Annotated in this window: 46 protein-coding genes, 1 tRNA gene and 1 pseudogene (2 of these 48 running past the window's edge); 20 read left to right on the top strand and 28 right to left on the bottom strand. The window is 62.6% G+C overall.

Going from position 1 to position 57,396, the window contains the following annotated elements; genetic code table 11:
- The 6 genes from HK107_RS11015 to HK107_RS10990 form a co-directional block, all read right to left on the bottom strand.
- Nucleotides 1–819 carry the 5' portion of a glycosyltransferase family protein gene (locus HK107_RS11015; RefSeq protein ID WP_173199703.1) on the bottom strand. Its footprint begins 144 nt before the window's first position, so the window shows 819 of its 963 coding nt (coding positions 1–819); the start codon lies at nucleotides 817–819; the stop codon falls past the left edge of the window.
- The gene (locus tag HK107_RS11010; protein ID WP_173199701.1) at nucleotides 812–1,702 is read right to left on the bottom strand and encodes a sulfotransferase; all 891 of its coding nucleotides are present in this window, start codon (nucleotides 1,700–1,702) and stop codon (nucleotides 812–814) included. Before HK107_RS11010 ends, HK107_RS11015 begins: the two co-directional genes overlap by 8 nt.
- Before the next feature lie 110 nt (nucleotides 1,703–1,812).
- Nucleotides 1,813–2,820: a glycosyltransferase gene (locus tag HK107_RS11005; RefSeq protein WP_173199699.1), complete on the bottom strand. Its 1,008-nt coding sequence runs from the start codon at nucleotides 2,818–2,820 to the stop codon at nucleotides 1,813–1,815.
- Nucleotides 2,817–4,640: an asparagine synthase (glutamine-hydrolyzing) gene (gene asnB, locus HK107_RS11000; protein WP_173199697.1), complete on the bottom strand. Its 1,824-nt coding sequence runs from the start codon at nucleotides 4,638–4,640 to the stop codon at nucleotides 2,817–2,819. The genes HK107_RS11005 and asnB overlap by 4 nt, the downstream gene beginning before the upstream one ends.
- A gap of 3 nt (nucleotides 4,641–4,643) precedes the next feature.
- Nucleotides 4,644–5,501 carry a hypothetical protein gene (locus HK107_RS10995; RefSeq protein WP_173199695.1) on the bottom strand — a complete coding sequence of 286 codons (858 nt, stop codon included), beginning with the start codon at nucleotides 5,499–5,501 and terminating at the stop codon, nucleotides 4,644–4,646.
- 41 nt (nucleotides 5,502–5,542) lie between these two features.
- Nucleotides 5,543–7,327, bottom strand: a complete 1,785-nt coding sequence (locus tag HK107_RS10990) for an ABC transporter ATP-binding protein (RefSeq protein ID WP_173199693.1) — start codon at nucleotides 7,325–7,327, stop codon at nucleotides 5,543–5,545.
- 143 nt (nucleotides 7,328–7,470) lie between these two features.
- Here HK107_RS10990 and HK107_RS10985 point away from each other — a divergent pair, with 143 nt between their 5' ends.
- From HK107_RS10985 to HK107_RS10975, 3 genes are read left to right on the top strand one after another with little or no spacing between them, the layout of a single operon-like run.
- Nucleotides 7,471–8,370 (top strand): glycosyltransferase family protein, encoded by a 900-nt coding sequence (locus HK107_RS10985; RefSeq protein ID WP_173199691.1) that lies wholly within the window; start codon nucleotides 7,471–7,473, stop codon nucleotides 8,368–8,370.
- Nucleotides 8,367–10,025, top strand: coding sequence for a hypothetical protein (locus tag HK107_RS10980; protein WP_173199689.1), 1,659 nt, complete (start codon nucleotides 8,367–8,369; stop codon nucleotides 10,023–10,025). The genes HK107_RS10985 and HK107_RS10980 overlap by 4 nt, the downstream gene beginning before the upstream one ends.
- Nucleotides 10,006–10,422 carry a DCC1-like thiol-disulfide oxidoreductase family protein gene (locus HK107_RS10975; RefSeq protein WP_173199687.1) on the top strand — a complete coding sequence of 139 codons (417 nt, stop codon included), beginning with the start codon at nucleotides 10,006–10,008 and terminating at the stop codon, nucleotides 10,420–10,422. The genes HK107_RS10980 and HK107_RS10975 overlap by 20 nt, the downstream gene beginning before the upstream one ends.
- On the opposite strand, the gene HK107_RS10970 is transcribed toward HK107_RS10975, so the two are convergent.
- The 4 genes from HK107_RS10970 to HK107_RS10955 are packed head-to-tail and all read right to left on the bottom strand — an operon-like array spanning nucleotide 10,419 to nucleotide 14,549.
- Complete coding sequence (locus HK107_RS10970) at nucleotides 10,419–10,859, bottom strand: response regulator (protein WP_173199685.1); 441 nt, start codon at nucleotides 10,857–10,859, stop codon at nucleotides 10,419–10,421. The genes HK107_RS10975 and HK107_RS10970 overlap by 4 nt on opposite strands.
- Entirely contained in the window at nucleotides 10,843–12,819 is a 1,977-nt protein-coding gene (locus HK107_RS10965) for a sensor histidine kinase (RefSeq protein WP_173199683.1), read from the bottom strand. Before HK107_RS10965 ends, HK107_RS10970 begins: the two co-directional genes overlap by 17 nt.
- Nucleotide 12,820: 1 nt before the next feature.
- Nucleotides 12,821–13,471 carry a response regulator gene (locus tag HK107_RS10960; protein ID WP_173199681.1) on the bottom strand — a complete coding sequence of 217 codons (651 nt, stop codon included), beginning with the start codon at nucleotides 13,469–13,471 and terminating at the stop codon, nucleotides 12,821–12,823.
- A complete protein-coding gene (locus HK107_RS10955; RefSeq protein ID WP_173199679.1) occupies nucleotides 13,464–14,549 on the bottom strand; it encodes a sensor histidine kinase in 1,086 nt (361 codons plus the stop codon). The genes HK107_RS10960 and HK107_RS10955 overlap by 8 nt, the downstream gene beginning before the upstream one ends.
- 159 nt (nucleotides 14,550–14,708) lie before the next feature.
- Here HK107_RS10955 and HK107_RS10950 point away from each other — a divergent pair, with 159 nt between their 5' ends.
- Nucleotides 14,709–15,404, top strand: a complete 696-nt coding sequence (locus tag HK107_RS10950; protein WP_173199677.1) for a DUF2490 domain-containing protein — start codon at nucleotides 14,709–14,711, stop codon at nucleotides 15,402–15,404.
- 43 nt (nucleotides 15,405–15,447) lie between these two features.
- Nucleotides 15,448–16,044, top strand: a complete 597-nt coding sequence (locus tag HK107_RS10945; protein ID WP_173199675.1) for a phosphoribosyl-AMP cyclohydrolase — start codon at nucleotides 15,448–15,450, stop codon at nucleotides 16,042–16,044.
- A gap of 71 nt (nucleotides 16,045–16,115) precedes the next feature.
- Here the strand turns inward: HK107_RS10945 and HK107_RS10940 are convergent, their stop codons facing one another.
- Entirely contained in the window at nucleotides 16,116–18,518 is a 2,403-nt protein-coding gene (locus tag HK107_RS10940; protein WP_173199673.1) for a S9 family peptidase, read from the bottom strand.
- A gap of 136 nt (nucleotides 18,519–18,654) precedes the next feature.
- Nucleotides 18,655–19,200: a PepSY domain-containing protein gene (locus HK107_RS10935; RefSeq protein ID WP_173199671.1), complete on the bottom strand. Its 546-nt coding sequence runs from the start codon at nucleotides 19,198–19,200 to the stop codon at nucleotides 18,655–18,657.
- A 126-nt stretch (nucleotides 19,201–19,326) separates the two neighbouring features.
- Between HK107_RS10935 and HK107_RS10930 the strand changes: the two genes are divergently transcribed.
- Together HK107_RS10930 and HK107_RS10925 are read left to right on the top strand one after the other, a co-directional pair.
- On the top strand, nucleotides 19,327–22,587 hold the full coding sequence (locus HK107_RS10930) for a VPS10 domain-containing protein (RefSeq protein ID WP_173199669.1): 3,261 nt from the start codon (nucleotides 19,327–19,329) through the stop codon (nucleotides 22,585–22,587).
- Nucleotides 22,505–24,475 carry a TonB-dependent receptor plug domain-containing protein gene (locus HK107_RS10925; protein WP_173199667.1) on the top strand — a complete coding sequence of 657 codons (1,971 nt, stop codon included), beginning with the start codon at nucleotides 22,505–22,507 and terminating at the stop codon, nucleotides 24,473–24,475. The genes HK107_RS10930 and HK107_RS10925 overlap by 83 nt, the downstream gene beginning before the upstream one ends.
- A gap of 6 nt (nucleotides 24,476–24,481) precedes the next feature.
- Here HK107_RS10925 and HK107_RS10920 read toward each other — a convergent pair whose 3' ends face one another.
- The 11 genes and pseudogenes from HK107_RS10920 to HK107_RS10870 all read right to left on the bottom strand — a co-directional run bounded on the left by HK107_RS10920 (nucleotide 24,482) and on the right by HK107_RS10870 (nucleotide 36,367).
- Nucleotides 24,482–25,510: an aspartyl protease family protein gene (locus HK107_RS10920; protein ID WP_173199665.1), complete on the bottom strand. Its 1,029-nt coding sequence runs from the start codon at nucleotides 25,508–25,510 to the stop codon at nucleotides 24,482–24,484.
- A 56-nt stretch (nucleotides 25,511–25,566) separates the two neighbouring features.
- Entirely contained in the window at nucleotides 25,567–28,167 is a 2,601-nt protein-coding gene (pulA, locus tag HK107_RS10915; RefSeq protein WP_173199663.1) for a pullulanase-type alpha-1,6-glucosidase, read from the bottom strand.
- Nucleotides 28,168–28,536: 369 nt separating this feature from the next.
- Nucleotides 28,537–28,629 (bottom strand) — tRNA-Ser (locus HK107_RS10910).
- 176 nt (nucleotides 28,630–28,805) lie between these two features.
- Nucleotides 28,806–29,099 (bottom strand): annotated as a pseudogene (locus tag HK107_RS16115) (putative metalloprotease CJM1_0395 family protein); the annotation flags it as partial.
- A gap of 306 nt (nucleotides 29,100–29,405) precedes the next feature.
- Complete coding sequence (locus HK107_RS10900) at nucleotides 29,406–29,897, bottom strand: hypothetical protein (protein ID WP_173199659.1); 492 nt, start codon at nucleotides 29,895–29,897, stop codon at nucleotides 29,406–29,408.
- A gap of 16 nt (nucleotides 29,898–29,913) precedes the next feature.
- Entirely contained in the window at nucleotides 29,914–31,683 is a 1,770-nt protein-coding gene (locus HK107_RS10895) for a glycoside hydrolase family 15 protein (protein WP_173199657.1), read from the bottom strand.
- Nucleotides 31,670–32,386: a trehalose-phosphatase gene (otsB, locus tag HK107_RS10890; protein WP_173199655.1), complete on the bottom strand. Its 717-nt coding sequence runs from the start codon at nucleotides 32,384–32,386 to the stop codon at nucleotides 31,670–31,672. Before otsB ends, HK107_RS10895 begins: the two co-directional genes overlap by 14 nt.
- 30 nt (nucleotides 32,387–32,416) lie before the next feature.
- Nucleotides 32,417–33,820 carry an alpha,alpha-trehalose-phosphate synthase (UDP-forming) gene (locus HK107_RS10885; RefSeq protein WP_173199653.1) on the bottom strand — a complete coding sequence of 468 codons (1,404 nt, stop codon included), beginning with the start codon at nucleotides 33,818–33,820 and terminating at the stop codon, nucleotides 32,417–32,419.
- Nucleotides 33,821–33,902: 82 nt separating this feature from the next.
- Nucleotides 33,903–34,667 carry an RNA methyltransferase gene (locus HK107_RS10880; RefSeq protein WP_173199651.1) on the bottom strand — a complete coding sequence of 255 codons (765 nt, stop codon included), beginning with the start codon at nucleotides 34,665–34,667 and terminating at the stop codon, nucleotides 33,903–33,905.
- 38 nt (nucleotides 34,668–34,705) lie between these two features.
- Nucleotides 34,706–35,326: a class I SAM-dependent methyltransferase gene (locus HK107_RS10875; RefSeq protein WP_173199649.1), complete on the bottom strand. Its 621-nt coding sequence runs from the start codon at nucleotides 35,324–35,326 to the stop codon at nucleotides 34,706–34,708.
- A gap of 213 nt (nucleotides 35,327–35,539) precedes the next feature.
- Complete coding sequence (locus HK107_RS10870; protein ID WP_173199647.1) at nucleotides 35,540–36,367, bottom strand: class I SAM-dependent methyltransferase; 828 nt, start codon at nucleotides 36,365–36,367, stop codon at nucleotides 35,540–35,542.
- Nucleotides 36,368–36,470: 103 nt separating this feature from the next.
- On the opposite strand from HK107_RS10870, the gene HK107_RS10865 reads away from it, so the two are divergent.
- On the top strand, nucleotides 36,471–37,364 hold the full coding sequence (locus HK107_RS10865) for a LysR family transcriptional regulator (protein WP_173199645.1): 894 nt from the start codon (nucleotides 36,471–36,473) through the stop codon (nucleotides 37,362–37,364).
- Nucleotides 37,365–37,366: 2 nt separating this feature from the next.
- On the opposite strand, the gene HK107_RS10860 is transcribed toward HK107_RS10865, so the two are convergent.
- On the bottom strand, nucleotides 37,367–37,906 hold the full coding sequence (locus HK107_RS10860) for a cold-shock protein (protein WP_173199643.1): 540 nt from the start codon (nucleotides 37,904–37,906) through the stop codon (nucleotides 37,367–37,369).
- Nucleotides 37,907–38,103: 197 nt separating this feature from the next.
- On the opposite strand from HK107_RS10860, the gene HK107_RS10855 reads away from it, so the two are divergent.
- The 3 genes from HK107_RS10855 (at nucleotide 38,104) to HK107_RS10845 (ending at nucleotide 42,755) form a co-directional block, all read left to right on the top strand.
- Nucleotides 38,104–41,676, top strand: coding sequence for an adenosylcobalamin-dependent ribonucleoside-diphosphate reductase (locus HK107_RS10855; protein WP_173199641.1), 3,573 nt, complete (start codon nucleotides 38,104–38,106; stop codon nucleotides 41,674–41,676).
- Nucleotides 41,677–41,751: 75 nt separating this feature from the next.
- Nucleotides 41,752–42,129, top strand: coding sequence for a VOC family protein (locus HK107_RS10850; protein WP_173199639.1), 378 nt, complete (start codon nucleotides 41,752–41,754; stop codon nucleotides 42,127–42,129).
- Nucleotides 42,126–42,755, top strand: coding sequence for an ankyrin repeat domain-containing protein (locus tag HK107_RS10845; RefSeq protein WP_173199637.1), 630 nt, complete (start codon nucleotides 42,126–42,128; stop codon nucleotides 42,753–42,755). The genes HK107_RS10850 and HK107_RS10845 overlap by 4 nt, the downstream gene beginning before the upstream one ends.
- Nucleotides 42,756–42,891: 136 nt before the next feature.
- On the opposite strand, the gene HK107_RS10840 is transcribed toward HK107_RS10845, so the two are convergent.
- Nucleotides 42,892–45,627, bottom strand: a complete 2,736-nt coding sequence (locus HK107_RS10840) for a TonB-dependent receptor (protein WP_173199635.1) — start codon at nucleotides 45,625–45,627, stop codon at nucleotides 42,892–42,894.
- A gap of 180 nt (nucleotides 45,628–45,807) precedes the next feature.
- Between HK107_RS10840 and HK107_RS10835 the strand changes: the two genes are divergently transcribed.
- Both HK107_RS10835 and HK107_RS10830 read left to right on the top strand, forming a co-directional pair.
- Nucleotides 45,808–46,266, top strand: coding sequence for a MaoC family dehydratase (locus tag HK107_RS10835; protein ID WP_173199633.1), 459 nt, complete (start codon nucleotides 45,808–45,810; stop codon nucleotides 46,264–46,266).
- Between the two features lie 92 nt (nucleotides 46,267–46,358).
- Nucleotides 46,359–46,829, top strand: coding sequence for a GNAT family N-acetyltransferase (locus tag HK107_RS10830; protein WP_173199631.1), 471 nt, complete (start codon nucleotides 46,359–46,361; stop codon nucleotides 46,827–46,829).
- Here HK107_RS10830 and HK107_RS10825 read toward each other — a convergent pair.
- Nucleotides 46,822–47,817 carry an NADPH:quinone oxidoreductase family protein gene (locus HK107_RS10825; protein WP_173199629.1) on the bottom strand — a complete coding sequence of 332 codons (996 nt, stop codon included), beginning with the start codon at nucleotides 47,815–47,817 and terminating at the stop codon, nucleotides 46,822–46,824. The genes HK107_RS10830 and HK107_RS10825 overlap by 8 nt on opposite strands.
- An 84-nt stretch (nucleotides 47,818–47,901) precedes the next feature.
- Here HK107_RS10825 and HK107_RS10820 point away from each other — a divergent pair, with 84 nt between their 5' ends.
- The 7 genes from HK107_RS10820 (at nucleotide 47,902) to HK107_RS10790 (ending at nucleotide 55,288) form a co-directional block, all read left to right on the top strand.
- Complete coding sequence (locus HK107_RS10820) at nucleotides 47,902–49,266, top strand: spinster family MFS transporter (protein WP_173199627.1); 1,365 nt, start codon at nucleotides 47,902–47,904, stop codon at nucleotides 49,264–49,266.
- Nucleotides 49,267–49,299: 33 nt separating this feature from the next.
- The gene (locus HK107_RS10815) at nucleotides 49,300–49,512 is read left to right on the top strand and encodes a DUF2061 domain-containing protein (protein WP_173199625.1); all 213 of its coding nucleotides are present in this window, start codon (nucleotides 49,300–49,302) and stop codon (nucleotides 49,510–49,512) included.
- A 171-nt stretch (nucleotides 49,513–49,683) separates the two neighbouring features.
- Nucleotides 49,684–52,098: an endopeptidase La gene (gene lon, locus HK107_RS10810; RefSeq protein WP_173199622.1), complete on the top strand. Its 2,415-nt coding sequence runs from the start codon at nucleotides 49,684–49,686 to the stop codon at nucleotides 52,096–52,098.
- Between the two features lie 105 nt (nucleotides 52,099–52,203).
- Nucleotides 52,204–52,722: a hypothetical protein gene (locus tag HK107_RS10805; protein WP_173199620.1), complete on the top strand. Its 519-nt coding sequence runs from the start codon at nucleotides 52,204–52,206 to the stop codon at nucleotides 52,720–52,722.
- A 53-nt stretch (nucleotides 52,723–52,775) separates the two neighbouring features.
- Complete coding sequence (locus HK107_RS10800) at nucleotides 52,776–53,084, top strand: chorismate mutase (RefSeq protein ID WP_173199618.1); 309 nt, start codon at nucleotides 52,776–52,778, stop codon at nucleotides 53,082–53,084.
- Between the two features lie 151 nt (nucleotides 53,085–53,235).
- Nucleotides 53,236–53,508 carry an HU family DNA-binding protein gene (locus HK107_RS10795; protein ID WP_173199616.1) on the top strand — a complete coding sequence of 91 codons (273 nt, stop codon included), beginning with the start codon at nucleotides 53,236–53,238 and terminating at the stop codon, nucleotides 53,506–53,508.
- Between the two features lie 133 nt (nucleotides 53,509–53,641).
- Complete coding sequence (locus HK107_RS10790; protein WP_173199614.1) at nucleotides 53,642–55,288, top strand: CTP synthase; 1,647 nt, start codon at nucleotides 53,642–53,644, stop codon at nucleotides 55,286–55,288.
- A 761-nt stretch (nucleotides 55,289–56,049) separates the two neighbouring features.
- On the opposite strand, the gene HK107_RS10785 is transcribed toward HK107_RS10790, so the two are convergent.
- The gene (locus tag HK107_RS10785) at nucleotides 56,050–57,015 is read right to left on the bottom strand and encodes a lipid A deacylase LpxR family protein (RefSeq protein WP_173199612.1); all 966 of its coding nucleotides are present in this window, start codon (nucleotides 57,013–57,015) and stop codon (nucleotides 56,050–56,052) included.
- Nucleotides 57,016–57,155: 140 nt separating this feature from the next.
- On the bottom strand, nucleotides 57,156–57,396 hold the 3' portion of the coding sequence (locus tag HK107_RS10780; protein WP_173199610.1) for a hypothetical protein. It continues 47 nt past the right edge of the window; the window shows 241 of its 288 coding nt (coding positions 48–288); its start codon lies beyond the right edge, outside the window — the gene reads right to left on this strand; its stop codon occupies nucleotides 57,156–57,158.

Below are 57,396 nucleotides of genomic sequence, written 5' to 3'. Positions count from 1 at the left end.
CATGTCGAGCCCGCCATGCTGTTCGAAGTGGTCGAGCTGTTTCTGGCCATAATAGGCCCCTGCGCGGCTGACCCCCGGTGTTGCGAGCCTGATCCGGAGGCGCTCGGGCAGGGACGCTGTCCAATGATAGTGATGGACGCGCGTTGGTACGGAGAACCGGAAGGATGGGTCCTCGACCTCGGGAAACTCCCCAAGCGGATGATTGTAGAGGAACGAGGGTGACTGCTCCTTGACCGGATGATGTCCTCCGCGGCTGGGAAGCACATGGCCACGGATGGCCATGACCTTGACCGACCCCCGACGGTTATGGCCCGAGCCCTCGCCGCCTATCGTCCAGATGACATCGGCCTCAACGGGAAACTGCTCGTGCAGCGCAGGGGTCCGGGCAACGGAAGCAAGCTTCCCGCCCTCTGCCACACGGTCGATGAACACGCCTTGCACACAATCGACTCCCATCTGTCCGCAGCGCTCGAGGAAGGCAGGGAGGCGCTCGGGATACTCGTGATACTCGTCGACGTCGGCGCTGAGCACCCAGTCGGAAGGTTCAGCCTCAGCTTTTTGGACCTCACGGCGCTTCTCCCACATGGAACCCGAGGTGTAAGGAGCGATCCACTCAATAGCCCGCTCGACCCCCCGCGAACGGAGGATCTCCTTCGCCTGCGCAAGACCATCTGACCCGCCATCGAGAGCGTTGAGGATCGGCCGCATCCGATCAGGAGCAATCCCGAGAGCAAGATAGTGATCGAGGAAATGCGGCAACAGGTCGAGGTCATGGTCCACCCCGACGCAGGTTATGAGAAGGGGGCTGTCATCAGTCATCGGAGTAAGGCCTCAGGAAATCGTAGGTCTGAATTGCTTCGCGGATGAGGTTGCGCTGATCGTCCGTCCAGCTGACGCGATCACGGCTCTTGCTGCCGCCAGATCTGACAAGGGTGTTTGCCGCAGCGAGCCAGTCAGCTTGGGATGTCAGGCCGAGGAACCCCGCTAACCCCGATAGCGAAGCTCCGCAGTCCTCGACGAAATCCTCGTAGACGATCTCGTACCAGTCGTCTTTCGGCACTGCTTTCTTCATCGCCGCGACGCCTGCTGCCAAGGCGAGATAGTCCGTGACCATCTCATCAAGCGCATGGCTGGCGATGTCGCCAGCTTCCTGTGCCGTTTGAAGAGCCGTCGAGAAAGCCTCACCATCCGAAGCCTCTATGCGAAGACGGTCGTAGAGCCTGCCCTTGCGGAGCGACATGGTGGCGATGTTGTCGAGGGGATGGCGCGTGACGTTGATGAAGACCGTGCGCAGGCCTATCTCCCTACGGATCTTGTCGATCAGCGACGGATCGCCCGCGAACCAGCGCGTCGCCCAGTCGCCTTTCTTGTCTCCAATCACGGTCAGTTCTTCATTGGACAGTGCGCTGAGCTCAGGCGTCTCGTACCGAAAGCCGTTCCACCATCGTCCGTCGTCGGAAAACTGTCGCGCGCTCCTGCCGATCAACGAACGGATGGAAGCAGCGCTCATGCCCTTTGCAACCAGGCCCATGATATCAAGCTCATGGGCGATCGCCGCATTGGGATGCGCATCAAGCAGCGCTCCGATCAGGGAGTGCCCCGATCTAGGGAAGCCTACGAACTGTACAAGCGTCCCTGCGTCCCGGCCAAAGCCCGGACGCCGAAATCGCTCCAGCAGCGCGAGCACTTGAAGTCTGCGCATGGTCAGGCGCTGATGCGATCGCGATGCGGCACCGGCAAAGACAGGGATGGAGTGGCTGGTCTTGGCGGCCTTCTTCCCGTGCGGTGCGGCGGTTTCCATCGCTGGTAAGGTCACGACGGGGCCTCACTGGCGGGCAGCCCCGGCCGACCGAAGAACCAGCGGACAGCGGCCGGTGCCATTGCGCCCGCATCAGCTGGGCGCTGCGATACGTTGCGCTTCGTCTGTCTACTGAGCGAGGTTGCGATCCGTCGCTCGAAATCGCGCAGGATAGAAGGCGGCTCTTTCTTCTGCGCCACCGAATGAACTCTTCGCAGCCCGCGAAGCCCAAGCTCGACCGTGCGGAGGTCGAGGCGATCAAAGCTACGCCAGAGCTGCACTGCAGCGCGCACCTCGTCCGCATCCGTAGGCTCGCCGAGATAGCGTTCGTGAAGCCTGACCGAGACCTCGTTGCTCAACGCTTTGCCCTCGTCGCCACGACTGCCCAGCGTTGAGGCTCCATGCCTGCGCCACTTCACGAGCGGCTCCGTCAGGTTATCGAACGTGGTCACAGCGAGAAGGCGGGACCAAAGCTCGCTGTCCTGCGCTGTCCAGAAGCGCTCGTCATAGCCGCCAGCATCCCGAACGATCTCGGTGCGGAACATAACGCCAGGGTGTAGCACGCAGTTGATAAACATGCTGCGGAACCGGATAAGGTCATGGCCCTGCGCCGGTTTGACGGAGAACAGGTGACGATCCTCCCCGTCGATCCGCTCATAGCCGCAGGAGAGGACGCCGAGGTTTGGCCTGGTTTCGAACTCAGCAAGCTGACGTTCCAGACGCTCGGGGTGGTAAAGATCATCGGCATCAGCGCGCGCGACAAGCGGCGCGCGGACTTCTGCAAGACCCCGGTTGAGAGACGCCGCAAGCCCGAGATTGCGCTCGTTCTCGAAGACCCGGATGCGCGGCTCTTGTTCGGCATAAGAGGCAATCAGAGCCTTGGTCTCACGATCAGCCCCGTCATCGACCAGCACGACATCAAAATCCCGAACGGTTTGCACAAGGAGAGTGTCCAGAGCCGGCGCCAAGAACGAACCGTCGCGTACCGACATCAGGACACTGACGCTCGGATCGTCCGTCATGAGATGCCCCAGCGCTGAACCCAACGTTCGAGAAGGACGAGCTGAAGGAGCGCGGCCCCTGACCGCGGCAGCTTGCTGAGATTGTCGCTCAGCGCGAAAGGATCAATCAGCCCGTTCGAGACCAATGAACCACCTGCAACCTCGCTGGTCAGCCGGTCCCATGCGTCAGGCCTGTCGGTGATCCAGGGGCCGAGGGGAGGGCTGAACCCCTTCTTCCTCGTGCTGAGAATATCGTCAGGTAGCCATCTCGCTGCGGCCTCCTTCAGGAGGCTCTTCCTGCCGTTCGTGACATGGAGGGCCGGATCGATACTGAAAGCGAGCTGAACGAGTTCCGTATCCAGCAGCGGCACGCGCGCTTCGATACCGTAGGCCATGGTGGCGCGATCCACCTTCACCAGGATCTCATCGGGCAGGTAGGTCGCCATATCACAGCGCCGGGCTGCATCGACAGGTGCGCGGGAGGAGGGAAAGTGCTCACGCTCGCGCTCCCTGCAGACCTGCAAAGTCTCGAGAGCAGGGCCGCTAAGAAGCTTCAGTCCTTCCATACCGACCGGGCCGTTATGCGCCTGATAGTGCGAGAACGGAGAGAATGTCCCGTGCGCCAGTCGAGACACCACCCGCCGTCCCACGGAGAGTTCGCAGTCGAGAGAGGTGCGACCATGCTCCCTGAAGTGTTCAGAGAGGGCGTCATAGTGCCGGTAACCCGCGAACAGCTCATCGGCACCATCACCCGTCAGCACGACCTTGGTGCCGTGCTGGCCAGCCAGACGTGCGACAGCGATCATGGGGAGTGCGGAGGGAATACCGAATGGGTCGTCATAAACCTCGACGGCTTCGTCAAGGAGCGCGTCAGCGTTCTCCGGTGTAAGCACCTCGATGATCTGCCGCGCGCCAGTATGTTCGGCTGCGCGTTTTGCGTAGGCGCGCTCATCGCTTTTCGGTGTGTCAAAGCCGATGGTGAATGAGGTGACGGGCTCGCCATTCGCTTCAGTCGCGATCGCGGTGACAAGGCTCGAATCGATCCCCCCACTGAGGAAAGAGCACACAGGCACGTCGCTCAGGAGCTGGCGTTTCACAGCCCTCTCGACTGCGTCCTCGATGGCTTCTTTCGCGGCCGCCCTGTCCGTGATCGATGTCTCTTCAGGCAGCGACCAGTAGCGTCGGGTGGAGACCTTGCCGTCTTCGAGGGTTAATGCGGTCGCCGGAGGTAGCGTCTCGATGCCGTCAATGAGCCCCTCGCTCCCTGTCGGCACGCCGTAGAGGAGCCATTGCGCGAGGCGTTCGTGGGAGAGCCTGCCAACATCCTGCCCGGATGCGAGGATCGCCTTGAGCTGGGAACCAAAGAGGAAGCGATTACCACTCTGTGCGTAGACGAATGGCTTCACGCCGATCTGGTCGCGGGCGCAGAAGAGCTTTCTCTGGCCTTCGTCCCAAATCGCAAAAGCGAAAATGCCGATGAGCCGGTCGAGGCAATCTTCGCCCCATTCCGCATACGCATGAAGCAGCGTCTCGCTATCGCAGCGGGAGCGGAACATATAGCCCTTCGCCTGCAGCTCTCGCTTCAGCTCGGGATGATTGTAGATCTCGCCATTATAGGTCAGCGTCAGGCCACGCTCTTCGTCGCGGAAGGGCTGCGCGCCCATAGGCGTGAGGTCGAGGATCGAGAGTCGCCTGTGCCCGAAACCAACGGAACCGTCAGCGCTCGTCCACGTGCCGCGTCCGTCCGGCCCCCGCGCTGACAAAGCGTCGGTCATCCGGTCCAGCGCCTGCGGATCGATCCGTCCGCCGCCAGTGTCGATCCATCCTGCGATCCCGCACATCGGTTATTCGAACAGGCTCCCGTTCTCAGGAGACGCGAGGGCCTTCTCAATGGCACGCGCGTTCGAAACATGGGCGTAGGAATTCGCGGCAAGCTTCTCCGTCTTGAATTCAGGCTTCCCCTGCCAGGCGATGCCGAGGAAATCGTAGAGGGTTTCAAGCTCCCGGGTGGCCACGTTCTCCTCGTAATTGAGCTCGATGAACGGCGCGCCAGAAGCCGTCAGCACACGGCGCCAGCCCTCGACCTCGGACCGGGTCTTCTCAATGAACCATTCCACCTGGCCAATATCGAGATCAAAGGTCGGTCGCTCGAGCTTCGCTTTTCTTGGAGAGGACCAGACGTCGGTCTTCATGGCATAGGCCCAGGATACAGCAGCCTTAAAGAGGTTCTTCCTCCAGAGGATCACCGTGCCTTCGACATGCTCCTTGGCGAGGGACGTGAGTTCATCATCCGTAAGCTGAAAGTCATGGAGCTTGAAGCCGCGCGTAGGTGTATCGGGACTTTTCTCTTCGAAGCGGTCCCACGTCCGCGCCATGAAGGCGTCGAGGTCATCCTCGTGGGGGACAAGCGAAGAGGCCAGCCGCTCAATCCTCTTGGAGAGCGCAGGCTTCGTGCCAAAGTGCTTCATCACCTCCGGGTGCGGACGGTAGGGTTTGGGTATCGTCCCGCGCCGTCTGCGCCAATAGGGAAAGAAGTCATTGAACAGCTGCCCGTAGAGAAACACACGCGGGTCGGCATTCAGGATCGCGCCGAGCGCATTGCTGCCCGAGCGCTGATGGCAGAGCAGGCAGAACCGACCCATCGGCGCGTTGCCGGTGCGGGGTTCTGCAGCAGCGCTCTCTCGCAGGTCAGCCTCGATCATCGGATGCTCCATAGATCGGTATGAATTAGGTTTTTCCGCATTCAGGTCACCTGCAAAAGATCGCGGAAGCGACCGGGCCGGGAGGCCAGCTCATCGAACGAGCCTTCCTCGCTGATGCGGCCTTGCTCCATCATCAGGATGCGGTCGCAGTTCCTGACGGTGCTCAGGCGGTGGGTGATGACGATGACGGTCTTCTGGCCTTTGAGCGCGGAGATCGCGTCCATGACGGCTTTCTCCGTCAGCGGATCAAGCGCGCTGGTCGCTTCGTCAAAAACAACGAGGTCGGGGTCGTTGTACAGCGCACGAGCAATGCCGATCCGCTGGCGTTGACCACCCGACAGCTTGATGCCGCGTTCGCCGACCATGGTGTCGAAGCCTTCGGGCTGCTGCTCGATGAACTCATCGAGGCAGGCGAGGCGGGCGGCTTCACGGATGCGGGCATCATCGGCTTCACGGTTACCGTTGGAGAAGGCAATGTTCGCTGCAATGCTGTCGTCGACGAGAAAGATCGTCTGCGGAACATAGCCAATGGAGAACTGCCACGCCCTGCGGTTGGTAGCGCCGATCACCGCACCATCGACAACGATCTCTCCTTCTGTCGGTTTGAGGAGGCCAAGGACCACATCGACCAGCGTGGTTTTTCCCGCTCCGGTCTGTCCCACGATGCCGATGCTCTGCCTGCTGTCGATCCTGAGGTCGATACCGTCGAGCGCAGGCACCTTCGCCTCTGGATAGGTGTAGGAAAGACCGCGCAGCTCAAGACTATCGTTCAGCCGCAGGCGCTCGATCCCCTCGTTCTCCTTCGCCCGGGGCAAGGTCTCGAGGTCCTCCGCGAGGCTTGAAACGGCAGGCGCGCCTGCTGAGAGCGTCGCGACGTCCTTGAACAGTGCCTGGGTCATCGGCATGAGCCTCAGCCCTGCAAAGGCAAATGTGCCAAGGATGGGAATGGCTGTCTCGATCCGGCCATTGTTCGTATAGAGAAGATAGAGAACAAACAGGATCATCCCGCCGAACACGATCGCTTCGAGCGCGTAACGGGGCAGGTCGCCAATCATCTGGATCTTCGCCTGCTTCTGGGCGAGCCGCCGCGAAGGCATGGCAAAGCGGTCGGCATAGGCTTTCTCGAGCCCGAGGAGTTTGACTTCCTTGATGCCGAGCATCGCCTCCTGGGTGATCTGGAAACGCGCCTCCGTCTGCCTGATCCGCGCCTTCCCGAGGCGTTTGAGGCTGCGACGCACGCGAAGGTAGATCACCGCAAACGCCCCGCCGATTATGCTCGCCGCGAGCAAGGCACCGAGCGGCTCAAGCATCAGCAGTAGCACACAAAGCATCACCGTCGCCAACCCATGAGCGATGATCCGGAAGGCCGGAGCCACCGCCTGATTCACCACGAACGCAGCCTCTGACAGGATCGACTTTCCGATCTCGGATGAATTGCGCTGCAGGAACCACTCGTAGGGCTGGGCGAGGTAGCGCTCGAGAAGCGTGATCGCGAGGGACTGGATGGTCTCCCGGTTGAACCGGGTCATGACGTAAAAGCCCACCGCCTTGAACCCGATCGAGCCGGTGACGATCACGAAAACGGCCAGCCCCAGCACCTGCAGGAAATCAGACCGCGTCTCGAATCCGAGTTGGTCGTAGGCGCTGGCGAGAAAGCCTTCCCCTTCAAGGGTTGAAGGGTCGGCGACCACGGCGAGAAACGGCAGGACCGAAGCCACACCCAGGACGTCCAGGACCGCCATGATCATCATCACCGCGATGAGCATGATGAACGACCGGCGTTGGCCGGGCGTCAAAAGAGAATAGATCTCGCGGTAGACCCTCATAAGCTTCGCGATCGTCCCTTGAAGACTCCCCCACAGGAAGGGACAGGTGGTACGCTGGTGCAAGGAGACGTAGCATTTTCAGTCTGCAGAACCACAGCTTCCGGCTGATCTCCTGTGTAGGGGTTGAGCTCGAGGGAGGCCTTTTGCGGCCTTTCTTTGAGCATTACCGGGCGCTCGGTGTTCCGGCTGAAAGCATTCACGTCATCTTGAACACAACGGATGCCGCATCGCCTGCGCTCGCCGAGGCGCAGCGCTTCCTTCAGGATGCAGGCGCTGCAGCTCCGCATCTCTGGGTTGCTCCCTACACCAGCGAGACCATGTGGGCCGAACGGCGCAGGGTGCAGCGTGCGGTCTGCAGCCCGGGTGACTGGGTGCTCAATGCCGACGTCGATGAGCTCCAGCGCTATCCTGACACCTTGGGGGCCGTCGCTAGCTTCTGTGAGCTGACCGGCAGGAACGTCGTCCAGGGCTTCCTCATCGACCGCTTGGCCGAGGGAGGAAGGCTCAATGCGTATACGGAGGGTGATGATCTTGCTGATGCCTACCCGGTGAGGGCCGAGGTCGCCCTGTCCCTGATTGGCCGGGGCGAGAACCACGGCATTGGCGCTACGGTGAAAATGATGATGCACCGCGGCGACGTCTTCCCGAAGCGAGGCGGGCATAACCCCAAGTTCGAGCGCAGCGCGCTGCGCTATCTCGCCGGGGCTCCGCTCAGCCACCTCCCGCAGGCAGCGAATCCTGTCAGCCGCTTCCGCTTTCCGTTTCAGGTCGACCACTACAAATGGCGCGACACGCGGCGTCAGTCCTATGAGCGCCGTATCGATACGCCGGGCGTCAGCGCTGCGGGGAAGGAGGTGGGCGGCAAGTTCCTCGACTACCTCGGGGAGCATGGCGCGCTCAGGCTCGATGACATCTCCGTCGCCGCTCCCAGCGATCAGCCAGCTGGAAACTGGCGCGCCCAGATGCTCCGCCTGATGACGAAGAACGCCCTTCAGAAGTGGGTGGCGTCGGGCTCCGGCAAGCTCGCAAGGGGCCAGTCGTGAGTTCGCCTCTGACCGACCGTCTGGGCCCGCTGACCCCGTTGGCTGAGCGCAGCATGCGTTTCCTCAAGGCGGAGGCCAGCAGCGCGGCAGGCTTCTCACCCCATGCGGCGGTGGTCTTCGTGGCCTGTATCGGGGTTTATCTCCTCAAGAAGATCGGGTTTCTGTCAGGCTGGGGCCTTGCGCCAACATTCGCTCTGGCGGTGATCGTCGGGTCGCTGGCCTTCATCAAATCCTCGGACGTAGCGCGCCCGCTCCTGATCGTTCAGCGCACGATCTTTCTCTTGTTCGCGTTCTACGCAGTGATCTCCTATCCAGCCGTCTCGGACGTCTACATCTACGAGAGTTGGCGCAGCGAGTTCCTGCATCTCCACGTCCGGTGGCTAGCGCCAGCGGTCGCCGTTCTTGCCTGGTTCAGGCCCGGCTTCGGCATCGTGCCCGTGGCGCTGATGGCGTGGAAGAAGCATCTCATGGCGGCCCAGTTCGGCTTCAAGCTGAACGCAACCGACTACTACCCCGTGGCTGAGCTCGCGCTCTACACAACGCTGGCCATCGGTTTCGCCGCAGCGGGCGCAATCATCCTCAAGCGGAAGGAATTGCCCCAACCGTTCAAGCCAAATGAGGGCTGGAGCCTCGGGGAGGCAGCATTTCTCGGCGCCTTTGGCATCCACATCGCAAACTACTTCTACTCCGCCGTTGCCAAGGTCACGCTGCCCGGCGCATCGCTCCTGACCTGGGTTCTTGAGAACGAGACCCACAACATCATGATGGCCACCTGGGTCATCGGCCTCGGTCCGCTTCAGTCGTTCGAGTGGATGGGGTTCGCGGGGCATGAGTTCATGGCCCGGTTCCAGCACGGCTCGAATGCGCTCGTCTTCGCAAGCCAGGTGGCCGGGCTTTTCTGCATCATCCGCCTACGGTGGGCCCAGCTTCTCACAGGGTTCTACGACATCATGCACCTCGTCATTTTCGTGACGACCAGCATCCTCTTCTGGAAATGGATGACCCTGAACGCAGGGCTTGTCCTCGCCCTCGGCTGGCTGATCAAGAGGAAGGAGATACCCCGGCCGCTGGTCGTCATGACCATGGGCGTAACCCTTCTTGCACCGACAGTCTTCTGGGTCGCGACCCTTGGCTGGTTCGATACCGCAGCTCTCAATAAGGCGACGGTCGAGGCCATCACGGAAGACGGCCGGTCGGTCGAACTGCCCAACGTCTATTTCCTCGAAGGCTCGGCGCAGGTCTCCAAGTCTTCCATCGGCTCGCCCTTCGACGGCCACTTCGACATCAGCGTCTTCGGCAAGGCGAAGGGCGGCCGCGAGCAGATGCACCGCGCGAAGACCTGTGATCTCCCTGTCGCAGAGGAAAGCGGCCTCGCCAACTCGTTCACCCGTGAGCCTCGGCTCGAGACCTATTTCAAGCAGCACCACGCCTACGTCCAGACGCGGCTTAACAAGGAGGGCCGCTTCAACGCCTGGGTCTTCCCCCATCACAACTGGGCCAATCCGAGCCGCTACCGCGACTATCAGACGCTCGACCTTCGCCAGGTCACTGCCTACCGCTATATCATCGAGAGCGTCTGCCTCTCCTACGACGGGGAGGGTGGCGTCACCGAAGATGTCCGCCTGCGAGGGACCTATGTCATCGACGTCGACTAAGCCCGAAGAGCCATGGCTTCTCTATGATGGCGAGTGTCCGTTTTGCTCAGCCTACGTCAAGCTTGTCCGCCTGCGGGACTCCATCGGGCAGGTGCGCCTGATCGATGCCCGTGACGGAGGGCCAGAGCTAGCCGAGCTCGAAGCCAAGGGCCTCGATATCAACGAGGGCATGGCGATGAAGTATGAGGGCAAGATCTACTACGGCGACGAATGCATCCACGTGCTGTCGCTGCTTTCTACCGCGTCGGGTCCGTTCAACAGCTTCAACGCCTGGGTCTTCAAGTCTGAGGCGCGATCGAAGGCGCTCTACCCGTTCCTGCGCGCAGGGCGGAACACCGCACTGAAGATCCTTGGGCGGAAGAAGATTGACCGCCCCGAAGTCTCCCCTTCGGCCTAGCTTCTCAGCCGCTCATAGAGGATTTGCGTCTCGAGGAGGTTGGCGATTCTGAGGCCAACCTCAATCACGTCAAACGGCTTCACCACGAGATCCTTCGCGCCGAGGGACAGCGCGCGTCTCCGCGCCTGCACGGTCGTATCAGCCGTCAGGACCAGCACCGGCAGAAAGACCTCCGGGCTCGTATGCCGACGGAACGACTCCAGCAGCTGATAGCCGTCCATATCCGGCATCATCAGGTCGAGCAGGACCAGATCAGGCTCGAGGTCGATGAATTGGTCCATCGCCTTCATCGGATCATCGAGGAAGTGAATGTCCGTATACCCCTCGCGCTGGAGAAGCGTTTCCAGTAAGAGCAGGTTCGCTTCCTCGTCATCAATCGCGAGGATGCGGCGCTTGGTAATCTCTTCGGTGGTGACGAAGTCAGCTGGAGAGCTCATCGGCGACGCCTTCCCTTACTGTTGTGGGCTGCGGCTCCTCTGCAAGCGGCAGTGTGAAGGAGAAGGTCGCCCCTTCGCCTTCCTCCGTTTCAACAGAGATGGTGCCGTCCATGGATTCAACCAGCCGTTTAGAGAGAGCGAGGCCGAGGCCAGAGCCCTCCGCGCCCTTACGCCGGTCACGGCCCAGCCGATCAAACGGCGTGAAAAGCCTCGGGAGGTCCGCCTGCGCAATGCCGGGGCCGTCGTCAGAAACGCTGATGACGGCCCGGCCATCCTCTTCGGTTGCAGAAAGGCTGATGAACGATCCGTCCACATTGTATTTCGCCGCGTTCGTGACGAGATTGAGGATCACCTGAACAGTCCGCCTGCGGTCGCACAGCACCGTCTGCCCTCTACCCAGAGGCGTCAGCGTGAAGTTGAGGCCAGCGGTCTTCACGATAGGCGCAGAAAGGCCGTGGGCTTCGCTCAGGACTTCATCGAGCGGCGTCGCTTCGAGCGCAACGTCGCTGCCGCCCGCTTCGATGCTCGAAATATCGAGAAGGTCGTTGATCAGAGAGAGAAGGTGCCGGGCCGCCTTGGAAATCTGCGTCACAGCCCGCTTATGGCTTTCAGGCAGTTCCTCGCTATCCAGTTCGAGCACCTGTGTGAAGCCCAAAATTGCACTCATCGGCGTACGGAGTTCATGGCTGGTCCTCGAGAGAAACTCACTCTTCGCAAGGTTTGCCGCAATGGCCTGCTCGCGCGCTTCCTCCAGCGCCTCTTCGGACTGCTTGCGCTCCGTGATGTCCCGCGTGACCTTGGCGAAGCCGCGGAGCACGCCGTCTTCGTCGCGCAGCGCTGTGATGATCACATTGGCCCAGAAACGCGTGCCGTCCTTGCGCACCCGCCAGCCTTCATCCTCGGCAGAACCCTGTTCCGTCGCGCGCGCCAGCATATGGGCGGGGAGGAACGCGCGGGTTTCCTCAGGATAGAAGATGCTGAAATGCTCTCCGATGATTTCGTCGGCCTGCCATCCCTTGATCCTCTGCGCGCCGGTGTTCCACGTGGCGACCTTGCCCTCCGGGGTGAGGACAAAGATGCCGTAATCACGCACCTCTTCGACCACCAGCCTGAACCGCTCCTCGCTCTCACGCAGGTCCTGCTCCCGTGCACGGAGGAGAGCGCTCGCCCGGTCAAGCTTGGTCGCCAGTGTTCCGATTTCGTCCGTAGCGGGAGGGAATGCCGCAAGCGGCGCACCCCGCTGGAGCCGCTCTGCATTCTCCTCGAGCTGGTGGACGCGCCTGACGATGCCCGTCGAGAAGAGGACGACAGCGGCAAGGCTACCGAGAGCACCGATAACAGCGCTGACAGCCGTCTGCAGCAGGTACTGGTCACGAACCCGCTCCACCCGTTCCCGACGTGCATCGAGGAGAGCACCTTCGAGCTCCTGGATGACATCGATCTGCCTGCGGAGGTCGTCGAGAACATCCTTGTTCGCAGCGAGGAGCGCCCGGGTGGCATCTGAGAGACCAGCCTCGGATCGCTGGGTCCTCGCGCGCTCAAGAAGATCATCGAGCCCAGCTCGCTTGCGGTCGGCCTGGGTCAGGAAGACCTCATAGGCCTCCCGCACGCCGCGGTCCTCAATCGCCACATCGAGCCTGCCGAGCGTCGCGGGCAGGTCCCTGTCGGCCTTCTCATAGGGGTCGAGGAAGCGCTCCTCCCCCGTGAGGAGATAGCCGCGAACACCGCTAGCCGCCTCGGCCAGCAGCGCATGAACCTGATAGATGTCCCGCTGGATGGCGAAGGCCCTGCGGACATCGTCCTCAGCCCGGGCTTCGATATAGCTGGCGCGGTAGAGGGTCAGGAGCGAGCCGATCAGGATCACCAGCGGTACGATGACCACCACGAGTCCTTTGCGCGTCAGGGGCAGGTCAGCCCATGCCTTGGCGATCCGTGTAGGGATGATGCTCCGCTCGCCCATCTCAGCTCCCGGCCTGTTTCCAGTGCGCCATCATCACGGCCGCCTGGGTCCGGTCCGCAGCGCCAAGCTTAGCAAGAAGCCGCTCGACATGCGCCTTCACCGTGGCCGGACTGATGTCGAGTTCTCTTGCGATGCTCTTATTGGTCATGCCCTCGCCGATCAGTTCGAGCACGTCCTTTTCCCGGTCCGTCAGGCGCTCAATGATCCCATGATCGCTATCCTGCTTTTCAACCTGAAGGAGGGCGGAGGAGAGGAGCGCCGCGGGCACGGCTGTCCCTCCTGCAAGCACGGTATCGATGTCGCGGCACAGCTCATCGAGCGAGGCATCCTTGAGCACATAGCCCTTCGCGCCAGCCTTGAGCGCAGCGCGGACATAGTTGGGGTCATCGTGAAGCGAGAGCATGATGATCTTGGTCTCAAGCCCATCCCCGCCAAGCTCTCCGGCGGCGGTCAGCCCGTCCATGCCTTCGCCAAGTCTGATGTCGAACAGCGCAAAATCGGGCGCTTTCTCGCGAATGGCGGCCATCCCTGCCTCGCCATTGGCCTCGGCACCGACGACGTCAAACCCCCGCTTGTCGAGCGCGAGTCGCAGGCCTTCGCGGGCAAGCTCATGGTCATCGACGATGACAACTGTGGGTCTGGGATCACCCATTCCGCGGCCCCACCTCTGCAGTGATCCGAACACCGGGCTCCGCGTTCTCGACATCCAGCCCACCGCCAAGGGCGACCATCCGTTCCCGCATCATCTCCAAGCCAACATGCTCACCTTCGGCATTCTCACCGGCAAGGCCCGAGGGCAGGCCCTTGCCGTGGTCCCTCACAACAAGGCGCCATTTGTCAGCGTGCGGAGGAGACACAAGCTTGATGTCTACACGGCAATGTCCACCCGCATGCTTACGGATGTTCGCAATCGCTTCCTGCGCCACCCTGAAAAGCGGCGTATCGAGCTTTGCGGGCCAGTCTGCATCGCCTTTTGCCTCATAGGAGACGTCGAACCCGTCCCGCTCAAGCTGCTCGGCGAGCGTCCTGATTGCCGAAACCGCACCCAGATCATCAAGCGCGGTCGGGCGTAGCCCGGCGATAACTGAGCGCAGCTCTGTGACGAGAGACTTGGCAATCCCCGCCAGCTCCGCATCCTCCGGTTCCGAGCCAGGTCCCGCGCACGCATCGAGCCTTCGGTAGAGCGCTGTCGCCGTCTGGGCGACGCCGTCATGGAGTTCGCGTGAAACGTAGCGCCGCTCGTCTTCCTGTGCGCTGAAAAGCCGGCCCACGAGATGCTCCAGCTGGCGCTCACGGTTCTGGAGAGCAGCGAGCAGATCCTCGCGCTCCTTACGCCGCTCGCTCCGGTCGACCGCAGCGCCAATGAGCTGGGTCAGCATCCGTAGCGCTTCCCGGTCCTCGGCATCGGTCGTTGCGGAGGCATGCTGCTCACCGGAGAAGGTGAGGGTGCCGACACGGCGCTGCTCGGGCCCCGGCTCGAGAAGGGGCATCCCCTCTGCGTTTGGATCGAGGGAGATCTTGCCGTCCCGGTATCCTGCGAAATGAGCCGCCCGGCGGGCGCTGGCCTCCAGGACAGCAGGGAGCGTCTCTGCATCACTGGTCGCCAAATCCCGACCCGCGTCGATAAGGAGCCTCAGACGGGCCGCACGTGCCTCTGCCGCGCGATAGAGGTCGCGCAGCTCGGCAATCGTATCAGGCGCGCCGGGGCTTATGGATCGGCTGGACGACATACGCACAAGATAGCTCACGCGCGGCCGGGCGCTAGGCCATATGGCCTAGGCCGCGAGGCTAGCCACTGGGCCGACGCGCGGGGGCGCTCCCTCCGCCATCTTCTCCTCAACGAACAACGGCGCTTCCGACGAAACGCCCACCGAAGATGGAGACGACCGATGAAGCACTTGCTGGCAACCGCGCTCACCGCATCGGCCCTCAGCCTTGTTCCCGCAGGACAAGCGACCGCCCAGGACCTCGAAAGCGACTTCCAGTCGTGGACCGCCATCGCCATCGCCGGACCCGTGAAGGAAGACAGCCGCCTTCTCTTCTGGTTCGATGGCCATGCCCGTTACCGCGACGACGCTTCGGACCTGGGCGTGTCGATCCTTCGCCCCGCCCTTGGCTACCGCGTCAATCAGGATCTCGATGTCTGGGCAGGCTACGCCCGGGTCGTCTCCCGGGGTGAGGGCCGTCCCGACATCGAAGAAGACCGTTTCTGGCAGCAGGCCACCTTCTCCATGCCGTCGCTGCTTGGCGGCGGCATGAGCGGCCGCTCGCGCCTCGAGCAGCGCTGGCGTGAGACCGGCGACGACACTGGCTGGCGCTTCCGTCAGTTCGTCCGCTGGGCCAAGCGGATCGAAGGGACCGAGTTCTCAGCCGTCGTCTGGGACGAGCTCTTCATCAACCTGAATGACGCCGACTGGGGTCAGCGGGAGGGGTTCGATCAGAACCGTCTCTTCGTCGGCGGAGCTTGGCACGTAAATGAACGTGCACGGATCGAAGCTGGCTACCTCAACCACATCCTCGATACCCCGTTCGAGGATGAGCAGACCAACCACAACCTCTCCCTGACGCTCTTCTGGAGCCTCTAACCCGGCCTGAGGCCGCCACTATCCATCCGTGAAAGGAAAGACCATGAAAGCTCTCATTCCCGCCGCTGCCGTCGCTGGTGCCTTCGCCCTCTCGGCCTGTGCCACCGAAACCAACGCCAACTCCTCCGCAAGCGGAAAGCGCGCCTCGCTGCCGATGTACTCCGACCAGTGCATCACCGAGCAGGAAGTCGTTGAGGCTCAGCAGGCCTGGGGCGACGGTATCGTCAAAATCGGCCAGGTCTACCGCAACAATGGCGACTATGTGAAGGCCGCGGCTGACCACATCAACAAATTCTACGGCTACGATCAGAGCCTGGTGCTCTTCAAGCCTACGCTCGCTTCGGTCGACCAGTTCCGTGCTTCGTTCGACGGCGCACTCAGCTACTTCGTCAACAACAACGAGTCGTACCCGGAAGATAAAGGCTTCGCCCTCCGTCCGTGGACAAACGTCCGCTGGGAGAATGCCGGCATCACGAACAACAGCTGCACCATGGCCGTCGCGATGGGCAACTACTTCTTCACCCCGGCCGATGGCTCGGGCGAAACGAAGGTCGAATACACCATTGGCTACATCAAGGACGCTGAAGGTGACCTGCGCATGGTCGTGCACAAATCGTCCCTCCCGTACGACCCTGCCTAAGACAGCGCGCCCTCTCTCGCGCTAGAGGAAACCGCCCGGTACCCCGACCGGGCGGTTTTTCTTTGTGCGGACTACTCCGCTGCGTCCGTATCCTCAGGTTTCACGTAGGCGTCAAACCATTCGATCATCTCGGCGAGGGTGTGGAGCACCGACTCCCGCCCGCGATAGCCGTGGCTTTCATGGGGCAGCATCACGAGGCGGGTCGTCCCGCCTGTCCCTTTGACAGCGGCGAACATGCGCTCGGACTGCTGCGGGAAGGTTCCGGAGTTGTTGTCCTTCATACCGTGGATCAGCAGCATCGGCTCATTGATCTTGTTGGCCGCCATGAAGGGCGAGAGCTTGTAATAGGTCTCGGGCGTATCCCAGAAGATCCGCCGCTCTGCCTGAAAGCCAAAGGGCGTCAGCGTCCTGTTGTAGGCACCCGAACGGGCGATCCCTGCACGGAACAGATCCGACTGCGCGAGAAGGTGCGCCGTCATGAAGGCACCATAGGAGTGGCCGCCAACACCGACGCGCTCGCCATCACCGAAGCCGCGCTTCACCGTCTCCTCGACCGCAGCCTCGGCAGAGGCGACGATCTGCTCAATGAATGTGTCGTTCACCGTTTCAGGATCAGACCCGACGACAGGCATCGCGGTCCGGTCCATCACGGCATAGCCCTGGGTCAGGAAGAAGAGGTGCGAATAGCCGCCGATCCGGGTGAAGCGATACTTGGAGTCGCGAACCTGCCCGGCGGTGCCGCCGTCATTATACTCCAGCGGGTAGGCCCACACGACCACAGGCAGCTTGTCGCCCTCCTCATACTCCGGGGGCAGATAAAGCGTCGCGTTGAGATCGACCCCGTCGCTGCGCTTGTATGTGATCAGCTCCCGCGTGATGCCTGTCAGTTCGGGGTGAGGATCAGGAAAGTCAGTGAGCGCCGTGACTTCACCGCCTTGATGCAGACGGTAGTTCGGCGGCGTCGACGGATCTTCATAGGACGTCACAAAGGACGAGCCATCGTCCGAAAGGACGTCCACGACATACTCGTAGCTCTCCCCGCTGTTCCGCCAAATCTCTTCAGTTTCCAGCGTCTCAAGGTCAAAGCGGCGGAGGAACGGACGGTTGCCGTCCGGCGTCGCGCCCTGACCCGACAGGAGAAGCGCCCCGTCATTGACGGCCGCTACGCCAAAGCCTTCGTCGGTCATGGTCATGATGGGCGAGCCGGGGTCGGCATAGGCGTCCTGCAGGTTCCTGAACTCGAGCACCTTGGGGTCATCAGAACCAAGAACGTCGATCATCGAACGGCGCAGCTCGCGCGTGTCCCGGTCATACTCGACCGAGATCACGTCATCCGTGTCCTCCATACCAAGGAAGCCGTAGTAACGGTCTTCGAACTTCGCGACCTCACGGGCCTCGCCGTCAAAGGGTGCTTGAAGCGCGTAGAGCGTGTCGCGATGGTCGGTCTTCACCCGAGGATCGCCGCCGTCCTGCGCTTCAGCGAACATGATGAGAGCGTCCGCTGTCGGGTGCCAGGTGATCTGGCGACGACCTGTCACGACGCCCTGCACGGGGAGGCTGTCAGCCAGCGGCTGCTCCGCAATGGTCGCGACCTTCTGTCCACGGAGCGTGAAGACCGCACTCGTCACCGGAAAGCGGGACCACGGCACCTGATAAGAGAAAGGTTCCTCCAGCCACTCCATCAGCAGGTACTCACCATCCGGAGATGGCGCGACATTTGTATATACGCGAGGCTCACCGACTTCGGTGGCGCCGCGACCGTTGGGGCGGATGATCACCGGCTGGCTGGTCGTCAGCCAGCGGAAGGTCTCTTCATCGTGCTGGTCTTTCAGGAGATCCTGATAGGTCCGCGTCTGGGCTTCCTGACCGCCCGCAGCGTCCTGAATCGCTGGCCCCACAGGCGTCCGAGGCTCTTCAGGTCGCGCGCCACGGTCGTCAGGGATCGTCATGACCAGAAGTCGCCCGTCAGGCAGCCAGCGCGGCTCCTGAAACACAAGGTTCAGCCCATCACGCAGGACCCGGCGTGCCTTACCGCTCTCCGTATCCAGAACATAAAGCGACATGCTGTCGGCATTGGTCTGGGAGAAGGCAGCGTAGCGGCCATCGGGCGACCAGTTGAAGTCCGACAGGTCCACCTCGCCGGGAAGGCTCACATCGCGAACTTCGCCCGTGACTATGTCCTTGATCTGCAGGCCAACGACATTGCGCGGATTGAAAACGTCGTTAGTCGCGGGGTCGAGCCGCATCCCAGCGAGCCGCTCCATCTCCTTGCCAAGCTCAGACACCGGAGGCAGCGCCTCGCGCTGGAGGAGCAGCATCACTTCGCCATTGGGAGAGATCGTCACCGAAGGCGCAGGCGCGCGGGTCACGATATCGGAGATCTCTTGCGGGGGCAGCCGGTAGGCATTGTCCGCGAACGCCGAGGCGCTGGCGAAAGCGAGGATCGCGGCTGTGGAGGAGAGAAGGGCACGCATAGGGGACGTCCAGTCAGCTTCATCGAATATCGACAAAACCTAGACCGCAACGCCAACCGGGAAAAGGCCCTGACTGCAGAACGTTATGCAGTCCATCACTCCGGACAGAGAACGTCAGCGTACGGTAGGTCGAAACCTACTCGGCAGGCACCTGCGCCTTGCGTTCTGCGCGCCGCCGCTTCTGCGCCTTCTTCCAATGCGGCAGGACGAAGAGGTAGATCCCGCTCCCCCAGAGCACGAGCAGGACGAGGCCACTCGGCAGGAAAACCCACTTCTTCGTCCAAGAGGCGAAGAACGAGCCATCATGCAGGCTCTCGATCAGGTCCGAGCGCCGCTGCGCCACCTGAAGCACCTCGCCGGTGGACCCGTCGATCTGCGCTTCCCAGCCATTGCTGGCGACGAACTTGATGATGCCCTTGTCCGGTTTGACGTCCACCCGGTCGAGCTCTCGCCATTCAGTCAGTTCGAGCTCAGGCACGCTCTGCGCGGCCGCGAACAGCTCCTCAAAGCTCCGCTGCGGCAGCTCTCCGGCCATCTCAGATTTCTGGGTCGGCGGCTGGATCCAGGCGAGGTCCTTTTTCAGCATCAGGAGAACGCCCGTCGCGATCACGAGGCCGAGCGGCAGCATGACGAGCGGCGAGGCCCAATGGTGGATATCCCGGAGCAGTTTCTGAGCCTTCACGGGCGGTCTATTCCTTCGATCAGACGTACGGCATCGGCTCCTGCGGTGAAGGCTGGCCTTCCGAAGCACAATGTTTATCGTTGCACAGTATCAGATTGAGTTGAAGCGTAAGGGTGGGAACGACCTATGGGTATGCGATATTTGGCCTTGCTGGCGAGCACGAGTGCTCTCTTCGGTGTGCAGGCTCTCGCTGACGATCACGGCGACGATGCGGCTCTTCCGGCAGAGGTCGTCTCAGGCATGAAATGGCGCTCCATCGGCCCAGCGCTGATGAGCGGCCGGATTGCCGATATCGAAATCCTGCCTTCCGACCCTGCCACCTGGTATGTCGGCGTCGGCTCCGGCGGTGTCTGGAAGACCGAAAACGCTGGCACCACATGGGCGCCACTCTTCGACGGGCAGAGCGTCTACTCCATTGGCGAGGTGGCGATTAGCCCGCACAATGAAGACGTCATCTATGTCGGCACCGGCGAGGACCATGGTGGCCGGCACATCAGCTTCGGCGACGGCGTTTACCGCTCGAAGGACGGCGGGCAGAGCTGGGAGCATGTCGGCCTCGAAGAGTCCGAGCACATCACCAAGATCATCGTGCACCCTGAGGATCCGAACGTCCTCTACGTTGCAGCGCAGGGGCCCCTGTGGTCCGGCGGCGGCGAGCGCGGTTTCTACCGTTCCGAAGATGGCGGCGAGACCTGGGAGAACACCCTCAGCGCAGGCGACTACACCGGCATCGCGTCCCTCGTCATGGACCCGCGTAACCCTGAGCGCCTCTACGCCGCCACTTGGCAGCATCACCGCACCGTCGCCAACTATGTCGGCGGTGGCCCGGAGAGCGGCATCCACATGTCTGAGGATGGCGGTAAGACGTGGACGGAGCTATCCTCCGGCCTGCCTTCGGGCAACATGGGCAAGATCGGCCTCGCCATCTCGCCCCAGAACCCCGACCGGATCTACGCTGCGATCGAGCTCGACCGCAGGGAAGGGGGCATCTGGATGTCCTCCGACCGCGGAGCGTCATGGACCAAGCAGTCCGACGCCGTCTCGGGCGGCACCGGCCCGCATTACTACCAGGAGCTCTACGCCAGTCCCCACCATGAGGGGCAGATCTTCCTCCTGTCGAACTACTCGCAGGTATCGAACGATCACGGCGAGACGTTCGAGTACATCAACAACTCCACCAAGCACGTCGATGACCATGCGCTCGCCTTTCATCCGACGCATAAGGATTATGTCCTCTTCGGCTCAGACGGCGGCATCTACGAAAGCTATGACCAGACCCAGACCTGGCGCTTCATCGACAACTTACCCCTGACCCAATTCTACAAGGTCGCCGTCGATGACGCGGTCCCCTTCTACAACGTCTACGGAGGGACGCAGGACAACAACTCGCAAGGCGGGCCATCGCGCACCGCCAACGAGAACGGCATCCGCAACTCTGACTGGTTCATCACCCTTGGCGGCGACGGCCATCAGTCTGCGACCGAGCCGGGCAACCCTGACATCGTCTACGCCCAGTGGCAGCAGGGCAACCTGATGCGCCATGACCGAACGACGGGCGAGAACGTCTACATCAAGCCCCACGCGGCACCGGGCGAGCCCTATGAGCGCTTCAACTGGGACGCGCCGATCCTCGTCAGCCAGCACCAGCCGACGCGCCTCTACTTTGCGTCGCAGCGACTCTGGCGGTCGGACAATCGCGGCGACAGCTGGGAAGCGATCTCCGGCGACCTGACCCGCGACGAGCGCAGGGTCGAGCTTCCGGTCATGGATCGTCAGTGGTCGTGGGATGCTGGTTGGGACCTCTACGCGATGTCCAACTACAACACGATCACCTCGCTGGGTGAGAGCCCCCTCAACGAAGACCTCCTCTATGTCGGGACGGATGACGGCATCATTCAGATCACCGACGATGGCGGCGAGAACTGGCGCAAGGTCGAAGTTGGCGCGCTCCCGGGCGTGCCCGAGACCGCCTTCGTCAACGACATCCGCGCCGACCTCCACGACGAGGACACGGTCTACGTCGCCCTCGATAACCACAAATACGGCGACTACGCGCCGTATCTCCTGAAGTCCGAGGACCGCGGCGAGACTTGGGAAAGCATGGCAGACACCCTGCCAGAGAAGCACCTCGTCTGGCGCATCGTGCAGGACCATGAGGACGAAGACCTCCTCTTCGCAGCCACGGAGTTCGGCGCCTTCGTCACCGTCGATGGCGGTGATAAGTGGACGGAACTTTCCACGGGCCTGCCGACGATCAGCTTGCGGGACATCACCATCCAGCGCCGGGAGAATGATCTCGTCGCAGCGACCTTCGGCCGGGGCTTCTACGTCCTCGACGACATCTCACCGCTGAGGGACATCGACGCCGAGGCCCTTGAAGAGCAAGTCATGCTTTGGGCCGGGCGCGACGCGCACTGGTACATCGAAGAGCGTCCGCTTGGCGACAGTGGCAAGGCGAGCCAAGGCGACGGCTACTTCGTGGCCGACAACCCGCCCTTCGGCGCGGTCTTCACGGTCTATGTCCGTGACGAGATGAAGACCCTCCAGCAGGAGCGTCAGGAAGCTGAAGAGGGCCAGGACAGTACGGTCATGCCGTCGTTCGATGCGCTTACGGAGGAACTTCAAGAAGAAGCCCCCAAGCTCATCCTCACAGTCACCGATGCAGACGGCAACGTCGTCCGCCACATCGAAGCGCCTGCCAAGAAAGGCCTCCAGCGCGTCAATTGGGACCTCACCCGACCAAGCCCCTGGGCCGTCAATGAAGGCACGAGCGCCGACATGGACCGGGGCAGCTTCATGGTCGCGCCGGGCACCTACAAGGTCTCCCTCGCGAAACGCCACCGCAGCGAGACGGAGGAGCTTGTTGGCCCGCAGGAGTTCAACGTCGTCCGTATGCGTGAAGGCGCACTCGACGGAGCCGAGCCTGCAGAAGTCGCAGCCTTCTGGGAGCGCATCCGCGGTCTTCAGGCCAAGCTTTCGGCAACCCAAAACGTCCTCTCCGAAGCGGAGACCAAGATCGGCGCCATGGCCACCGCCTTCCGCCGCTCGTCCGCCCCGGCTGACATGATGGACGACATCGCTGGCCTGCAGCTGCAGGTGAACAGCCTCAGCGAGAAGCTCTACGGCAACGAAGCCAAGGGCACGATCGGGCAGCAGGAGGAAGCCACCGTCTCAGGCCGCCTCTGGTACGCAGTCAGCGGCACAAGCAACTCGACCTACGGTCCTACGCCGCAGCACGAGGAGTCCCTCGACTGGGCCGAAGAAGCCCTCGGCGAAGTCATCGCAGACCTCCGTAAGCTGACGAATGACGACATGCCTGACGTCGAACGGGCGCTCGCAGAAGCAGGCGCTCCGTGGACGGTCGGTGGTGCCATCCCGTCTGAGTAAGCGTCACTGCATCTTCCTCCTCACGCTGGTCGTTCCTGCGTGGGGAGGTTCTTCCGAAGCCAACACTCTGGAAGGCGACGTAGTCACCGTCGCCGGCCGCATGCGCGGTGCTGCGTCACCGCTTGAGATAGGTGACCCCACGATAGAAGCGCTCAGGCCACGGACGCTTGATCAGATTGTCCGCAGCCTTCCTTCGATCAGCCTCGCCCAGAACTCCCGTGGGGAGAGCGTGGCCGCCGTCAGGGGCAGGGGAGAGCGGGAAACCCTCGTGACCCTCGAAGGCATTCCGCTGAACGACCCGTGGGACGGCCGGGTGAACTTCGCCGCGCTCCCCGCAGGATTGATCGGAGCGGCGCAGGTCGCACCCGAGGGCGACGTTGCTTTCGCCAGCGGCTCGGTTGTCGCCTTCGATCTCATCAGCGATCCGCCACGTCTCTCAGGCATGGCCGAGAAGGGCACCGGCGACCTCGCCTCGGCCCAGCTCACCGCCAGCCTCTCAAGTATCGTGGTCGATGCTTTACACACGGAACGATCAGGCGCGCCTCTGAGCTCAGCATCGGATGCCTTCGATAGCCAAAACGGGCAGAGGCAAAGGACCAATTCCGATCGCGTACTATCATCGCTCAGCGCCGCTGCGCGGTTCGCAAGGGGCCCGTTCCAAGGAGGAGCCTTCGCGCTCTCCTCCGCTAGCAGCTATGGCGTCCCGCCCGAGAACCATCTTGATCCCGAAGGCGACCAGATCCGCTACTGGCGTGTGCCGGAGGATGACCGGCTCCTTCTCGGGGGTTACGGCGCACTCACTCAGTCTGCTGGGACCATCCGTACACGCCTCTGGCACCAGCGCACGGACCGACGGATCGAGATTTTCCCCGACGCCAGCTTCCTGACCCCGACCAGTACCGAAGACGCATCCAGCAAGGATACAGGCGCAGCGATCAGCGCCGAGCACAGCGGGGGCAGCTCCTCGGTCAAAGCAGGGGGCGAGCTGCGCCGTCTCTCCCACGACCAGGCCAGCCCCGAAGATGAGAAGTTCGCCCGGCGCAAAGGCGCGGCATGGCTCTCCGCTGAGATCGACCAGAACAGTACGTCGCTCTCAGGATCCTTCCGTTTCGAGGGCTCAGAGTCCCTCCAGTCTGGCGGCCGTCCTGAGGCTCCTCACTTCGGCCTCTTCACTGGCAGAATCAGCGCCGCCTATCGTCCGGACACAGACTGGGAGGTTCGGCTCTCAGCCGCCCGCCTCGGCCGCCTCCCAAGCCTGCGCGAGCTCTACGGAGAACAGCTCGGCAGGTTCCTCATCAATCCAGACCTCAAGCCCGAAAGCCGCAACGTCGCATCCCTCTCCGTCAGCCGGCTCGCAGGCCCTTTCACCTTTACAGCCACCGGCTTCGCAGAACGCAGCAACGACGGAATCGGGCAGCGCGTCGTCCTCATCGATGACCAGCTGTTCCGCCAGCGGATCAATCAGGACGGCTTCTCGTCCCTCGGCCTCGAAGTGAATGCCAACCTCGAACTGTCGAGCGCCCTCCACATCAGTGCGACAGCAACGGCCCTCAGCTTTCAAGACGTCACCGAAACGCAATTCCCAGCAGAGCGTCCCGAAAACCAAGGCGAAGCAAGGCTGATCTACACCGCCGACAGCGGCATCGGAGGAAGCCTCTTCCTGCGCCACCGCGGTGAGGCTTTCTCCATCGGTGCCGAAGGCGAACGCATCCGTCTTCCAGCCTCGCAAGAGCTGGACGCAGAGCTCTCCTACCGCTTCCTCGCTAAGGACCGCAGCCTCGACTTGTTCCTCCGGGTAGAGAACGCCTTCGACGCCGACATCCTGCCCCAGCTCGGCCTCCCCGCTCCGGGAAGAACGGCTCGAGGCGGGCTGAGGCTCAGCCTTTAGCGGGGCTCAATCCCGGCTGCTTCGGATCTCGCGCTGCACTTCTGAAACGTCGCCAACCACGTAGATCGGATCAACGCTCGGCGGCCTCGGATCATTCGGCAGGGGAAGGATGTAGATCGCATCGTTCGCGAAATCGAACGCAACCGTCCGCTCGCGGAACAGGTTGGAGCCAGCAATCATCATCGGCTGATCGGTCGGTGCGATCGTGGACAGGTTGTCCATATCCATCACCACCACATTCACCTGCGGCCAGTAGTTTCGTCCCAGAACAACCCCGCCAAGGTCGACCGAAGCGCGGGGTGAGAAGGTACCGATCGCCCCTTGGATCTCCCATTCCTGCCTCAAGTCCCTACGAATACGGCGCATCTTCCCGTTCTTCAGCGCAAGCGGCCAGTTGATGATCGACGTATCGGAGCCTGTATCGATCAGCGCCAGATACTCCTCCGTCCCCACCCGTAGGTCAGCAAAATGGAGCCCGAGATTAGGATATCCCCGCGCCCCTTCCTGCAGCTCCGTCAACCGCCACCCAACAAAGGATCGTGGGCTGACGGACGAAGCAGGGATGAAGGTCGCAAGCTTCGTCTCGACATCGAACATGACGAGGTAATCAGACAGGACATCAAGCCCGATAAGGCCGACCACATCGAACGAGGCCGTCGAGGGCTTCAGCGACACGATCGACTGCACAGGCGTCGTCAGCGCACCGATGGTAAACGTCACGCCCTCGACCTTGGGCCGCTCGCCCGTGCTGACGAGTCCTCGCACCACCACGCTCTCACCCGTTTCGGACAGCCCGAAGGCGCTGAGATTGCGGTCATAGATCGCCGACGTCGACGCACCTGAGTCTACGAAAAACGGCCGCGGCGGGCCGCCATTGACCCCGACATCAACGACAAAAAGCCCGGTTTCGCTCAGTTCGTAGGGCACCGAAATGGCGCCGGGCAAAGTCGCGATCTGAGCCGGCGTGGTGGCGCAGGCCGCCAGCAACACGGCCATCAGCCCCGCAAGTACCATGTTCGCCGCGTTCCGAGCCATGCGCCGCTCCTCTCATAAGAGCGTAGCAGCCCAGGCAGGAGGCGGGTAGCCCGCCGCTACTGCCGCTTGAAGACCACCGCCGTAAGCCCCGGCGCCGAGATCGTCCCTGCGTCAAAGGAAGCCGCGCGGATTGAAGCGCTTTCCGACCCCTGCTGGACAGGGTGAAGCTGGTAGTCGCTATCGAGTTCCAGCGAGAACTCCGCTTCCTCCGCCTTGGTGTTGAACAGGACAACGAGCTCAGGCGCAGCCTCATCCTCGCCAAGGCTCATCACGATGAGGCCGATCTCCTGCTCCTCGCCAGTATTGTGAAACCTGACCTTGGCCTGCACATCATCCGCGCTCCGTAGGCGGAAGAGCGGCTCTGCCTTGCGCAGGGCGATGTACTCGCGGGTCAGGGCAGCGGTTAGCTCGATGTCGTCGCCATCAACGGAGATACGTTCGTCACCGAGGAAGTCCGCCTGCTCCTCCCAGTTCGCCTCGTTCTCATGCCGGGGAGGGAGCCCACGGCCCCAGCCGTTGGTCTGGTAGGAGAAGTCGAGAATGTTGAACCAGTCGCCGCTGTCATAGCTGTTCCGGTCAAGCGACTTCGACCGCAGCATGTCCTGCCCTGCGTGGATCAAAGGGATACCCTGCGCGAGAAGAACGAAGCTCGACGCGAGCACCTGGCTCCGGACACGGGTCTCCGCCGAAGCATCCCGGGGAAGCTTGTAAGCGTTGATATCGTAAAGAGTCTCATTGTCGTGAGCAGCGGCGTAATTGATCGCTTCCTGAGGATCGGAAGCATACCCCGCGCCTGGATCGCCAAAGTAGAGAACGTCCGCACCACGGACCATCTCGCCATCCGCGCCCTCAAACTGATAATCCGTCAGCTGGCCCGCAAGACCGAGCCGCGCAAGGTCGGCATAGGCCAGCCACTCGTCCCGCGCCCGCTCATCCGCTGCGCGCAGTTCATTGGGGTCCGTGTAGAGACCATTTGCGAGCCCCTGGTTCTCGACATGCTGCACGCCCACGTCAAACGGCCTGCCGCCACGCACGGCATCGCGCAGGCGGTCGTTGAAGGAGCCAATGCCGCTGGTCTTGCCCATTTCGGCTTGCGTCGCCTGAATGAACCGCTGGTTGTTCGCGACCTCGCCAAAGTTCCAGCCTTCGCCGTAGATATAGATCTTTGATCCGTCCACGCCGTCATTCTCAACCGTCAGCGACTGGAGCGCATCCTTCACCGCCATCATGTTCTCGCGGCTATGGTGCCCCATCAGGTCAAACCGGAAGCCGTCGACTTTGTAGGCGCGTGCCCACGTCAGCAGGCTGTCGATCATCAGGCGCTCCATCATCGCATGCTCCGTCGCCGTGTTGGCGCAGCAGGTCGACGTGGAGACAGAGCCATCAAGCTCCAGCCGGTGGTAATATCCGGGTACGATCTTATCGAGAACAGACTTCTCTGCCTGCCCGGAGGACGTCGTGTGGTTATAGACCACATCCATCACGACGCGCAGGCCACGCTCGTTCAGCGACTGCACCATCTCACGAAACTCAAGCGTCCGCGCTGGACCGTCCGTGTCCACCGCATATGAGCCCTCAGGCACGGTGTAGTGATAGGGGTCGTAGCACCAGTTGAACCCGTCGCTGCCCCGCGTCTCGCCTGACCGCGCCTGCGGCTCCTCGCTGGCTGGGGGCAGACCAGCAAAGCTTTCCGAGGCCACTTGGACGCTCATGTCCTCAGGGATCGTCGCGCAGTCAAAGCTAGGCAGCAGGTGGATGTGAGTGAGCCCAGCCTCCTCAAGCTTCAAAAGGTGACCCATGCCGAGGCTGTCTTCCTCCGTGAACGCAGCGAACTTGCCGCGAGCCTTCTCGTCGACCGTCTCGTCACTGATGGAAAAATCGCGGACGTGCAGTTCATAGATAACGATGTCTTCCGGCGCTTCGAGCGCTGGCTTGTCGAGATCATCCCAGCCCTGAGGCGTCAGCGCCTCATCGGACAGGTCCACGATCAGGCTGCGCTCACTGTCCGTGGTCAGAGCAAGAGAATAGGGGTCGGTGACAAGGTTCGTCACCATGCGCCCCTCAGCAGGCGCGAAGACGTCAACTTCGTAGAGATAGGCCGCGCCCATCCAGTCCTCGTCGCCTTCAGCCGACCAGATCCCCGTCCTGTGGTCGCGGCGCATCTCGACCTTTTGCTCGTTACCATCAGCAAAGAGCCGCAGACTGACATTCGCAGCCGTAGGCGCCCAGACCGAGAGCGTCGGCACACCGTCCTTTAGCTGGACCCCCAGAGGCTTCTCGTTCGCATAAAGCTCGTCCAGCACGCCCGGGATTTGAAGCCCCGTCGCGAACGCCTGCGCCTCAGGACCGCCCGTCGTGACGTAGATCGGGCCGCGCAGCAGCTCACTCAGCCTGGTCCGTGACATACGCGGCAGCTTGTAGGCGTCATACTCCTGCAGATGCGGATAGCGATCGGCGAGGCCCTTCGCCTTGCCTTCCTTCAGCTCGATCGTCTCTCCGCCCGCTTCAAGCACGGGAACACTAGGGCCTCCCGGCGGCAGGAGAACCGTCCGCTTGTCGATCCAATGCGCCTTCGCTCCATCGAGAGCAGGCGTTTCCGCCGCCGCAACGGACACGGAGGAAAGGAGCATCGCGGCAAAGGCAAGGGGTCGGATCATGGGGCGTTCCTCAGGTCTTTATCGTTGCACCCGATGATAGCGGAGCCGCGCCAGTCTCCAAGCAGGAAACGCAATGAAACCCTTATCCTAAGCGGTGTTGCGCCGCTCACGAGCATCACATGCACCGTGCACAGAACGCCTCCACCCAAGCAGAACAGCGGATGGCAACGTAGTCTCAAGAAGGCAGTTTTCGGGAGCAGGGAGGCGCAGAAAAATTGAATCTTGGGGGCGAGGAAACCTCGCGCCGGACCCAGCTTTGATCTCAGCAGCTTCGGATCAAACCAATGGGCGGCACCCAAGCGACCAACCCGGTCGCCGGGCGGCCAGCCCGCCCCATCGGAGGGCCTACGGCCCGTGAGATAAAAGAACTGGCGGAGACGAAGGGATTCGAACCCTCGAAACGGCTACAAACCGCTTACTCCCTTAGCAGGGGAGCGCCTTCGACCACTCGGCCACGTCTCCGTCGCCGGGTTTGCCCCAAGCCTTCTGGGCTTGCAACCATTTGTGACGATTGTGGGTAATCAAGCCGCGACGTCGACGCGCGTGGTGCTCTGATCCTGCTCTGCAGCGGCGTAGACGCCTACGGCCCGGCCAGCTTTCGCGGCGTTTTCGGTGCGTTCTTCGGCCTTCTTCACCTGCAGGTCCGCTTGGGCCTGGGCGAGCTTCGCCTGGGCCGCCGCGGCGATGGCGCGGTCAGGGCCAGAGGGTTCCGCGGGGGCGAGGGCGGCGCGGATGACGACCTGCATCTTGATAATGGTCTCTTCCGGCGTTGGCTCCGTGCTCGTGTCGATTGGGACCGAGCCGCCGATCGCATAGTTCTGGCCATCGGGTCCGCGCTGGTAGTCGTAGGAGATCGCGCCGGCATACTCACCGCCGACAGCCTTGTGCGCCTGCTCGTGAGCACGGACTTCGCGGTCGCGAGCCTTCAGCTTCTGAACAACGGCCTTCTCGCCATCGGTCAGCTCGCCAGCGCGGCGCTCCTCCCTCTTGTCGCCAAGCTCAGGGGTCTCCTCGGCCCGCGTCACGGCTTGCGCAGGCGCAGCCTCGCTCGGCCGTGCACCGCCATCGGCCAGATCGGCACGAGGCTCTGGCTGGGTGAGAGGGCGCGAGCCCTTGGGGCTAGTGGCCTGGAGGTCCATGGGTGCAGTTTAGCGCGGGAGCCTTGCCCCAAACTCACCCGGATTGTTCGGATTTTAGCCCTCAGGAGAGCCTTTTCTCTCTCCCGGCCCGGCGGCTGCTTAGCCGCTTGAGCTCGGGCTTTCAGCCACGCCCTTCACGTCCTTCGGAAAAGGACATCCAGTCGCCGCGACCAGCCTGAAACCGCCGGCGGAGTAGAAGAGCAGGCGGTCCCTATCCTCGGTCACCGTGTAGCAAGCGACGGGCTGGTTGGGGTACTGGAAGCAGAGCTGGTCGCTCTGGATCGCATACTTCGCGAGCTGCTTCCCGGTCCCGGCTTCGATGACGTTGCCATCCGTCGTCAGCCGCTCCGAGAAGGTTTGCTCGTTCGGGTAACAGCCGGATAACACATTCCCGACCAGCCGCGCCTTCAACGCTTCGGTGCCAAGAGGCGTCCCGCTCACCCGGCGCGCGACGTTCTCCTCGCGGCCCCAGTCCTTCCAGTTCTCGGATCTCTGAACCGGAGGCAGGTCGTCATCTTCGACCGGCATCCCGCTGACGCCCGCGCAGGCGGCGAGGGCGAAGGGCAAGGCGAGGACTGCAAATCGGATCATGGGAACCTCCGCCGCGCTAACACACGCTCGCCCAGCTTCGTGACAGCCTTGTCGCGGAATTGATGATGCCCACCATCGAGTAGGTCTGCGGGAAGTTGCCCCACAGCTCGCCCGTCTCCGGCACCATGTCCTCCGACAGGAGACCCAGCTTGGTCCGATTGGCGAGGACGTATTCGAAGAGCTCCGTCGCCTCTTTCCGCCGTCCGGTCATCGCAAGGGCGTCGATGTGCCAGAAGGTGCAGGCCGTGAAGGCCGTCTCCGGCTTGCCGAAATCATCCGCATGCCGATAGCGGTAGACGGCGTTGCCAACGCGCAGCTCCTTGTCGACCAGGTCCACGGTCTTGCGGAAACGCTCGTCCTCGCCGTCCACGAAGCCGACCTCAATCATCAGAAGCACCGAGGCGTCGAGGGCCTCGCCGCCGAACGCGCCGGTATAGGCCCCGCGCTCTTCGTTCCAGGCTTCCTTTTCGATCACCTCACGGATGATCTTCGCCCGCCCGCGCCAGTGGTTCTCGCGGTCAGGTTTGCCAAGATGCTCCGCAATCTTCGCCAGCCGATCACAGGCCGCCCAGCACATCAGCGCCGAGGAAGTGTGGACGCTGGCGATGGTCCGGTATTCCCAAATCCCCGCGTCCGGCTTGTCGTGCATCTCAAAAGCCCGATCGCCGATCTTCTCGAGCGCGAGGAAATCGAGCTCTCCAGCAGGGGCACGCAGGCGCCTGTCAAAGAAGGCCTGCGCTGCACCGAGGATCACCTGTCCGTAGACGTCGTGCTGGATATGCTCCGCCGCCTGGTTGCCCCGGCGCACGGGTCCATGGCTTTTGTAGCCCGGCATCGTCTTGACGATATGCTCTTCGAGATCCGCCTCGACACCGACGCCATAGACCGGCTGAATATGCCCGCCGTCCGTATGAGCTGCGACATTCCTCAGATAGCGGAGATAGTATTCAAGCGTCGACACCGACGACAGGCGGTTGAGCGCCGTCACGGTGAAATAGGAATCCCTGATCCAGCAGAAGCGGTAATCCCAGTTTCGCTCCGACCCCTGGTGCTCCGGCACCGAAGTCGTCAGTGCAGCGACAATGCCGCCCGTCTCTTCGAACACGCAGAGCTTCAGCGTGATCGCCGCGCGGATCACTGCGTCCTGATAATCGAACGGCACGGCCAGCCGGCGCGACCATTCCTGCCAATAGTCGATGGTCCGCTCTTCCCAGTCCCGCGCCAGCTGCTCCGGGGCATCGGACAGGCTCTCGTCTGGCGTGAAGATGATGTTGATCGGCCGGTCGAGGGTGAACTGCGTCTTTGACATGACGTAGGAGATCGGCGCATCCGTGGTCATGCGGATAGTATTGTCTTCCGCCGTGTACCGAATATGCGACGTGCCACGCTTGGTGCTCATCGGCTCGTTCGACCAGCCCCGCGAAGGGGTGATCGACAGAGTGATCCGCGCGTTGCCGCAGCGCGGAATGATCCGCCGGACAAAGCTCATGGGGCGGAAGCTCCGGCCCTTGGCGATGAAGCGGGGGCAGAAATCAATGATGTCGACCTCGCACCCATCGGACGACTTCAAAGTCGTCTTCAGGACCGCCGTGTTGCGGATGTAGCTCTGCTCCGTGGACACACAGTTAGAGAGCTCGCAGCGCATCTCGCCGCCGCCGCCGAGGAGCTCATTGAACACCGGCTGGCCGTCAAAGCGGGGCAGGCACATCCACTGGTAGGCGCCGTGGTCATCGACCAGTCCCGCGATCGAGCCATTGCCGATAATGCCAAGTTCAAGCGAGGTCATGAAGCGTTCCCTTCAGGAATTCCCAGACATCGTCCGTAGACGAAAGACGGTGCGGCGCGAGGGTCTTCCCCTCGCCAACCTTCACGGCAGAACCGCCGCGGTGAATACAGACGATGAAGCCGTCCTCGTCGGTGGTGTCGTCGCCGATGAACAGCGGCTTGCGCCCTCGGAAGGCGTCTTCGGTCATGAGCCGTTCGATGGCCGCGCCCTTGTCGACGCCCTCGGGCTTCAGCTCGACAATATCTTTGCCGCGCTGGACCTTGTAGCCGCCGACAGCCGCTGCCAGCTCCTCAACTTTCTGCGCGATCTCGTCGGCATGCTGAGGGGCTGTGCGCGAATGAATGCAGATGACCCGGGCTTTCTCTTCCAGCCGCACACCTTCAAGCCGGTCGGCGAGGGCCTTCGCTCCCTCAAGAAGCGCAGCAGGCGCGGTCTCCACCTTGGATGGCTCATCCGTACCCGGCGGAATGATCATGTCCCCATGATTGCCCGCCCGCCACAGCGCATTGGGCACACGCCGTGACAGGTCCCGCGCATCACGCCCTGAAACCAGCGCCAGCGCGCCGCCCAACTTCTCGCTCAACCCAAGCAGCAGCTCCGCTCCGCCCTCAGGCAGGCCCACGGCGTCAGGGTCATCCTGAAGCGGTGCGAGCGTCCCGTCGAAGTCGAGAAACAACGCCGTCTCAGCGGTGATGAGGCCCATACGAAACTCCCTCAAACCTCAAGCCGCAGCTCAGCGATGCGCCGCAATGGTTTCCGCAGCGTCGATCGTCGGATCGAGGTCAGCGAGGAACGTCTCGCGCCACCATGCGATATCCTGCCCGAAGACAGACGCGGAGAGCTTCTCGAACCGGCGCTTGCGCTCGGAGAGAGGCATGGACAGCGCCTCGCCAATCGTGTCGGCCATGTTTGCGATGTCGTGCGGGTTCACGAGGAGCGCGCCGTCTTTCAGCTGCTCCGCCGCGCCTGCGAACTGCGAGAGCACCAGCACACCCGGATCCTCCGGGTTCTGAGCAGCGACGAACTCCTTCGCGACGAGGTTCATCCCGTCATGAAGAGGCGTCACAAGCGCCACCCGCGCCAGCCTGTAAAGGCCCGCAAGCTGTTCCCGACCATAGCTCCGCGCGAGGTAACGAATGGGGATCCAGTCGAGGTCGCCATAGTCACCATTGATCCGTCCAGCGAGGGTATCGAGCTGTTCGCGCAGCTCCTGATACTCCTCCACCTTCTCCCGCGAGGGGGGCGCGATCTGGGTGTAGGCGATCTTGCCGTGAAGCTCGGGCTCATTGTCGAGAAGACGGCCCACCGCCTGGAAGCGGTTGGGGATGCCTTTGGAATAGTCCATCCGGTCAACGCCGAGGATCAGAGCACGGCTGTCGCCCAGGAACGGGTTGATCATCTCCGTCGCGTTGCGCGCCTCTTCCTCCTCGGCGATGCGCTCGAACTCTTTGGCGTCAATGCCGATTGGGTAGGCGCGGATACGGATCTCACGACCATTCAACTGGAGGAGTTCGGGCGAGGCCTGCTCGGCCTTCAGTTCACTGACGCAGTACTTCGCGAAATTGTCCCGGTCGCTGACGGTCTGAAAGCCGATGACATCTGAGGCACACATGCCCATCGTCAGTGCACGGTGGTTCGGGACAGACTTGAAGATCTCTGGCGGAGGGAAGGGGACGTGGAGGAAGAACCCCGTCTTCCCGGTCCAGCCAAGATCGCGCAGGTCCTGCGCCATCGGGAAGAAATGATAGTCGTGGATCCAGACGAGATCATCATCGCGCAGGCGTGGGAAGAGCAGCTTGGCGAACCGGCGATTGACGTCGCGGTAGCAGGAGTACTCTTCCTCATCGAAATTCGCGAGGTCGACGCGGTAGTGAAGCACCGGCCAGAGAGACCTGTTCGCATAGCCAAGATAGTAGCCGTCATGCTCCTTGTCGGTGAGGTCCGTGACGGCGAACTCGACGCCTTCCTCCTCGAACAGCTCGACGCCGCGCCGGAGCTGCTCGTTCACTTCGCCCGACCAGCCGAACCACAGGCCCTTGCGCTGGACCAGAGCGTCCCAGAGCGCCACCGCCAAACCGCCGGCCTTGGGCCCGCCTGCCGCGGTCCTGTTCGATACGCCAACCAGTCGTCGTGTCATCGTCCACCCGTCCGCAGTGGCCTCGAGGCCGCCGCTGCTCTCGTTCTTACCGCACGCCTTAGAGGAGACCGGCTAAGAATTGCTACTCTGAGGTGCTGTCCTCCCTGCGCCCCCAGTAGCCGAGCTGCCTGATCATGCCGCGGAAGAGACGGATCTCCGCCTCGGTGAAACCGGCATGGGTGAACAGCGTCCTGACGTTGCGCTCGAGAGTCTTCCTCTTGTCTTCGGGGTAGAAGTAGCCCGCGTCGTCGAGGACGCCATTCAAATGGCTGAGCATTCCGTCGAGCTCTTCGCGAGGCGCAGGCACGTTCTCGTAAGGGCTCTCGAACGGCAGGGACGCATCCTCCGCCCGCCGCCACGCATAGGCGGTGAGAAGGACAGCCTGTGCGAGGTTCAGTGAGCTGAACTCAGGGTTCACGGGCAGGGTCAGGATCTGGTTGGCGTGGGCCACATCATCGGTGGCTAGGCCCGACTTCTCCCCGCCGAAGAGGATCGCGCAACGCTCGCCGCCTGCCTGTTTCTGACGGATCAGCTGCGCGCTTTCCTCGGCATCATGGACAGGCAGGAACAGGCCCCGCTGGCGCGCCGTCGTCGCTACGACGTAGGAGCAGTCCGCCGTCGCCTCGGCCACGGTATCGAAGACCCGCGCGCTATCGAGCACCGATCCAGCACCCGCAGCCATCGCTGTAGCCTTGGGATTGGGCCAGCCATCGCGAGGCGCCACGATCCGCATGCCCGTCAGGCCAAAGTTCAGCATCGCCCGAGCCGCCGCACCGATATTCTCCCCCATCTGGGGACGAACAAGAACGATCAGCGGCTGGGCGGGAGAGGAAGGATCGGAAGTCATCGCGCGGCCGCTAGCACAGCCGCGCACTTGGGAGAAAGTCAGGCCGCCTTCTTCGCGATCAGGAACAGCGCAGGGCCCGTGCCCGGCTTCCAATGGGTCTCGATCGTCAAGCCAGCCTCGCGATGCATGCCGAGCAGGTCTTCCTCCTTGAAGACATTGAGGTAGGGCATCTTGCCGACAGCTCTTCCCACGGGGCCCACCAGCTTGAACCATGCCATGTTGTCGCCAAGGCATGCCGTGCTCGACACCAAGACCCCGCCGGGCTTCAGCCAGCTTGCCGCCTTCGCGATGAACGCCCCCGGCTCGCGAAGCAGGTGAAGAACGCTCAGCGCCAGCACAGCGTCATAGCCCTCCCGCTCGGCCTCGTACCCAACCGCATCGCCGACCTCGAAGGAGACGTTGCCGACCCCATCCCGCGCAGCTTGCTCCCGGCCGATACGGATCATCTCCGAGGAGAAGTCCACGGCATGGATATGCTTGGCATGCGCCGCGTGCCGAAGGGCCGTCCCGCCTGTGCCGCAGCCGATCTCCAAGACCTCGGCGTCAGGAGACAGGTGCTCCTGGGTCAGCCGCAGCTTGGTCTCGTAGGCTTCTTGGTCGTCGATCGGCTTGGCGAAGTACTTCTCCGCCATCCGGTCCCAGAATGTTGCGTCTTTCATGAGAGACTCCTTAGGGTTCAGACCCACAAATCTCGTGGGGTTTGGTCGAGGTGGACTGGCGCGCTGGCTAGGAGCTGGGCCGCAGGAAGGGCCAGCCCTTTCAAGGTTCAGCGACGACGACAGAGCGCCAGACCGCCCGATCCTTCGGACGTCCGACCCTCGCCCGTCGGACGTCGGCGCTGAGGAACCAAAAGGGCCAGCCATTTCGGCTCCTCAGCTTCTAGCCGAGCGGGCGAGGGACCGGACGCCAAACCCCGCGAGATTTATGGGTCTGGACCCTAGGGCATCGCCCGCATCTTGGTTGGGTTTGGTTGCAGTGACGAAGACACTCAGCGCGCGCACCAGCGAGGCACCCTGCAACTCGAGCAGCGATGCCGCCTCGAACCCTGTGTCCGTCAGCCATCCGAGTGCGTCCCCAGCTTCGATGGCATGGGTCCGCCAGAGAAGCTGGACCAGCCTCCCGGGCAAGCTCCGCTTCGTTATGGCGAGGATCAGCTCCCCACCGGGCTTCAGCACCCGGAGCATCTCCCGTAGTGCCGTCAGCGGATCGTCGAGATGCTCCAGCATGTGCGCCGAGATCACGACGTCGAAGCTGTTCGAAGGGAAGGGCAGCTGCCGCGCATCGCCCACCTGAAGAGCGTGCTTCACGCCAAGCCCCTCGAAAAGCTCACCGGCAAGGTCCAGCATCCCCGGTGCGATATCGAGGCCGGTGACATGGATCATGCTGCCAAGGGCACCGACGATCCCCGCTGCGAAGGCGCCGTCGCCGATCCCTGCATCGAGGACCTTGAACCCGCGCGCCTCCATCGGGCCGAGGCCGCGCCTGTTGCGCCAGGTCTCGAACACAGACCTGTAGGCCTGGGGAACGCCCAGCCTGCGGAGGGTCTTCTTCCAGCCCTTGGCCTCTTCGTCGTATCGCTGCGCCAGCCGGTCCGTCTCCAGGACCTCCCGCTCCACCGCGACCCGCCACGAGCCAAAGCTGCGCGACGCCACCGGGATCGTTCTCGGCTCCCGCTCTACCATCGCCGTTTGACCTTGCATCCTCTGATCTCCTGCCGCGTTCGTTCTGTTGACGAGGCTGATCTATGAGTGCGGTCTGCGTATAGAAATTGCCGGAACTTGCAGGTTTGCTATACGCAGATAGATGAGCTGGCGCGCCATCACCTATGACTGGTCCCAAGTCAGGGCCTTCCTCGCCACGGCCGAGGAGGGCTCCCTGTCAGCAGCCGCGCGGGCGCTCGGCCAGACCCAGCCAACGCTCAGCCGGCAGGTCACAGCGCTTGAGACTCAGCTCGGCGTGACCCTCTTCGAGCGCGGGCCGAGGACGATGATCCTGACCGAGTCAGGCCGCGAGATGCTCGTTCACGCCCGGGCCATGCGCGACAGCGCCATGAAGCTCTCTTTCATCGCGTCGGGTCAGTCCGAAGAGATCAGCGGCGAGGTCTCGATCACCTCGACCGACCTCTTCGCCGTCCACACGATGCCGCCAATCCTCCGTGCACTGCGCGAGGAGCACCCGAACCTCAGGATCCACGTCCTCACGTCGAACCAGCTTCAGGACCTGACCCGCCGTGACGCCGACATCGCCATTCGCCATACAAGGCCCATGCAGGCTGAGCTGATCGGCAAGCAGGTCGGCACGATCGACGCCTACCTCTATGCCCACCGGAGCTACCTCGACCACAAAGGGCGGCCGGAGACCCCGGCCGATCTCGCTCAGCTCGACTTCATCGGGTTCGAGGCCGCGAACGTGGTGCTCCCTGTGCTGAGCAGCATGGGCCTTCCTGCATCAGAGGCGAACCTGCCCATCACGACGACTAGCGGGCCTCTCTACCTCGAACTCGTAAAATCCGGTCTCGGCATCAGCATCCTGACCCGCGATGCTGTGGAGGCGGTGGAAGGCATGGAGAAAGTCTTCCCCGATGCCGAGCCTATCGAGGTACCGGTCTGGCTCGTCACCCACAGGGAGCTGCGCACCAGCCGGAAGATACGCGTCGTCTTCGATGCGATAGCTGACGGCCTGCGCAAGGAGCTCTGACCTTAGTGGGTCCGGTGTGGCCCTATGGTCTTCGCGAGCAGGCCCTTGGGTCCTCTCACAAGGCTCCCCATCACAAGCTGACCCGGCTCAAGCTCGGTGAACCCTCCGGCCCTGACGGTTTCCATGTGGACGAAGATGTCTTCGGTCGAGCCATCCTCGAGCAGGAACCCATAGCCCTTGGCGCGGCTGAACCACTTCACGGTCAGGACCTTCATCGGGCCCTGAGGCTCCTCGCTGCCGGGCGGCATCGGGGCAGGGGCAATCGGCTTTGCCGTCCCGCCCTTGAGGTCGATCACCCGAACAGCCTGAAGACCCTTGGCCCGCTTGATCGCCTCGCAGACGATCAGCGCGCCTTCCTCCGGCGTGCCGTGCCCACTGGAACGCAGGCAGGAGCTGTGCAGCATCACGTCCGAGGAGCCATCGTCGGGAGTGATGAAGCCATAGCCCTTGGTCTGGTCAAACCATTTGACCGTGCCGCGGATCTCACGAACTTCCGCGGTGTCGCCGTCCGAACGGTGGCCCTCTGGCGTGCCGTCGGTCATGCTGCGCACTCCCAAGTTGAGAGCATAGAATAGGTTCGCAGCGGCTTTTTGTCATCCATCCGGCCACTGCTTTGCGCAGTTGCACAGCAGTTCAGCGTATGAAGGCTATGAAATGTTTGGGGTCGTGGATGGGCTTCCCATTCGCCGCGAAGCACTGCCAATGGTAGTCTATGCTTCGGCAAGGAGAACCGGCCGCCATGCGTATCGAACCGCTGTTTTCGAAGAGACCCGCCCCCGCCTACGAAGAGCGCGAGGTGATGCTGGACACTGGGGCGCTCACCGTCTCGGTGCCCGAGGGCTTCTCGCAGCTGGCGACAGACATCCTCGCGCGGAAGTACTTCAGGAAGCGCGGCGTTCCCTCGGCGACCGTCGCGGCGGCTAAGGAGCAGGGGATCCCCGAAAGCCTCCAGCCCCGCAAACCTGCCGACGGCGCCGAGCTCGGAAGCGAGACCGACGCTCGCCGAGCCTTCGGACGCATCGCTTCCGCCTGGGCCTATCACGGCATCAAGCAGGGCCTCCTCAGCCCCGAAGACGCCGAAACCTTCCGCGACGAGATCTTCGCGCTCCTCGAGCAGCAGATCGCCGCGCCCAACTCGCCCCAATGGTTCTCCACGGGCCTCCACTGGGCCTACGGCCTGAGCTCGGAAAGCCGCGGGCACTTCCGCTATGACCCGCAAGCTGGCGAGGCTGTCGAAGTCGCCGATGTCTACGCACACCCCCAGCCCCATGCCTGCTTCATCCAGTCGGTCGAGGACAGCCTCGTCGGTGAGAACGGCGTCTTCGACCTCATCACCCGCGAGGCGAAGCTTTTCAAATATGGCTCGGGCTCAGGCAGCAATTTCTCCGCCCTGCGCTCGGCCGGTGAACCTCTCTCCGCAGGCGGATCAACCTCGGGGCTCATCAGCTTCCTGAAAGTCGCCGACGCCGCGGCAGGCGCCATCAAGTCAGGCGGCACCACCCGCCGTGCGGCCAAGATGGTCGTCCTCGACGCCGACCACCCCGACATCGAGGAATTCGTCCTCTGGAAGCGCCAGGAAGAGGAAAAGGTCGCCTGCCTCGCAGCTGGTTCCGTCGTCATCGAACGCCACCTCCGCCGCATTGCCAAGGCCACGGAAGACGCCCCCGACAGCGTCCGCTTCGACGTCAAAGGCAATGACCGCCTCCGCCGCTCCGTCGCTGCTGCCAAGCGTGATGGTGTGCCCGCGGGACTGATCGACCGTGCCCTGAGGATGCTGCGCGAGAGCGGTGCGGCGCTCTCGCTGCCTGTCTTCAGCGTCGACTGGGACTCAGAAGGCTACCGCACGGTCTCCGGCCAGAACGCCAACCTCTCCGTGCGCATCACTAATGCCTTCCTGCAGGCTGTGGAGGAGGGCGCCGACTGGTCCCTCAAGCGCCGCGTCGATGGCGCGGAGGTCCGCACGGTTCCAGCAGCGGACCTCTGGCAGACCATCGGCGAGGCGGCATGGGCCTCCGCTGATCCGGGTGTCCAGTTCCACGACACCATCAATGAGTGGCACACCTGCCCGAACGATGGCGAGATCACCGCATCCAATCCGTGCTCGGAATATATGTTCCTCGACGACACGGCCTGCAACCTCGCCTCGGTCAACCTCATCAAGTTCCTCCGCGAGGATGGAAGCTTCGACCATGACGGCCTCGCAGCCGCCTGCCGTCTCCTGACCATCGCCCTCGAAATCTCCGTCGGCATGGCCAGCTACCCCTCCGCGGCGATCGCAGAGCGGAGCTGGCGCTACCGGACCCTCGGCCTCGGCTTCGCCAACCTCGGCGGGCTCCTGATGTCCTCCGGCATCCCCTACGACAGCGAAGAAGGCCGCGCCGCCGCAGGCGCCATCTCCGCCCTCATGCAAGGCGTCGCCTACGGCACCTCGGCAGAGATGGCTGAGAAAGTCGGCGCCTTCGACCGCTTCGAAGCCAACCGCGAGCCAGCCCTCCGTGTGCTGCGCAACCACCGCGCAGGCCTCGGCAGCCATCACTATGAGAACCTCTCGATAGAGCCCATGACCCTCGACCAGGCCGTCGTGCCGTTCGAAGGGCTCGCTCAGGCAGCCGCGACCACCCTCGACGATGCCGTCACCGCCTCCACCGAGCATGGCATCCGCAACGCCCAGGTCTCCGCCATCGCGCCCACGGGGACCATCGGCCTCCTAATGGATTGCGACACCACCGGCGTCGAGCCCGACTACGCGCTCGTCAAATTCAAGCAGCTCGTCGGCGGCGGCACGGTCAAGATCATCAACCAGTCCGTACCAAGAGCGCTCCAGCGCCTCGGCTATTCCGAAGCCGAAATCCGCGACATCACCACCTACGCCCTCGGTCGCCAGACCCTCGAAGGCGCCCCCGGCGTTCCCTTCGACGCCCTGCGCGATGAGGGCTTCGGCGAGCGCCAGATTCAGGCCGTAGAAGACGCCCTGAAGACAGCCTTCGACGTCTCCTACGTCTTCACCCGGGAGGTCCTCGGCGAAAGCTTCCTCCGAGGCACGCTCGGTTTCGACGACGAACAGCTCGGCCAGTCAGGGTACAGAACGCTCCGCGATCTAGGCTTCACTGACGAAGACGTCCACCGCGCCAATCTCTATTGCTGCGGGACAATGACGCTGGAAGGCGCGCCCCACTTGAAGCGCGAGCATCTGCCGGTCTTCGATTGCGCCGCTCCCTGCGGCAGGATCGGCAGCCGCGCGCTCTCCGTCGCGGCTCACATCGACATGATGGCCGCTGTCCAACCCTTTGTGTCCGGAGCAATCTCCAAGACCGTCAACCTGCCAGCCGCCGCGCAGGTCCACCACTGCATCGAAGCCTACAACGCCGCTCACCGTCAGGGCCTCAAGGCCGTCGCACTCTACCGCGATGGCTCGAAACTCAGCCAGCCGCTTTCCAGCACGCTAGCCGCGGTCGACGAGCTTGAAGCCGAAGACCTCCTCGACCTGCCCCAAGGCGAGCGCGGCCGCGTGTTCGCCGAGCGCGTCGTCGAGAAGATAGTCGAGCGCACCCCGGGCCGCCGCAAGCTTCCCGACCGCCGCAAGGGCTACATCCAGAAGGCCACCGTCGGCGGGCATAAGGTCTATCTGCACACGGGCGAATTCGAAGACGGCGAAATCGGCGAGATCTTCATCGACATGCACAAGGAAGGCGCAGCCTTCCGTTCGCTGATGAACAATTTCGCCATCGCGATCTCCCTCGGTCTGCAATATGGCGTGCCGCTGGAGGAGTTCGTGGACGCCTATCTCTTCACCCGGTTCGAGCCGGCAGGGCCCGTCACCGGCAATGACCGGATCAAGAACGCGACCTCGATCCTTGACTATATCTTCCGTGAGCTGGCTATCTCCTATCTCGGCCGCTCCGACCTCGGCCACGTGCCCGAGGGCGACGGCACCTTCACCGTCGGCAGCGGCGTCGAAAAAGAAGGCGTCGAAAAAGAGGCGCAGAAGTTCATCTCGAAGGGCCTCACGCGCTCAAAGAAGATCGACAACCTCGTCGTCCTGCGCGGCGGTGACTTCGACCGCTTCCGCAAAAAGGACGATGTCGCCAACGACGGAGCGGACGAAGACACCGATCTCGATCCCGAGCCGCCTGAGCCCGTGGCTAAGCCGCAGCCCCTGCGCGCTGTGGGCGCTGACCATGACGACCGCGAGGAAGCTCGCCTGAAAGGCTATGAAGGCGACGCCTGCGGAGAGTGCGGTCAGTTCACGATGGTCCGGAACGGCACCTGCCTGCGCTGCGAAAGCTGTGGCGCGTCCTCAGGCTGCAGCTGAGCGAAAGCCTTGCCCGCAGGGGCAGGGCGGACACATCATCTCCAAGAAAGGGCAACGCCCAACAAGGAGATGATCATGATCGCTTACGTCACCATCGGCACCAACGATCTCGAAAAAGCCAAGGCTTTCTACAAGGACATCCTCGTCGAAGGCCTCGGCGCCAAGGTCATCGGTGAGTTCAGTACCGACATCGGTTTCGCCGGTGGCAAGGGCCAGCCCTCGATCATCGTCACCAAGCCCTTCGACGGCGAGGAAGCGTCAGTCGGGAACGGCATGATGGTCGCGCTGCGTTGCAAGTCCGCCGAGCAAGTCGATGCGCTCCACGCCAAAGCCCTCGAGCTTGGCGGCCAGGACGAAGGTGCACCGGGCAAGCGGAACGACACGTGGTACATGGGCTATGCTCGTGATCTCGACAGCAACAAGCTCTGCTTCTTCGACGAGACCACGGGATGAGCGAAGAGCCGCATCCCCTCCGCTCCGCCATCGACGCTGGCAGCGCGGATGCTCTGCATGCGGCGCTTCGAGGTAATCCGGACGCTGCCAACCGGCCAATCGCATGTGGGGAGGGGCACGCAGTGGTCCCGATCCACGCGATTTGCGACTGCATCTTCGACGGCCGTATCTCGGACGAGCGCGGGACAGCGCTCGTCCGTGTGCTGCTTGATGAGGGGGCGGCAGCCAATCCTCCGCCCGTCCCAAGCGGCGATAGCCTCCTGATCACGGCCATCAGCCTCGGTGCACCCGCAATTGCGCACATGCTCTTGGACTGCGGAGCTTCGGCGGACGCGCGCGGCCTGTTCGATGCCAGCGCGATCTACTGGGCGGCGATCATGGGTATGGCGACAATCGTCGAGCGCCTGCTGCCCTCAGATGAACTTGCGAGACGCGACACAGAGTTCGCCTGCACACCGCTCGGATGGGCGGTCGAGGGGACTCTGTCTCCTCCGCGCGGCTCGAAAGGGGAAGCGCCTCGGTGCGCGGCGCTGCTTGTAGCCGCTGGCTCTGAAGTCGAAGACGTCTGGCGCCAGTCCGCGAAGGTAAGGGCGCATCAGGATCTCTCCCAGGCCCTGGGCCTCTAGCACCAGCACCCTACGATCTGAGCCCCTCCGCATCAGACTTTGAAGAGACCTCAGACCGCCGAGCATCCGCCCAAAGAAAAACCCCGCCGATCGCTCGGCGGGGTTCTTTGTTCGCGTGGATCGCGAAGCGCTTCGATTAGAAGCGCTTGCGGACCGTGACACCGTAGGTGCGCGGAATGTTCGGGTAACCCGAGATCGAACCAGCCTGCAGGGTGGTCGGGAAGCCCGAGGTGAAGAACTCGTCTTCGGTCAGGTTCCGACCCCAGATCATGGCTTCGAGGCCATTGTCGAGGTTGATACCGATCGAAGCGTTCAGGAGGTTCACTTCACGGCCGAGAATGTCTTCCGGCACGTTCTGAACGACCTGGACTTCCGTCTCGTACTGGTAGTCAGCACGGATGAACATCTCACCAGCGTTCATGAAGTCGCGGCGGTAGTCGAAGCCGAACGAACCCGAGAACTCAGGCGTACCGGCCGGACGTTCACCGTCGAGGTCGCCGATGCCGTCGATGACACCGTCAGCAAGGTCAGCGTCGCTACCGCGGAGGACCGAAGCGTTCGGGAAGTCATTGAACTGAGCGTCGAGATACATACCCGAGAGGTTCAGCGTCAGGCCCGGGATGAACTGGACGTCGATGATCGAGTCGAACTCAAAGCCATTCACTTCCTGCTCACCAGCGTTCGAAACGACGAAGCCTGTACCCTGGAAGATCGAGGACTGAAGGTCTTCGACGACCTGATTGAACACGGCGACGTTGAGCGAGCCCCAGGAGAAGCGCGTCTTCAGGCCGAATTCGAGGACCTTGTTGGTCTCAGGATCAGCGAAGCGGGTGCCCGAGTACTGGTTCGGAACGCCTGCCAGCTCGAGAGCCAGGCCGGTCGGGACAACGTTGCCCGAACCGAAGGAGCCATCGTTTGCGAGGTCGCCTGCGGCCAGGAGAGCCGGGACGTCAGATGCAAACGGACGGGTGTCCGGGGTCAGGTTCCACGAGGTGGCTTTGAAGCCCGTCGCGTAGCTGAGGTACAGGTTCGTGCGCGCGGTGGCGTCGAACGATGCACGGAGCGTGAACGGAACATCGCTGTCGCTCGACTCGCCGTTTTCGACCGAGTTCGGGAACGTGGTCAGCGGGCCAAGCGGCTGGAGGCCGGCGTCGAAGAGGCCGAGGAAGGCGTTCGACAGCGGGAGACCGGTGTTCGGATCGACGACCGTACCGTTGACCAGGACACCGCCATTGGCGAGTGCTTCCGAGTCACGCGTGATCGAAGCAGCCTGAAGAGCTTGAACGATCGCAGCGTTTTGGGCGCTTGCACCGGCGAAGGCGCCGACGTTGGCAGGCGTCGGGGCGAGAGTGGTCACGCCTTGGAACAGGGCGCCAAAGCCGAGCTCAACGAGGTTGATGTCCGAGAACGGGTTGGTCCGCGTGACGTCGGTGAAGTCGACTTCCTTGTCAGCTTGGAAGTACGAGATACCGCCGGTCAGCGTCAGGCGATCGGTGACTTCGAAGTCGACCTGGCCGAACAGCGTGAATTGCGTGTCCTTCTGGGTGACGTTGAAGGCCGTACCGCCACCGTCCTGGTAGAAGGTCTGACTGATCGGCAGGCCGAGAGCGACTTCAACACCGGTCAGCGGGCTCTGCGATGCGTCAGGGATGAAGACACCCGGAGCAACCTGAACGAAGGCACCAGCAGCTGCCGCACCGAGAAGGTCGACATAGGCACGTGCGTCCGTGCCGTAGAGGCGCTCGTCTTTGATGTCGGTGTCTTCGTAGAAGTAGTAGCCACCAAGAATGTAGCTCAGGCGATCCTTGGCACCGACGAGACGAAGCTCCTGGGTGAAGGTGTCGGCGTCGATGCCGCGCACGTTCGTCCCAAGCAGGTCGAGGGTCGTGAAGTCGCCTTCGTAGTCGATGAAGTCGTCATAACGACGGCCCGACGTGATCGAGGTCAGCGTGTTGTCCGCATTCAGGTCCCAGTCCATCTGGAGCGAGATGCCGGTGTTGGTGATCTCGGTCTCGTTCGCGATGTCGTTGGCGATCGCATAGCCGAACGGGTCGTTGAAGTCCGGGGTTTCCGCCATCAGGATGTCGCGGATGATGCCGCCGGCGTCGCCATCGGTGACACGTGCGGTACCACAGCAGCGCTCGTTGATCTCTGCGTAGTCAGCGATCAGGCGGGCTTCGAAGTTCTCGGTCGGCTGAGCAAGGAGCTGGCCGCTGAACGAGTAACGGTCACGGTTGTTGTAGTCGTCCGTGCCGCCTACCGAGTTGTCGAAGTAGCCGTCGCGCTGGTTGTACGAACCGGCGAGCGAGAAGGCCATGATGTCGTTGATCGGGCCGGTGACGCGACCGCGAAGGATACGGCTGTCGAAGTTGCCTGCAGTGGCTTCGACCTGACCGCCAAATTCGAACTCAGGCTTCTTGGTGACGAGCGAGACAACACCAGCAGCAGCGTTCTTGCCGAAGAGGGTCGATTGCGGGCCTTTGAGGACCTCAACACGCTCGAGACCGATGAGGTCGTCAAGAGCCGAACCGGCGCGGCTACGGAAGACACCGTCGATGAAGACAGCGACCGAAGGCTCGATGCCCGGGTTGTTGGCGCCCGAGCCGAAGCCACGGATCGAGAAGGTGGTGTTCGACGTACGCTCAAGCTGGCTCACGCGCAGCGAGGGGACGACCGATTGCAGGTCGAGAGCGTCGATGATCTGGGTTTCTTCCAGGACTTCTTCCTGAACAACCGAGACGGCGATCGGAACTTCCTGGAGCGTTTGCTCACGCTTCGTCGCGGTGACGACGATGGTGTCCTGCGCAGCAGCCTGGGCAAATGCCGAGGCGCCGAAAAGCGCAGTTGTGGCTAGAAATAGATTTCGTTTCACAGTTGGTCCTCCCTGTGTCCCTTGAACGGGACTTCAATGACGCCAATCGCCCTTACCGAGGCGTTAACGGTAGCTTTCGTGTCCTGTCCCCGATGCTGAAAATGCGCCTTAACAGCACCGCAGGATACGCTAGTTGGGGTCAGACTTAACGTAATCCGCTGTTCGTGAAAGGTCCTTTAGATGAATATTATCTCGCTGGAGACGCTTCTGTCGCAGATTGGCAACAGTCGGGAGAGCTCCGAGTGGATCCCGATCGACCAGGAGCGCATCAATCAATTCGCCGACGTGACGGAGGATCACCAGTTCATCCACGTGGACGAGGAGGCTGCAAAGGCTACGCCATTTGGCGGCACTATCGCCCACGGGTTCCTCACTCTCTCCCTGCTTTCGAAGATGGCTGCCGACGCGAGCTATGTCATCGAAGGCATCAAGGCCGGAGTGAACTACGGCTTCAACAAGGTGCGCTTCATCAATCCCGTGAGAGCGGGGAAGCGGGTGCGAGGCCACTTCGAACTGATCGCCCATAAGGAATCAAAGCCCGGCACCCACGTCATGACCTACAAGATCGAGGTCGAGATCGAGGGCGAAGACAAACCCGCTCTGATCGCCGAGTGGGTCACGATGCAGATGCTTGCGTAGCGATCAGGCGAAGCCTGAGAAAAAGCTCCAGTGGAGCTTTTTCAGCGAAGCAAGGCCACGGCAGTGGCGCGGCGGAGGAGGGAACAGAAGCGATGCCGAGTGATATTACCTTCGCACGCCTCACCGAGGTGCCGCTCGCGACCCTCTCCGAGCACCTGAACGACCCCCGGCTCGCAGAGCACATGCCGCTCCTCACACCCGGCTGGGACGAGGAGCGAACCCGCGACTGGGTCGAAGGCAAGGAAGAAGCGTGGGCCCGTGACGGGCTCGGCCACTGGGCCTTCCTCTTCGGCGACCGCTATGTCGGCTGGGGCGGCTTCGAGAAGGAGGAGGGCTGGGACTTCGCCCTGGTTCTAAGGCCGGAGGATTTCGGTCTCGGGCTGCCGATCGCAAGCAAGGCGATCGCCTTCGCTCGGAAGGATCCACGAATCAGTACGCTGATCTTCAGGCTGGCGACCACCCGACGCGCGCGCCGTGCCCTCGAACGCCTTGGCGCAAGATATGCGGGTGAGGGGCAGCTGATGGGTGCCACCTTCCTCACCTACCATCTCGACGTCAGTTGACCGTCAGCACGATCTTGCCAGTCGCCTCCCGGCCTTCGAGAAGCTTCAGCGCTTCCGCACCTTCTTCCAGCGGGAAGGTCTTGGTGATTCGCGGCTTCAGCTTCCCGTCGGCCATCATGCTCGCAATCTGGCCCATGTTCTCCGCATGCCCCGCGGGATCGCGCATCACGGCGGCGCCCCAGAATACGCCCATGATCTGACAGCTCTTGAGCAGCGTCAGGTTGAGGGGAGGGTTCGGGATCCCCGCGGGGAAACCGACCACGAGGTAGCGGCCTTCCCACGCCATCGCCCGCAAGCTGGGCTCGCAATAGGCGCCGCCCACCGGGTCATACAGTGCATCCGCGCCGCCGCCGGTCTTCTCCTTGATGGCACCGGCAAACGCCTTCGAAGCATCCCGGTCGAGTTCGCGCGGATAGACGATCGTCTCGTCAGCACCCAGCTCGCGGCAGAACTCCGCCTTGGCTTCAGAGCTGACGCAGGCCGTCACATGCGCGCCCATCGCCTTGCCAAGTTCAACAGCTGCCGAGCCGACACCGCCCGCTGCGCCGAGCACCACGAGCTTCTCGCCAGCCTTCAGCACCGCACGGTTCTTCAAAGCGTAGTAGCTCGTTCCGTAGGTCATGATGAACCCGGCTGCGACCTCGAACGACATCGCGTCCGGGATCGGCATCGCCGCATGCTCTCCGCACACGGCATGGGTCGCGTAGCCGCCGAACGCTCCAACGGCTGCGGCCACCCGCTGGCCCACCCGCGAAGCATCGACCCCGTCGCCGACCGCCTCAATCACGCCAGCAGCCTCACCGCCCGGAGCAAAAGGCCGGGGCGGTTTGAACTGGTAGAGATCCTTGATGATCAGCGTGTCCGGAAAGTTGCACCCGGCGGCATGGATGCGAATCAGCACCTCCCCACGACCGGGTTTCGGCGTCTCCTGCTCGACCATCTCAAGGGTCTCAGGCCCACCGGGCTGAACTGACATCAGTGCTCTCATGGCGCATCTCCCGCTTGTTCTTTGCGGGGACACTAGGCACGGTTGCGGAAACAACAAGCCCGGAAGGGTTGCAGGGAAACGCCAGTGAAGAAGCTCCAGAACCGCGGGACGATCCTCGCGCTCCTCACGCTCGTATACGTGTTCAACTTCATCGACCGGCAGATCGTCGGCGTGCTGGCACCGTTCATCAAGGCGGACCTGAACCTGACGGGGACGCAGATCGGCCTGCTTTCGGGCTTTGTCTTTGCGCTTTTCTACACAGTGATTGGCATCCCCATCGCGTCGATGGTGGACAACACCAAGAAGATCGGCGGGCTGACCTTCGACCGCGTCACGATCATCGCGCTGAGCCTTGCCACCTGGTCAGGCTTCACGCTGCTCACAGGTTTTGCAGGCGGCTTCATCGCCCTTGCAATCTTGAGGATCGGCGTTGCCGTCGGCGAGGCGGGCTGTTCGCCGCCAAGCCACTCGCTGCTCTCCGACCTTTACGCACCAAATGAGCGGGGCAGGGCGCTTGGCACCTATGCGCTCGGCATCCCCTTCGGCATTATGCTCGCCTATTTCGCCAGTGCCTTCTTCGTCGGTGGCGGCACGGTGGACTGGCGTCTCGCCTTCATCGTCATCGGTGCCCTCGGCATCCCGGTCGCCATCATCACCAAGATCCTGATCCCTGAGCCAGAGCGCGGCCGTATGGACGGCGCCAAGGTCACGCCCATGCCGTTCGGCAAGGCGATCAAGGAGCTCGGCACCATACCGAGCTACTGGACGATGGCCTTCGGCATCGCGTTCGCCAGCTTTGGCTCCTACGCCGTGAACACGTTCCTCACCCTCTACATCTATGGCGAGCCGACGGCTGAGACGGCAGCATGGGTCGGCGCCTTCGTGACCCTGCCCCTGCAGCCGCTCCTCATCGGACTCGGCATCGGCAACGCCATTTTCTACGCATCCGGCACGTTCCTCGGTGGGTATATCGCTGACCGGCTCGGCAAGAAGAACGTAGCGGCGTACGCCCTTGTGCCGGCAGTCACGATCGCCATCGCAGCGGTCGCCATCGCCTTCGCATGGATGACGAGCTCACCGACGATTTTCTTCATCTGCCTAAGCATTTATATCTTCTTCCTCGGGTTTTACCTCGGGCCAAGTTTCTCTGTGGCGCAGAACCTCGCCAAGGTGTCTGTCAGGGCGACCTCCACGGCAGTGTTCTTCTTCGTCCTGAACCTCATCGCGCTGGGTGGCGGGCCATCGTTCACAGGCTTCATGTACGACGTCTTCGCGGTGGAGACGGGCGATCAGCTCACGGGCCTCCGCTGGTCGCTGCTGCTCCTGTCGGTCAGCTACGCCCTGTCCGTCATCCTGTTCCTGATCACAGCGCGCACGCTGCCCAAGGACTGGGCGAGGGCGCAGGGTGCGGCACCTGAGGCTGTTGAAACGAAGGAAGCGACCGCCTAATTGCTCTTGCGAGTCATTCGCAAAAGTAAGCCTATGCGCACCGCCGCCAAGACCGCGACCTACTCGGTAATGCACTTCGCCGTCGCCTTCACGGTCGCTTTTTCGCTCACGGGGAGCTGGAAAGCGGCCGCGGCAATCGGTCTGATCGAGCCGCTGATCCAGACCGCAGCCTATCTCGTCCACGAGAAGGCGTGGTCCTGCGTGCCTTTCCGGAGTTATCCACAAAGGGCGCCTGATCCTGCGTGATAGTGTGACTGTTCGTTCACGCGAACTGCGTAAAACCAGCGCTTGCATCGAACCGGGGCGCACCCGACATCGTTTAAGCTGCTGCGCACCCCTCATCCATGCGCGGCGGCGGCGGAGGCTGCGCTGACGAACCAGGCGGGCTTTGCCGGAGACTGCCGAAAGGAGTTCTTCATGAACGAAGACACCAGGACCTATCCCGTCCTTCCCCTGCGCGACATTGTCGTGTTCCCGCACATGGTCGTGCCGCTGTTCGTCGGCCGCGATAAATCCGTGCGCGCCCTCGAAACGGTCATGGAAGCTGACCGCGAGATTCTTCTCGTTGCCCAGAAAGACGCCGGCAACGATGATCCGACCCAGGACGACATCTACCGCCTCGGCGTGGTCGCCAAGGTGCTCCAGCTCCTCAAGCTGCCCGACGGCACCGTGAAGGTGCTGGTCGAAGGCGGCCGCCGCGCGGAGATCACCAACTATACCGAAGAAGAGAGCTACTTCGAAGCCGAAGCCGTCGAGCTCGAAGAGAACGAAGGCGAAGAGGCCGAGATCGAAGCCCTCGCTCGCTCGGTGAACGCCCAGTTTGAGAGCTATGTGAAGCTCAACAAGCGCGTCAGCCCCGAAGTCATCGTCTCGATCGGCCAGATCGACGATGCCTCGAAGCTCGCCGACACGGTCGCTTCGCACCTCAACCTCAAGATCGCCGAGAAGCAGGAGCTCCTCGAGATCACCTCCGTCCCGCAGCGCCTCGAAGCCGTCTACGGCTTCATGGAAGGCGAGATGTCGGTTCTCCAGGTCGAGAAAAAGATCCGTGGACGTGTCAAACGCCAGATGGAGAAGACCCAGCGCGAGTACTACCTGAATGAGCAGATGAAGGCCATTCAGAAGGAACTCGGCGACGGCGAAGAGGGCAAGGACGAGCTCACCGAACTCGAAGAAAAGATCGAGCGCACCAAGCTCACCAAGGAAGCCCGCACGAAGGCCGAGGCTGAGCTCAAGAAGCTCCGCCAGATGTCGCCCATGTCGGCTGAGAGCACGGTCGTCCGCAACTATCTCGACTGGATCCTGTCGATCCCGTGGAACACCCGCGGCAAGCTGAAGACCAATCTTCAGAAGGCTGAGGATGTCCTCGACCGTGATCACTACGGTCTCGACAAGGTCAAAGAGCGGATCGTCGAATATCTCGCCGTGCAGAAGCGGACCGGCAAGCTGAAAGGCCCGATCCTCTGCCTCGTCGGCCCTCCGGGTGTCGGTAAGACCTCGCTCGGCAAGTCCGTCGCGGAAGCCACGGGCCGTGAGTTCGTGCGCGTATCGCTTGGCGGCGTGCGTGACGAGAGCGAGATCCGCGGTCACCGCCGGACCTATATCGGCTCGATGCCTGGCAAGATCATCCAGTCGATGAAGAAGGTGAAGAAGACGAACCCGCTCTTCCTCCTCGACGAGATCGACAAGATGGGCTCCGACTTCCGCGGTGATCCGTCTGCGGCGCTTCTCGAGGTGCTTGATCCGGCGCAGAACGATACGTTCTCGGATCACTATCTCGAGGTCGATTACGACCTGTCGGACGTGATGTTCATCACCACGGCCAACTCGCTCAACATGCCTCAGCCGCTTCTCGACCGGATGGAGATCATCCGTATTCCGGGCTACACGGAAGACGAGAAGATGGAGATCGCTGTCCGCCACGTCCTGCCGCGTCTCCGCAAGGAGCATGGCCTGAAGGACGAGGAGTGGGTGATCGAGGACGACGCGCTGATGCAGCTCGTCAGGACCTACACCCGCGAGGCCGGCGTGCGCTCGCTCGAGCGTGAGCTCGCCAATCTCGCCCGCAAGGCGGTGACGGTGCTTGAGAAGGAAGAAGACACCGAGAGCGTTCGTGTGACCACGGATAATCTCGCTGACTTCGCAGGCGTGCCGAAGTACCGCTATGGCGAGATCGACGGCGACGATGCCGTCGGCATCGTGACAGGCCTCGCCTGGACTTCCGTGGGCGGCGATATCCTCAAGATCGAGGGTGTCACCATGCCGGGCAAGGGCCGCATGACCCCGACCGGCAACCTGAAGGACGTGATGAAAGAATCGGTCTCGGCCGCCGCATCCTACGTGCGCAGCCGCGCCGTGGAGTTCGGCATCAAGCCGCCTGTCTTCGAGAAGACCGACATCCACATCCACGTCCCCGAAGGCGCGACGCCTAAGGACGGCCCTTCCGCAGGTGTCGCCATGGCCACCGCGATCGTCAGTGCCCTGACCGGTATCCCGGTGCGCAAGGACATCGCCATGACCGGCGAGATATCGCTGCGTGGCCGTGTTCTCGCTATCGGTGGCCTCAAGGAGAAACTGCTGGCCGCGATGCGGGCAGGGGTGACGACTGTCCTTATCCCTGAGGAGAACGAAAAGGACCTCGCGGACATCCCTCAGAATGTGAAGGATGGCCTCGAGATCATCCCGGTCGAGCACGTCGACGACGTCCTCAAGCTGGCCCTCACCGGCCCGCTGACGCCGATCGAATGGGACCCGGAGGAGGAGGCCCTGCAGAAGCAGGAAGCCGCCAAGACCGAGACACCAAGCGATCCGGGCTCCGTGGTGACGCACTAAGCTCATCGAGAACTGAACGAGAAAGGCGGGCTCCGGCCCGCCTTTTTTTGTCATATGGACCCCTAGCTCGTCCTCTGGTCCACTCTCCTAAAAAGTGGGTGGAACATGGGCATCACGATCGATCCCGATAACAAGGGTCTCACCATGAAGGTCGCGGGCAGCAAGACGCTTGCGCGGATGGTGCATCTCGACTGGCCGACCAACACCTCCTTCTGGGTCCTGAGCCTCAAGGGGCGATCCTACGGCTTCCTGACGGGGCGGGGATATCGCCTGGAAGCGGGCGAGACGAACCCCGACGTCGATGCGAAGACGGGTCTGATCCGCCAGCGCCTCCTCAGCCTCGGTGACGAGATCCGCCATCCCGAAACCGTCAAGGTGCTCGCACCGAAGCAGGCGCTCAAATCCGCGAAGGAACGCGACGCGGTCCTCGCGGTGATCCTCGCCATGCTAGAAGCGCGAAGCACGACGAGAGCGGGAGTTGGCGGTGTCGTCGTGGCTCCGGCACTTAGGAAACGCTTCGGCATTGCTGCTGAGCTGGTCGAAGCCCAGCCGACCCAACGCCTGATGATGCCGAAACGCAGCGTCTTCCCCAAGCTCGCAAGGCTTCCCCTCCGCCGCCGGTAGCGCCGCGAAGGAACCGCCTTCCCATCGGAGGAGGAAAGTCCTACCTGCCGCCTATGAAAGCGAAACAGCCTGCCCAGTGCGCCACCATGGAAGACGTCCGCGAGGGCGTTGATGAACTCGACCGAGAGCTCGTGCGGATCCTCGCCATCAGGCAGGGCTACATGGAGGCTGCTGCCCGGATCAAACCGCGTGCGGAGGATGTCCGGGTGCCCTGGCGCATCGAGGATGTGGTCGAAAAAGTCCTGAAAACCTCGGAATCTGAAGGCCTCTCGCCACGAATCGCAGAGCCCGTATGGCGAGAATTGATCGAATGCTGCATCGCACATGAGGCGAAAATCTGGGAAAAGCTGCGTTCTGAGTGATCTAAATAACGCAGCAAAAACAGCTCTCTAAAATTGGAACCCGCAGAAATGCTGGGTTTCAGGGAAATTCCCCTTTGACGGGCACGGAAAACTCTCTCTAGCCTCGCGCGAGTGGCCCCGGAGGCCGCATAAACAAAGGGGTTTTCACGCCATGAACAAGAACGAATTCATCGACGAAGTTGCGCGCAAGGCAGACATGAGCAAGGCGCAGGCCGGCAAGGCCGTGGACGCCGTCTTCGACGCCATCACCGAAGCGCTGCAGAACGGCGATGATGTCCGCCTGGTCGGCTTCGGCACCTTCTCCTCGGCTCGCCGCGAAGCCCGTGAAGGCCGCAACCCGCGCACCGGTGAGACCATCCAGATCAAAGCCTCGAACCAGCCGAAATTCTCGGCCGGCAAAGGCCTCAAGGACGCGCTGAACTAAGCTTCCGCAGCATCCTCGCCCGCCTCGGCGGGCGACTGGGAGACCCCCGTCCGTCAGGCGGGGGTTTTTCTTTTCCGAAAGCGTGGCGACAGCGCTTGCCGCCCCTCGTGATTCGGGCCTAAGGCGGCCTCCCATGACGCGGTATATTTTCATCACCGGCGGCGTGGTTTCCTCACTCGGAAAAGGGGTGGCCTCGGCAGCGCTCGGAGCGCTTCTTCAGGCGCGCGGCTATTCCGTCCGACTGCGGAAACTCGACCCCTATATCAATGTCGATCCCGGCACGATGTCGCCCTACCAGCACGGCGAGGTCTTCGTGACCGACGACGGCGCTGAGACCGACCTCGACCTTGGCCACTATGAGCGCTTCACGGGCGTCTCGGCGACCAAGGGCGACAACATCACCACTGGCCAGATCTATTCGAGTGTAATCGAGAAAGAGCGCCGCGGGGATTACCTCGGCGCGACGGTGCAGGTGATCCCGCACATCACGGACTCGATCAAAGACTTCATCCGTTCCTCCGCGCTTGATGAGAATGGCGAGCCGGTCGATTTCCTCCTTTGCGAGATCGGCGGCACAGTGGGCGATATTGAAGGCCTGCCGTTCTTCGAGGCCATTCGTCAGTTCGGGAACGAAGAGCCGAGAGGCTCCTGCGTTTTCGTGCACCTGACGCTGATGCCCTATATCTCCGTGGCCGGAGAGATGAAGACCAAGCCGACCCAGCACTCGGTGAAAGAGCTGCGTTCCATCGGTATTCAACCGGATGTTCTCCTTGTCCGCGCCGACAGGCCGATCCCGGATGGCGAGAAGCGCAAGATCGCGCTCTTCTGCAACGTCCGTGAGAGCGCCGTGGTCCAGGCGATGAACTCCCGCACGATCTATGAGGTTCCGCTCGATTACCACGGCGAAGGCTTCGACACCGAAGTGCTGGCAGCCTTTGGGATCGAGGATGCTCCGGCTCCTGACCTTTCGCGCTGGCAGGAGATCACCCGGAGGATCATTTCTCCCGATGGCGAGGTCCGGATTGCTGTCGTTGGCAAGTATACCGTCCTCAAGGATGCCTATAAATCGCTGATCGAAGCGCTGGCGCATGGCGGGATCGCAAACAACATCCGTGTCGAGATCGAATGGATCGACGCGAGTATCTTCGAGGATGACGAGCTTGCCACGGACCGTCTGTCCGGAGTCCACGGAATTCTCGTCCCCGGCGGGTTTGGCGAGCGCGGGGCCGAGGGCAAGATCCTGGCTGCGCGCTATGCCCGTGAGAAAGACATTCCCTATTTCGGCATCTGCTTCGGTATGCAGATGGCTGTGGTCGAGGCGGCTCGGTCGCTTCTCGGCAAGGATGCTGCGACATCTTCCGAGTTCACCGAGAAGGGCGAGCACGTCGTCGGCCTGATGACCGAGTGGGAGAAGGACGGCGTCGTCCAAGAGCGGACCGAGGACACCGACCTTGGCGGAACCATGCGCCTTGGCGCCTATGAGGCGAAGCTCGCCGAGGGCTCGAAGGTCCGCGAGATCTATGGCTCCGAGACGATCCATGAGCGCCACCGCCACCGGTTCGAAGTGCAGATGGACCTCGAAGCTCCGTTTGCGGAGCATGGCGTCAAGTTCACGGGCAAGTCTCCTGACGGGCTGTTGCCGGAGATCATGGAGATCGAGAGCCACCCCTGGTTCATCGCGGTGCAGTACCACCCCGAACTCAAAAGCCGTCCATTCGATCCGCACCCGCTGTTTGCGAGCTTCATCGAAGCTGCGCTGAAGCGGTCGCGGTTGGTTTGATTTTCCGCTCTTTCCACCAGCGTTTTCCCGGACTTGATCCGGGATCCATGAATTGAGTGTTCCAACGGTTGAGCCGGATGGTCCATGGGTCCCGGATATTTGCCGTGCAAATTCCGGGAGAGCGGGGTTTTGGAAATCTCATTCGTTGTCATTCCGGGTCGCTCGGAGAGCGGGCCCGGAACCCATAAGTTCGGCGTATGGGTTCCGGGTTCAGGCTGCGCCTGCCCCGGAATGACAGGGTTTTGGGCAGGGGGACGTGCCCGCCCGTGTCGGTTTTTTTGAGAAGACGGGTGTCCGGGCGCGGTTTGGGCCATGCTCTGACTAAGTTTTTTGTGCGCGAGCCAAGCCGCGCCCGGCGGTGCTTTGTGCGAGAGGCCATGTCCGCGGGGTTTTGAGGCCGGCGGCTAAGCACTTCAAACTCTCGAACAGCGTGTGCGGATCGTTAGGCCGCGCAGGCCATCGGCACCGCTTCCGAAGCGCTGGCTGGAACGACCGGTCAGGCCCGTCACCTTCGGAAGACGGGGTAAGAGTAGGTGATGGATAGGTGGCGGGGATAAGTGGAGCTTTGCTCTTTTTTCTCGATGGATCCTGGATCGGGGTCCAGGATGACGGGGTAGCAAGATCAGCTCTCAGATTTCGTCTTCCCGGAGTCGACCTGGGATCCACGGACGGACCGTCCGGAGGATTGAGGAGGTTGGTTCATGGGTCCCGGATATTTGCTGCGCAAATTCCGGGAGAACGGGGAGGGGCGTTGGGCCCGTTTACATCTTCACGCTGATCGAAAGGGCGCCGAAGACGTCTCCGCGTTCCTGCACTTCGTAGCGCTTGGAGCGGGCGACCATGGTCCAGCTGAGCTGGGCGCCGCCGAAGTCGAAGACGACACCGGCCTGGGCATCGGCGACGAAAGCTTTCTTGTCTGCAGACGGACCGTCTTGGAAGAGGCTGCCGTCGATGAAGAGGTCGTGGGCGACGACGCGGCCTTCGATGCCTGCGAAGAGGAACCAGCTGTCCTCGCGGGCGAAGTGGCCCGAGCCGGTGAGCGACGGACGGATGCGGGCCGGGCCGAAGTTCGGCTTGAGGTTCGGGCCCATGCGCCACATGGCGCCGCCGCGGGCGTTGACGGCGACATTGCCGAAGCTCGCACCTGCGACGGGGGTGAGCTCCATGTCGAGGCCGCCGAGCTTGCCGTTGGCGATCGAGCGGCCCTTCCAGTCATAGGCGATGTTGAGCGCGAACTCGTCTTCAAGCTGACGGTCCCAGCCTTGGGCTTCGTAGAAGTTCAGCGAACGGTGGAACCAGTTCTGGGTGTCTTCGCCGAGCGCCGAGGGGCCGACCACGCCAGCTTCCAGCGTGAAGAGCTGCCACTTGCCGTCATCCTCGGTGAGGAGTGCGTATTCGCCGAAGAGGTAGCCTGCGTAAGGGTGATCATCGTCGGACGGGTTGGCGATGGTGATGTCTTCGCCGGTGAAGATCTGCTGGCTGCCTGCGAAGCTGCGGCGGACGACGGTGTCTTCGCCGGTGAAGAGGCGCTCGAAGGCGTTGGGCTCAACCGGAGCGGTGACATAGGCGAGGCGCAGGCCGTTGGTGTAGTGGCGGTCCTGGCCCGAGACGACGTCGTTCTCGACTGTGAAGGTGAGGGTGCCTTTCTCCTCAGCCTGAGCATCGGCGCTGATGAGCGCTGCACTCACGAGGAGAGAGAGAAGAATATGTCCCGGCGTGCGAACCATGCCGGGGTCGTTTCAAGAAGCGGGCCAGATTCCCGCTCAGGGTGTATCTCTGGGAGCGCCTTCGCGCCTGCAGCACGCAGGAAAAGCAAAGCGGGCCCGGCGTTTCCGCCGAACCCGCTCTACCTCTTCTCCCAGAAGACTTAGACTTCGACGCCGCGCACCGGACGGTGTTCAAAGCCGAGACGGTCCATCGCCTGAAGGCGAAGATCCGTTTTGAGCCGCTCATTCAGGTCCCGATAAAGGACGCGCTTCCCGCCCTCACGCTCGGTCGACCAGATATCAGCGGCGACAAGGTCGATCATCTCGCGCTGGTCCGAGCTGAGCTGCGCCCAGGTGGCCTCGGCGCGGATATAGTGTGTCTCTGACCCGACAGAGCCCGCA

It is taken from the genome of Parvularcula mediterranea, assembly GCF_013085255.1.
Taxonomy (GTDB): Bacteria; Pseudomonadota; Alphaproteobacteria; order Caulobacterales; family Parvularculaceae; genus Parvularcula; species Parvularcula mediterranea.
This window is presented reverse-complemented; position numbering and strand designations above follow the sequence as displayed.

Excerpts from the sequence above, each read along its gene's own strand:
- HK107_RS11010 (WP_173199701.1), bottom strand. The coding sequence starts at position 1,702 with ATGCGCAGACTTCAAGTGCTCGCGCTGCTGGAGCGATTTCGGCGTCCG.
- HK107_RS11005 (WP_173199699.1), bottom strand. The coding sequence starts at position 2,820 with ATGACGGACGATCCGAGCGTCAGTGTCCTGATGTCGGTACGCGACGGT.
- asnB (WP_173199697.1), bottom strand. The coding sequence starts at position 4,640 with ATGTGCGGGATCGCAGGATGGATCGACACTGGCGGCGGACGGATCGAT.
- HK107_RS10995 (WP_173199695.1), bottom strand. The coding sequence starts at position 5,501 with ATGATCGAGGCTGACCTGCGAGAGAGCGCTGCTGCAGAACCCCGCACC.
- HK107_RS10990 (WP_173199693.1), bottom strand. The coding sequence starts at position 7,327 with ATGAGGGTCTACCGCGAGATCTATTCTCTTTTGACGCCCGGCCAACGC.
- HK107_RS10975 (WP_173199687.1), top strand. The coding sequence starts at position 10,006 with ATGTCATCGACGTCGACTAAGCCCGAAGAGCCATGGCTTCTCTATGAT.
- HK107_RS10970 (WP_173199685.1), bottom strand. The coding sequence starts at position 10,859 with ATGAGCTCTCCAGCTGACTTCGTCACCACCGAAGAGATTACCAAGCGC.
- HK107_RS10965 (WP_173199683.1), bottom strand. The coding sequence starts at position 12,819 with ATGGGCGAGCGGAGCATCATCCCTACACGGATCGCCAAGGCATGGGCT.
- HK107_RS10960 (WP_173199681.1), bottom strand. The coding sequence starts at position 13,471 with ATGGGTGATCCCAGACCCACAGTTGTCATCGTCGATGACCATGAGCTT.
- HK107_RS10955 (WP_173199679.1), bottom strand. The coding sequence starts at position 14,549 with ATGTCGTCCAGCCGATCCATAAGCCCCGGCGCGCCTGATACGATTGCC.
- HK107_RS10950 (WP_173199677.1), top strand. The coding sequence starts at position 14,709 with ATGAAGCACTTGCTGGCAACCGCGCTCACCGCATCGGCCCTCAGCCTT.
- HK107_RS10945 (WP_173199675.1), top strand. The coding sequence starts at position 15,448 with ATGAAAGCTCTCATTCCCGCCGCTGCCGTCGCTGGTGCCTTCGCCCTC.
- HK107_RS10940 (WP_173199673.1), bottom strand. The coding sequence starts at position 18,518 with ATGCGTGCCCTTCTCTCCTCCACAGCCGCGATCCTCGCTTTCGCCAGC.
- HK107_RS10930 (WP_173199669.1), top strand. The coding sequence starts at position 19,327 with ATGGGTATGCGATATTTGGCCTTGCTGGCGAGCACGAGTGCTCTCTTC.
- HK107_RS10925 (WP_173199667.1), top strand. The coding sequence starts at position 22,505 with ATGACGACATGCCTGACGTCGAACGGGCGCTCGCAGAAGCAGGCGCTC.
- HK107_RS10920 (WP_173199665.1), bottom strand. The coding sequence starts at position 25,510 with ATGGCTCGGAACGCGGCGAACATGGTACTTGCGGGGCTGATGGCCGTG.
- pulA (WP_173199663.1), bottom strand. The coding sequence starts at position 28,167 with ATGATCCGACCCCTTGCCTTTGCCGCGATGCTCCTTTCCTCCGTGTCC.
- HK107_RS10900 (WP_173199659.1), bottom strand. The coding sequence starts at position 29,897 with ATGATCCGATTTGCAGTCCTCGCCTTGCCCTTCGCCCTCGCCGCCTGC.
- HK107_RS10895 (WP_173199657.1), bottom strand. The coding sequence starts at position 31,683 with ATGACCTCGCTTGAACTTGGCATTATCGGCAATGGCTCGATCGCGGGA.
- otsB (WP_173199655.1), bottom strand. The coding sequence starts at position 32,386 with ATGGGCCTCATCACCGCTGAGACGGCGTTGTTTCTCGACTTCGACGGG.
- HK107_RS10885 (WP_173199653.1), bottom strand. The coding sequence starts at position 33,820 with ATGACACGACGACTGGTTGGCGTATCGAACAGGACCGCGGCAGGCGGG.
- HK107_RS10880 (WP_173199651.1), bottom strand. The coding sequence starts at position 34,667 with ATGACTTCCGATCCTTCCTCTCCCGCCCAGCCGCTGATCGTTCTTGTT.
- HK107_RS10875 (WP_173199649.1), bottom strand. The coding sequence starts at position 35,326 with ATGAAAGACGCAACATTCTGGGACCGGATGGCGGAGAAGTACTTCGCC.
- HK107_RS10870 (WP_173199647.1), bottom strand. The coding sequence starts at position 36,367 with ATGCAAGGTCAAACGGCGATGGTAGAGCGGGAGCCGAGAACGATCCCG.
- HK107_RS10865 (WP_173199645.1), top strand. The coding sequence starts at position 36,471 with ATGAGCTGGCGCGCCATCACCTATGACTGGTCCCAAGTCAGGGCCTTC.
- HK107_RS10860 (WP_173199643.1), bottom strand. The coding sequence starts at position 37,906 with ATGACCGACGGCACGCCAGAGGGCCACCGTTCGGACGGCGACACCGCG.
- HK107_RS10855 (WP_173199641.1), top strand. The coding sequence starts at position 38,104 with ATGCGTATCGAACCGCTGTTTTCGAAGAGACCCGCCCCCGCCTACGAA.
- HK107_RS10850 (WP_173199639.1), top strand. The coding sequence starts at position 41,752 with ATGATCGCTTACGTCACCATCGGCACCAACGATCTCGAAAAAGCCAAG.
- HK107_RS10845 (WP_173199637.1), top strand. The coding sequence starts at position 42,126 with ATGAGCGAAGAGCCGCATCCCCTCCGCTCCGCCATCGACGCTGGCAGC.
- HK107_RS10835 (WP_173199633.1), top strand. The coding sequence starts at position 45,808 with ATGAATATTATCTCGCTGGAGACGCTTCTGTCGCAGATTGGCAACAGT.
- HK107_RS10830 (WP_173199631.1), top strand. The coding sequence starts at position 46,359 with ATGCCGAGTGATATTACCTTCGCACGCCTCACCGAGGTGCCGCTCGCG.
- HK107_RS10825 (WP_173199629.1), bottom strand. The coding sequence starts at position 47,817 with ATGAGAGCACTGATGTCAGTTCAGCCCGGTGGGCCTGAGACCCTTGAG.
- HK107_RS10815 (WP_173199625.1), top strand. The coding sequence starts at position 49,300 with ATGCGCACCGCCGCCAAGACCGCGACCTACTCGGTAATGCACTTCGCC.
- lon (WP_173199622.1), top strand. The coding sequence starts at position 49,684 with ATGAACGAAGACACCAGGACCTATCCCGTCCTTCCCCTGCGCGACATT.
- HK107_RS10805 (WP_173199620.1), top strand. The coding sequence starts at position 52,204 with ATGGGCATCACGATCGATCCCGATAACAAGGGTCTCACCATGAAGGTC.
- HK107_RS10800 (WP_173199618.1), top strand. The coding sequence starts at position 52,776 with ATGAAAGCGAAACAGCCTGCCCAGTGCGCCACCATGGAAGACGTCCGC.
- HK107_RS10795 (WP_173199616.1), top strand. The coding sequence starts at position 53,236 with ATGAACAAGAACGAATTCATCGACGAAGTTGCGCGCAAGGCAGACATG.
- HK107_RS10790 (WP_173199614.1), top strand. The coding sequence starts at position 53,642 with ATGACGCGGTATATTTTCATCACCGGCGGCGTGGTTTCCTCACTCGGA.
- HK107_RS10785 (WP_173199612.1), bottom strand. The coding sequence starts at position 57,015 with ATGGTTCGCACGCCGGGACATATTCTTCTCTCTCTCCTCGTGAGTGCA.